This is a genomic window from Pseudoalteromonas sp. PAR1 (assembly GCF_947311895.1).
Lineage (GTDB): Bacteria > Pseudomonadota > Gammaproteobacteria > Enterobacterales > Alteromonadaceae > Pseudoalteromonas > Pseudoalteromonas lipolytica_C.
Map to the genome: position 1 here is coordinate 115,343 of NZ_CAMZMY010000008.1, position 57,671 is coordinate 173,013.

55 protein-coding genes (2 of these 55 running past the window's edge) are annotated in these 57,671 nt (G+C 40.8%); 28 read left to right on the plus strand and 27 right to left on the minus strand.

The features are described 5' to 3' along the window. Both QL229_RS08685 and QL229_RS08690 read right to left on the minus strand, forming a co-directional pair. Positions 1 to 2,558, minus strand: the 5' portion of a protein-coding gene (locus QL229_RS08685) for an efflux RND transporter permease subunit (protein ID WP_135926367.1). The gene continues 514 nt to the left of window position 1, outside the view; only the first 2,558 of its 3,072 coding nucleotides appear in the window; the start codon lies at positions 2,556 to 2,558; its stop codon lies off the left edge, out of view. After that, a complete protein-coding gene (locus QL229_RS08690; protein WP_135926368.1) occupies positions 2,558 to 3,643 on the minus strand; it encodes an efflux RND transporter periplasmic adaptor subunit in 1,086 nt (361 codons plus the stop codon). The genes QL229_RS08685 and QL229_RS08690 overlap by 1 nt, the downstream gene beginning before the upstream one ends. Before the next feature lie 119 nt (positions 3,644 to 3,762). Between QL229_RS08690 and QL229_RS08695 the strand changes: the two genes are divergently transcribed. Both QL229_RS08695 and QL229_RS08700 read left to right on the plus strand, forming a co-directional pair. Then, positions 3,763 to 4,674, plus strand: coding sequence for a LysR family transcriptional regulator (locus QL229_RS08695; RefSeq protein ID WP_135926369.1), 912 nt, complete (start codon positions 3,763 to 3,765; stop codon positions 4,672 to 4,674). Next, positions 4,658 to 4,966, plus strand: coding sequence for an MGMT family protein (locus QL229_RS08700; protein WP_235403764.1), 309 nt, complete (start codon positions 4,658 to 4,660; stop codon positions 4,964 to 4,966). Before QL229_RS08695 ends, QL229_RS08700 begins: the two co-directional genes overlap by 17 nt. Here the strand turns inward: QL229_RS08700 and QL229_RS08705 are convergent. Beyond that, complete coding sequence (locus tag QL229_RS08705) at positions 4,963 to 5,592, minus strand: hemolysin III family protein (protein ID WP_138557715.1); 630 nt, start codon at positions 5,590 to 5,592, stop codon at positions 4,963 to 4,965. The genes QL229_RS08700 and QL229_RS08705 overlap by 4 nt on opposite strands. Positions 5,593 to 5,850: 258 nt before the next feature. Between QL229_RS08705 and QL229_RS08710 the strand changes: the two genes are divergently transcribed. From QL229_RS08710 to QL229_RS08780, 15 genes are all read left to right on the plus strand, one after another. Next, positions 5,851 to 6,129 carry a hypothetical protein gene (locus tag QL229_RS08710; protein ID WP_135926372.1) on the plus strand — a complete coding sequence of 93 codons (279 nt, stop codon included), beginning with the start codon at positions 5,851 to 5,853 and terminating at the stop codon, positions 6,127 to 6,129. Between the two features lie 219 nt (positions 6,130 to 6,348). Then, positions 6,349 to 6,927 (plus strand): LON peptidase substrate-binding domain-containing protein, encoded by a 579-nt coding sequence (locus QL229_RS08715; RefSeq protein ID WP_135926373.1) that lies wholly within the window; start codon positions 6,349 to 6,351, stop codon positions 6,925 to 6,927. 62 nt (positions 6,928 to 6,989) lie between these two features. Continuing rightward, positions 6,990 to 7,613 (plus strand): sigma-70 family RNA polymerase sigma factor, encoded by a 624-nt coding sequence (locus QL229_RS08720; protein ID WP_135926374.1) that lies wholly within the window; start codon positions 6,990 to 6,992, stop codon positions 7,611 to 7,613. Next, positions 7,606 to 8,256: a ChrR family anti-sigma-E factor gene (locus tag QL229_RS08725; protein WP_135926375.1), complete on the plus strand. Its 651-nt coding sequence runs from the start codon at positions 7,606 to 7,608 to the stop codon at positions 8,254 to 8,256. Before QL229_RS08720 ends, QL229_RS08725 begins: the two co-directional genes overlap by 8 nt. Before the next feature lie 10 nt (positions 8,257 to 8,266). Further along, on the plus strand, positions 8,267 to 9,220 hold the full coding sequence (locus QL229_RS08730) for a DUF523 and DUF1722 domain-containing protein (RefSeq protein WP_135926376.1): 954 nt from the start codon (positions 8,267 to 8,269) through the stop codon (positions 9,218 to 9,220). Continuing rightward, positions 9,220 to 10,611, plus strand: coding sequence for a deoxyribodipyrimidine photo-lyase (gene phrB / locus QL229_RS08735; protein ID WP_138557714.1), 1,392 nt, complete (start codon positions 9,220 to 9,222; stop codon positions 10,609 to 10,611). The genes QL229_RS08730 and phrB overlap by 1 nt, the downstream gene beginning before the upstream one ends. A gap of 1 nt (position 10,612) precedes the next feature. After that, on the plus strand, positions 10,613 to 11,059 hold the full coding sequence (locus tag QL229_RS08740; RefSeq protein WP_138557713.1) for a nuclear transport factor 2 family protein: 447 nt from the start codon (positions 10,613 to 10,615) through the stop codon (positions 11,057 to 11,059). Further along, on the plus strand, positions 11,059 to 11,769 hold the full coding sequence (locus tag QL229_RS08745; protein ID WP_281546770.1) for an SDR family NAD(P)-dependent oxidoreductase: 711 nt from the start codon (positions 11,059 to 11,061) through the stop codon (positions 11,767 to 11,769). The genes QL229_RS08740 and QL229_RS08745 overlap by 1 nt, the downstream gene beginning before the upstream one ends. Then, positions 11,766 to 13,022 (plus strand): FAD-dependent oxidoreductase, encoded by a 1,257-nt coding sequence (locus tag QL229_RS08750; protein ID WP_281546771.1) that lies wholly within the window; start codon positions 11,766 to 11,768, stop codon positions 13,020 to 13,022. The genes QL229_RS08745 and QL229_RS08750 overlap by 4 nt, the downstream gene beginning before the upstream one ends. Next, on the plus strand, positions 13,015 to 13,755 hold the full coding sequence (locus QL229_RS08755; RefSeq protein ID WP_138557804.1) for a DUF1365 domain-containing protein: 741 nt from the start codon (positions 13,015 to 13,017) through the stop codon (positions 13,753 to 13,755). The genes QL229_RS08750 and QL229_RS08755 overlap by 8 nt, the downstream gene beginning before the upstream one ends. A gap of 13 nt (positions 13,756 to 13,768) precedes the next feature. Beyond that, on the plus strand, positions 13,769 to 15,031 hold the full coding sequence (locus tag QL229_RS08760; RefSeq protein ID WP_138557712.1) for a cyclopropane-fatty-acyl-phospholipid synthase family protein: 1,263 nt from the start codon (positions 13,769 to 13,771) through the stop codon (positions 15,029 to 15,031). Beyond that, entirely contained in the window at positions 15,009 to 15,503 is a 495-nt protein-coding gene (locus tag QL229_RS08765) for a DUF2878 family protein (protein WP_281546772.1), read from the plus strand. Before QL229_RS08760 ends, QL229_RS08765 begins: the two co-directional genes overlap by 23 nt. Positions 15,504 to 15,558: 55 nt before the next feature. Next, complete coding sequence (locus QL229_RS08770; RefSeq protein ID WP_235383434.1) at positions 15,559 to 16,056, plus strand: chalcone isomerase family protein; 498 nt, start codon at positions 15,559 to 15,561, stop codon at positions 16,054 to 16,056. Beyond that, complete coding sequence (locus tag QL229_RS08775; RefSeq protein ID WP_138557710.1) at positions 16,049 to 16,582, plus strand: DUF3833 domain-containing protein; 534 nt, start codon at positions 16,049 to 16,051, stop codon at positions 16,580 to 16,582. The genes QL229_RS08770 and QL229_RS08775 overlap by 8 nt, the downstream gene beginning before the upstream one ends. Before the next feature lie 204 nt (positions 16,583 to 16,786). Next, positions 16,787 to 17,062: an HU family DNA-binding protein gene (locus QL229_RS08780; protein ID WP_036972004.1), complete on the plus strand. Its 276-nt coding sequence runs from the start codon at positions 16,787 to 16,789 to the stop codon at positions 17,060 to 17,062. An 85-nt stretch (positions 17,063 to 17,147) separates the two neighbouring features. On the opposite strand, the gene ilvN is transcribed toward QL229_RS08780, so the two are convergent. The 9 genes from ilvN to QL229_RS08825 form a co-directional block, all read right to left on the minus strand. Next, positions 17,148 to 17,645, minus strand: a complete 498-nt coding sequence (gene ilvN, locus QL229_RS08785; RefSeq protein ID WP_135926385.1) for an acetolactate synthase small subunit — start codon at positions 17,643 to 17,645, stop codon at positions 17,148 to 17,150. Continuing rightward, the gene (locus QL229_RS08790; protein WP_135926386.1) at positions 17,645 to 19,369 is read right to left on the minus strand and encodes an acetolactate synthase 3 large subunit; all 1,725 of its coding nucleotides are present in this window, start codon (positions 19,367 to 19,369) and stop codon (positions 17,645 to 17,647) included. The genes ilvN and QL229_RS08790 overlap by 1 nt, the downstream gene beginning before the upstream one ends. 761 nt (positions 19,370 to 20,130) lie before the next feature. Then, on the minus strand, positions 20,131 to 21,105 hold the full coding sequence (locus tag QL229_RS08795) for a transposase (protein WP_235383435.1): 975 nt from the start codon (positions 21,103 to 21,105) through the stop codon (positions 20,131 to 20,133). A gap of 213 nt (positions 21,106 to 21,318) precedes the next feature. Then, entirely contained in the window at positions 21,319 to 22,326 is a 1,008-nt protein-coding gene (locus QL229_RS08800; protein WP_130052654.1) for an isocitrate dehydrogenase, read from the minus strand. Positions 22,327 to 22,541: 215 nt separating this feature from the next. After that, a complete protein-coding gene (locus QL229_RS08805; protein WP_138557707.1) occupies positions 22,542 to 24,239 on the minus strand; it encodes a hypothetical protein in 1,698 nt (565 codons plus the stop codon). Positions 24,240 to 24,245: 6 nt separating this feature from the next. Next, entirely contained in the window at positions 24,246 to 24,629 is a 384-nt protein-coding gene (locus tag QL229_RS08810; RefSeq protein ID WP_075594547.1) for a DUF3192 domain-containing protein, read from the minus strand. A 71-nt stretch (positions 24,630 to 24,700) separates the two neighbouring features. Beyond that, positions 24,701 to 25,474, minus strand: a complete 774-nt coding sequence (gene xni, locus QL229_RS08815) for a flap endonuclease Xni (protein ID WP_138557706.1) — start codon at positions 25,472 to 25,474, stop codon at positions 24,701 to 24,703. Positions 25,475 to 25,485: 11 nt separating this feature from the next. Then, a complete protein-coding gene (gene ppnN / locus QL229_RS08820; RefSeq protein ID WP_138557705.1) occupies positions 25,486 to 26,829 on the minus strand; it encodes a nucleotide 5'-monophosphate nucleosidase PpnN in 1,344 nt (447 codons plus the stop codon). Between the two features lie 71 nt (positions 26,830 to 26,900). Beyond that, positions 26,901 to 28,436, minus strand: a complete 1,536-nt coding sequence (locus tag QL229_RS08825) for a GGDEF domain-containing protein (RefSeq protein ID WP_138557704.1) — start codon at positions 28,434 to 28,436, stop codon at positions 26,901 to 26,903. Between the two features lie 202 nt (positions 28,437 to 28,638). Between QL229_RS08825 and QL229_RS08830 the strand changes: the two genes are divergently transcribed. Then, entirely contained in the window at positions 28,639 to 30,420 is a 1,782-nt protein-coding gene (locus tag QL229_RS08830; RefSeq protein ID WP_138557703.1) for a PDZ domain-containing protein, read from the plus strand. Between the two features lie 4 nt (positions 30,421 to 30,424). Here QL229_RS08830 and QL229_RS08835 read toward each other — a convergent pair whose 3' ends face one another. From QL229_RS08835 to QL229_RS08850, 4 genes are all read right to left on the minus strand, one after another. Continuing rightward, on the minus strand, positions 30,425 to 31,219 hold the full coding sequence (locus QL229_RS08835; protein ID WP_138557702.1) for a glycosyltransferase family 25 protein: 795 nt from the start codon (positions 31,217 to 31,219) through the stop codon (positions 30,425 to 30,427). A 65-nt stretch (positions 31,220 to 31,284) separates the two neighbouring features. Beyond that, positions 31,285 to 31,470 (minus strand): DUF1289 domain-containing protein, encoded by a 186-nt coding sequence (locus tag QL229_RS08840; protein ID WP_138557701.1) that lies wholly within the window; start codon positions 31,468 to 31,470, stop codon positions 31,285 to 31,287. A 38-nt stretch (positions 31,471 to 31,508) separates the two neighbouring features. Beyond that, positions 31,509 to 32,021 (minus strand): hypothetical protein, encoded by a 513-nt coding sequence (locus QL229_RS08845; protein ID WP_138557700.1) that lies wholly within the window; start codon positions 32,019 to 32,021, stop codon positions 31,509 to 31,511. A gap of 152 nt (positions 32,022 to 32,173) precedes the next feature. Then, positions 32,174 to 32,911 carry a hypothetical protein gene (locus QL229_RS08850; protein WP_138557699.1) on the minus strand — a complete coding sequence of 246 codons (738 nt, stop codon included), beginning with the start codon at positions 32,909 to 32,911 and terminating at the stop codon, positions 32,174 to 32,176. 265 nt (positions 32,912 to 33,176) lie between these two features. Here QL229_RS08850 and QL229_RS08855 point away from each other — a divergent pair, with 265 nt between their 5' ends. After that, a complete protein-coding gene (locus tag QL229_RS08855; RefSeq protein WP_138557698.1) occupies positions 33,177 to 34,556 on the plus strand; it encodes a serine hydrolase in 1,380 nt (459 codons plus the stop codon). 75 nt (positions 34,557 to 34,631) lie between these two features. Here the strand turns inward: QL229_RS08855 and hisIE are convergent, their stop codons facing one another. The 8 genes from hisIE to hisG are packed head-to-tail and all read right to left on the minus strand — an operon-like array spanning position 34,632 to position 41,699. Next, complete coding sequence (gene hisIE / locus QL229_RS08860; protein WP_054552013.1) at positions 34,632 to 35,246, minus strand: bifunctional phosphoribosyl-AMP cyclohydrolase/phosphoribosyl-ATP diphosphatase HisIE; 615 nt, start codon at positions 35,244 to 35,246, stop codon at positions 34,632 to 34,634. Then, the gene (gene hisF / locus QL229_RS08865) at positions 35,237 to 36,016 is read right to left on the minus strand and encodes an imidazole glycerol phosphate synthase subunit HisF (RefSeq protein ID WP_055021694.1); all 780 of its coding nucleotides are present in this window, start codon (positions 36,014 to 36,016) and stop codon (positions 35,237 to 35,239) included. The genes hisIE and hisF overlap by 10 nt, the downstream gene beginning before the upstream one ends. Further along, on the minus strand, positions 35,998 to 36,732 hold the full coding sequence (locus QL229_RS08870; RefSeq protein ID WP_281546773.1) for a 1-(5-phosphoribosyl)-5-[(5-phosphoribosylamino)methylideneamino] imidazole-4-carboxamide isomerase: 735 nt from the start codon (positions 36,730 to 36,732) through the stop codon (positions 35,998 to 36,000). The genes hisF and QL229_RS08870 overlap by 19 nt, the downstream gene beginning before the upstream one ends. A gap of 27 nt (positions 36,733 to 36,759) precedes the next feature. Next, on the minus strand, positions 36,760 to 37,350 hold the full coding sequence (gene hisH, locus QL229_RS08875) for an imidazole glycerol phosphate synthase subunit HisH (RefSeq protein ID WP_063707478.1): 591 nt from the start codon (positions 37,348 to 37,350) through the stop codon (positions 36,760 to 36,762). Next, the gene (hisB, locus tag QL229_RS08880) at positions 37,347 to 38,408 is read right to left on the minus strand and encodes a bifunctional histidinol-phosphatase/imidazoleglycerol-phosphate dehydratase HisB (RefSeq protein WP_281546774.1); all 1,062 of its coding nucleotides are present in this window, start codon (positions 38,406 to 38,408) and stop codon (positions 37,347 to 37,349) included. The genes hisH and hisB overlap by 4 nt, the downstream gene beginning before the upstream one ends. After that, positions 38,405 to 39,502: a histidinol-phosphate transaminase gene (gene hisC, locus QL229_RS08885; protein ID WP_138557695.1), complete on the minus strand. Its 1,098-nt coding sequence runs from the start codon at positions 39,500 to 39,502 to the stop codon at positions 38,405 to 38,407. The genes hisB and hisC overlap by 4 nt, the downstream gene beginning before the upstream one ends. Continuing rightward, on the minus strand, positions 39,492 to 40,793 hold the full coding sequence (gene hisD / locus QL229_RS08890; protein ID WP_138557694.1) for a histidinol dehydrogenase: 1,302 nt from the start codon (positions 40,791 to 40,793) through the stop codon (positions 39,492 to 39,494). Before hisD ends, hisC begins: the two co-directional genes overlap by 11 nt. Before the next feature lie 6 nt (positions 40,794 to 40,799). Beyond that, a complete protein-coding gene (gene hisG, locus QL229_RS08895) occupies positions 40,800 to 41,699 on the minus strand; it encodes an ATP phosphoribosyltransferase (protein ID WP_138557693.1) in 900 nt (299 codons plus the stop codon). Between the two features lie 344 nt (positions 41,700 to 42,043). Between hisG and QL229_RS08900 the strand changes: the two genes are divergently transcribed. Together QL229_RS08900 and QL229_RS08905 are read left to right on the plus strand one after the other, a co-directional pair. Further along, positions 42,044 to 42,277 (plus strand): hypothetical protein, encoded by a 234-nt coding sequence (locus tag QL229_RS08900; RefSeq protein ID WP_063529102.1) that lies wholly within the window; start codon positions 42,044 to 42,046, stop codon positions 42,275 to 42,277. A gap of 83 nt (positions 42,278 to 42,360) precedes the next feature. After that, positions 42,361 to 43,329, plus strand: a complete 969-nt coding sequence (locus QL229_RS08905) for a sensor domain-containing diguanylate cyclase (RefSeq protein ID WP_138557692.1) — start codon at positions 42,361 to 42,363, stop codon at positions 43,327 to 43,329. 25 nt (positions 43,330 to 43,354) lie between these two features. On the opposite strand, the gene QL229_RS08910 is transcribed toward QL229_RS08905, so the two are convergent. Next, complete coding sequence (locus QL229_RS08910) at positions 43,355 to 44,638, minus strand: sodium:proton antiporter (RefSeq protein WP_138557691.1); 1,284 nt, start codon at positions 44,636 to 44,638, stop codon at positions 43,355 to 43,357. 221 nt (positions 44,639 to 44,859) lie between these two features. Next, positions 44,860 to 45,939, minus strand: a complete 1,080-nt coding sequence (locus QL229_RS08915; RefSeq protein WP_135926412.1) for a mechanosensitive ion channel family protein — start codon at positions 45,937 to 45,939, stop codon at positions 44,860 to 44,862. Between the two features lie 387 nt (positions 45,940 to 46,326). Between QL229_RS08915 and QL229_RS08920 the strand changes: the two genes are divergently transcribed. The 5 genes from QL229_RS08920 (at position 46,327) to QL229_RS08940 (ending at position 53,582) form a co-directional block, all read left to right on the plus strand. Then, positions 46,327 to 48,522: a pre-peptidase C-terminal domain-containing protein gene (locus QL229_RS08920; protein ID WP_281546775.1), complete on the plus strand. Its 2,196-nt coding sequence runs from the start codon at positions 46,327 to 46,329 to the stop codon at positions 48,520 to 48,522. Positions 48,523 to 48,610: 88 nt separating this feature from the next. Next, positions 48,611 to 50,446, plus strand: coding sequence for a M28 family metallopeptidase (locus QL229_RS08925; protein WP_281546795.1), 1,836 nt, complete (start codon positions 48,611 to 48,613; stop codon positions 50,444 to 50,446). Between the two features lie 104 nt (positions 50,447 to 50,550). Then, entirely contained in the window at positions 50,551 to 52,467 is a 1,917-nt protein-coding gene (locus QL229_RS08930) for an ATP-dependent DNA helicase (RefSeq protein WP_281546776.1), read from the plus strand. Between the two features lie 10 nt (positions 52,468 to 52,477). Continuing rightward, positions 52,478 to 53,170: a tRNA (adenosine(37)-N6)-threonylcarbamoyltransferase complex dimerization subunit type 1 TsaB gene (gene tsaB / locus QL229_RS08935; RefSeq protein WP_281546777.1), complete on the plus strand. Its 693-nt coding sequence runs from the start codon at positions 52,478 to 52,480 to the stop codon at positions 53,168 to 53,170. Between the two features lie 88 nt (positions 53,171 to 53,258). Continuing rightward, a complete protein-coding gene (locus tag QL229_RS08940) occupies positions 53,259 to 53,582 on the plus strand; it encodes a hypothetical protein (protein WP_062565644.1) in 324 nt (107 codons plus the stop codon). Between the two features lie 87 nt (positions 53,583 to 53,669). Here QL229_RS08940 and QL229_RS08945 read toward each other — a convergent pair whose 3' ends face one another. Beyond that, complete coding sequence (locus QL229_RS08945; RefSeq protein WP_281546778.1) at positions 53,670 to 54,959, minus strand: alkaline phosphatase; 1,290 nt, start codon at positions 54,957 to 54,959, stop codon at positions 53,670 to 53,672. A gap of 110 nt (positions 54,960 to 55,069) precedes the next feature. Here QL229_RS08945 and QL229_RS08950 point away from each other — a divergent pair, with 110 nt between their 5' ends. Next, positions 55,070 to 55,921: an alpha/beta hydrolase gene (locus QL229_RS08950; RefSeq protein ID WP_281546779.1), complete on the plus strand. Its 852-nt coding sequence runs from the start codon at positions 55,070 to 55,072 to the stop codon at positions 55,919 to 55,921. A 117-nt stretch (positions 55,922 to 56,038) separates the two neighbouring features. Next, positions 56,039 to 57,671, plus strand: the 5' portion of a protein-coding gene (gene fadD / locus QL229_RS08955; protein ID WP_281546780.1) for a long-chain-fatty-acid--CoA ligase FadD. It continues 29 nt past the right edge of the window; the window shows 1,633 of its 1,662 coding nt (coding positions 1–1,633); its start codon is at positions 56,039 to 56,041; its stop codon lies beyond the right edge, outside the window.

Consider the following 57,671-nt stretch of genomic DNA (forward strand, 5'->3'; position numbering starts at 1 on the left):
GACTCAAACTCGCCGCCCCATTGCAGTTCATAGCCATTAGGAAGTTTAATGGCTTCTATATCTTTGCGAACACGTGCAAAGAGCTTTGCTGGTGTTTCATCACCAATAACATCGTGGTCGGCCATCACTGTGATAGTACGCTTACGATCACGTCGCATGATCAAGCTGTCTTCCCACTCAACCACAAAGTCATCAACCACTTGTGTAACGGGTACAAACACACCTAACACAGGGCTGTATATTTGTAAGTCACGCAGGCTTTCAACGTTTAAGCGCTCTTCTGCAGGCGAGCGGGCAATAATGGGCAGCATTTGCGTGCCATCTTTATAAACACCCACTTGCTTACCTGATAAGCTGGTTAACAGCAGCTGATCGAGGTCAGATTTGGCAATCCCTAAGCGACGGGCTTTTTGCTCGTTAAACTGAGGACGAATTAACTTAGAGCGTGCTCGCCAATCGTCACGAATGTTAAATGCTCCTGCATCTTGATGCAGAATGTCTTTTGCCTCTTTTGCTAACTGGCGAAGTACCACGGGATCAGCACCAGAAAAACGCGCTTCGATTTTTGCATCAGTTGATGGGCCAATTTCCATACGTTTAACTTTAAGCTGAGCATCAAGTACATGCTCGTGTTGGTAATCACGTACTTTTTTGATCATAGTGGTGACGGCTTCACGGTCTTTTACACGAATAATCAATTGCCCATAAGCTGGGTATGATTTTTCAGGTGCGTAAGTCAGCATAAAGCGAGGCGCACCTTGGCCGACTGTCGTTGTTACTTCTTCTACAAGAGGGTCTGCTTGTAAGAATTTTTCAAGTTTTGCGACGCCATCCATTGTGGTATGAATATCAGCACCTTGTGTATGCCAATAATCAACATAAAACATTGGTGTATTTGATGCTGGGAAAAACGACTGCTTGATAAATTTAAAACCAAACACAGCACTCACTAGCATGATAACCATTAGTAACAATGTGGTTTTACGATAACGCATTGCCGCATGTAACACGCCTTTATAGACATTAAAAATAACACCTTGATAAGGGTCTTCATCATGATGTGGCTGTTTTTCAGTTGCTTGTTTAAACATTAAATCAGCAAAAAATGGCGTTAGGGTGATAGCTGTGATCCAGCTTAATAATAATGAAATAAACAACACCCAGAACAAGCTGCCAGCAAATTCACCACTGGCATCTGAACTCAAACCAATTGGCGCAAATGCCGTAATAGCGATAACCGTCGCACCGAGTAACGGCCACTTGGTTTGATCAACTATGTTAGTTGCAGCTTGCAGTTTTGTTTGTCCGCGCTTGAGGTTTATCAATATACCTTCGGTTACAACAATGGCATTATCAACCAGCATACCTAAGGCAATAATCAGGGCGCCTAATGAGATACGTTGTAAATCTATGGCAAACAATTTCATGAAAATAAAAGTGCCTAATACGGTAAGCAGAAGTATTACACCAATCAATACGCCACTTTTAAAGCCCATAAAAACTAAAAGTACAATAATAACAATGGCAACCGCTTCAAGCAGGCTGATAATAAATCCACTTACTGACTTCTCAACTTCGGCTGGTTGGTTATAAACGCTGTTGATTTCCATACCATGCGGTCGCTGGTATTCGAGTGACGCTAAATGAGCATCAATATTTGCCCCTACATCAACGACGTTTACGCCTGTGCTAAACGACACACCTACCAGTAATGCTTGCTGTTGGTTATAGCGAATAATATTGTTTGGTACTTCAGCGTATTCACGAAATACCTTAGCAACATCACCTAAATAAATAAGTTCATTTTCACCTGGCTTTGAAATAAGAAGATTTTCAAGCTCTTTAACGTCTTTGAATTCACCTGTAGGGTGTAAGCGAATTGACTCATCGCCGACGCGCACCTTACCTGCGTTCGACACACTATTTTGAGTTTGTAAAAGTTGATAAATGCGGTTGGGTGAAATACCTAGCTGGGCAAGTTTACGGGTTGAAATTTCAACCATAACCTGTGCTTGTTGCTCGCCACCAACAGTTACTTTACTAACGCCATCAACCAACACAAGCTCACGTTTTAAATAATCAACGTAATCTTTCAGTTCATCGTAAGAGTAACCATCGCCAGTTACCGCGTACATCACACCGTATACATCACCAAAGTCATCCATAATTTTACTCGGATAAACCCCAGATGGCATTGAGGCTGCTTGGTCGTTGATTTTACGACGCAGTTCGTCCCATATTTGGCGTAAGTCTTGTTTACGATAATTGCTTTTCATCTCGACGGTAATTTGCGATTTACCCGGTGATGAAATACTGGTCACGTAATCAACATACGGCAGTTGTTGAATCGCATTCTCTATGGGAAATGTAACTTCTTCTTCAACCTGTTGTGGCGACGCACCTGGATACAGGGTGATCACCATGGCTTTTTTTAAGGTGAATTCAGGGTCTTCAAGTTGTCCTAAGCCAAAGTAAGCCACTGTTCCGCCAATAAGCAAAAACAGCGCAAACATCCAACTTACCACTTTCCTTTCGATAGCAAGTGCAGCAAAGCTCATTATAAGCCTCGCTCTTTTTGCCAAGGACGAACTTTCATGCCTTCTTCTAAAAAGTTAACCCCTGCAGCGACTATTTTTTGTCCTGCTTTGATACCCGATAATACTTCAATGCTATCACGATGTAGCTGTCCTACTTCTACAGCTTGCTTATGGACAAGGCCACTTTCTTCGTCATAAATCCATACATAACTATTGTTACTTTCAGGCTCGGTTGGCTCAGAGAAAACAGCTTCTACAGGTAATAATGTATAGGGTGATTGTGAGTTGGTGATCTTGCTTAAATCAATATCAACGCGGCCAGTCATACCTTCAAGTAGATTAAAATCTTTAGGAACCGGTAAAGAAAATACCACTTTATAGGTTAGGGTGATTGGATCTGCTTGAGTATCAAATTCTTTCACAGACAGTTTATACGATTTGTTAGGATAGCCATCAAAGACAACATCAGGTTGATATTCAACATCTTTATCGATGCGTGCAATGAGTTTTTCTGGGACTTGAATAACAACATCCATTAAATCACGGGTTTCAAGTCGTAAAATATTCTGCTTGGCTTGAATGTTCTCAAAGTTTTTAACAAACACCTTTGCTACAGTGCCTGCAAACGGCGCACGTAATTCACTGTTATCTAAATTCGTTTTGGCTATCTTTAATGCTGATTCTGCTACTTGCTTGTTAGCAAGGGCTTGGTCTAACTCAGATTGACTGGCGATTGAACGGTCAAAAAGCTTTTGTACACGTTCAAGTTGAGACTCTGCGAGTTCAAAGCGCGCTTTGCGCTCATCATATTGTAGTTGAAAGTCTTCAGGGTCGAGTTTGGCAAGCAGTTGTCCTTTTTCAACATGCTGACCGGCAAGCGCTGGGAACTCAAGTAACTCACCATTCACTCTAAAGGCGAGATATGAACCTTGGTTAGCAACAACTTCAGCTGGAAAACTACGTATAGTTTCATCTGAAAGATTACTTATAGTGAATAATTTTACCGGGCGCACAACTGGCTCAACCTCAGTATTAGATGCCTGCTCAGAACATGCCGCAAGCATCAAAATTAGGCTCGTAGTTATCGCAACGAATGCCAATTTCATTGTCTTCTCCATAGATATGATGCATAAATTAGCTGCAGGATACGCTGCAAACATATAAAATAAAAATTATTAAATTTTAGAAACATCATTAATTTTATTTATGTAGTGGTTTTTATATCATGAACCTAAATCAACTCGTTATTTTAGATGCAATTGTACAGAGTGCTAGTTTGAGCCAAGCCGCTATAAAACTTCATAAAACCCAACCTGCACTAACACTGGCGATAAAAAAACTCGAATCTGAGCTGGGGTTTGAGCTTTTAGACCGTAGCCAGTATCGCTTACATCTTACTGAAAAAGGCCGTATTTTTTATCGTGAGGCACGTCAGTTACTTAACGCAAACAGTGAACTGAGCTCGCTTGCTAAAGAGTTGGCGCTAGGAAATGAAGCTAATTATAAAATTTGCTACGAGCAACTTTGCCACCAACCTAGTTACAATCAAGTCATAAGTGAAACCTTCCAACGTTTTGCTAGTACTGAGTTTAGTATTTCTTCAGGTAAACGCTTTGTATCCCTTGAACAAGTAAACAGTCATCAAGCGGACTTAGGGATTGGGCCTTGGTTTGACCTGTTCCATGCAACAGGGGATCTTGAAAGTTTGCCTATAGGTAAATTTGATATCGGTATAGTCAGCGCACCTAATGTGGTACCTAGTAAAATTAGCTTTGCTGATATTCAAAATTACCCATGCTTGGCTATGTTTGAGAGTGACTTGAGTTTCGATAGTGATAGGTTGTCTTATACATTGGGCTCTGCATTAATGAAAATTGACGATATAACCAGTGTAAAGTCGTTTTTACTGTCTGGTGCGGGTTGGGCGATGATTAGTTTGCAACATTGCCAAGCTGAGATTGAAGCCGGTTTGTTGCAGCAAATAAAAATTACTGACCGTGAACACCAGTTTGGCGCTGAAATACGTGTTTTTAGGCAGCACTCTGTCCATCATGGCCCTGTTGCGAGAGCAATTTGGCAAGATTTTAGCGAAGTCAGCAAACAGTATTTGGAGTCTAGTCGTGCAGCAGGCAACTAAAGAAGATTTAATTTATACTATTATTTGCGCCATTCCAGCGGGAAAAGTAGCCAGTTATGGGCAAGTTGCAAAGCTTGCGGGATACCCTAATAATTCAAGACTAGTGGGGCGGTTATTAAAAGTGATGCCCGAGGGCTCAAGCATTCCATGGCATCGGGTGGTTAATAGCCAAGGTAAAATATCGTTTCCAGAAGGTAGCAATAAACACTTTGAGCAACGACAAAAACTACTCAGTGAAGGTGTTACTTTTAATAAGGCTAAAATTAATATGCGCCTGCATCAATGGGACTAATAAACATACAAACTAATTGATAAGTAATGGCAAACACAGCCAACCAGCACAAATACATGCCAAATTGCATGGCTGTAATGGCGGGTTTTAGCGCTATAAAATACAGTGCCTAAACTGTAGGCAATCCCGCCAGCTAGCAGCCACCATAAAGCGCTCAAATCAAGGTTCAAATAAAGTGGATAAACAAGTGCTAATGCAAACCAGCCCATTAATAAATAGGTAGCGAGTGAGACCTTTTTATTGGTGTTTTTGACTAGTAATTTATACGCAACGCCGCCAAGTGCTAAAGACCAAATAAACACCAAAGCTGCAATTGACCATGCCCCTGATAACGAAATAACCAAATAAGGCGTGTAGGTACCTGCAATAAGCAAGTAAATCGCACAGTGGTCACATTTTTTATAAATGGCCCGTATGCGCTCCTTGGTGCTTGCGTGATACAAAGTAGAAGCTAAAAATAATACTAGTAGGCTTGCTCCATAGACGATGGCACTTACCGTAGCTGATATAACGTTAGATTGTGATATTAAATCCCACAGTACATATACCGCAAACAGGACTCCCATGCCGTGAGTAAGCACGTTAAGTTGTTCTTCTTGGCGTGAGTAGGGGAGTTGTTCTGTCATATCTATCTACTAAAAATGAGTGATTAAAACAGTTTCAGTGTACAAGTGTACGCTGAAGTTGGCAGTGCTTATTTTTTCACTAAATATTGGTCAAAATATCTAAATTGGTTGGTTTTATTAACTAACACTGAATGGGGTTAAAAAATAAATATATTTTTAAATGGTTTAAAATCAATAACTTAAAGTTTATTTTCAGGGTGGCACAACCTTTGATTAAGTAATTACGACTAATTACTTAAAGAGACAAGGAATACCACTATGAATAACTCACTTAAATTAACTACTGCTGCGTTACTTGTATTTGCGTCAACTCAAGCAAGTGCTACTGACTTTGAATTAGATATCAGCAACACAATTACACAATCTGTTAAAAGCTATGTTCAACAAGCAAGTAACGAATTGAAACAAAGCGTAATGAACAGCATTGAGTTTGATGCTCAAAAGTTACTAGATACATACATGAGTGAAGATGCAATTGCTTCGAAAGAAGAAGAGTTAAAAGTTGCTCAAGCTCCTAAAGCAACAAACAAGCAGTAAGGAAACAAGACAATGAGTAGTGAAATCAGCTTATTTTTACTTATGGTTGCACCGGTTTTGAGTTTACTCAGTGCATATGCATCAATCGAATTATTTCGTAACGTTGCGCAATGGTTCAACTTCTAAAGTACAAGTAGATATTAAGATTTCATGAAATATTGATCGGCGGATAGAAAGCGCACGTAATTAAAGGCATGTGGTTTTAGAATAGTAGACTTTATGAAGCGTGCGATTTTTCCTTTACCGGTTTTTATTTTACCTGAAGGGTTCACCAAGCTAAGAATCTTTGAGCAACGTTATTTAACAATGGTCAAAGAAGCTGTGCAAGATAATACAGGTTTTGTGCTTTGCACTTACCAACACGACACAGATCTTAACTTGCCCGAGATAGGTTGTTTAATGCAAATAACCGATTTCAATCAAGATGATAATGGCCAACTATTAATTGATGTTTATGCTGAACATGCGGTTTCTATTCACAACGCTAGTCAGGATAAGCAGCAGCTACGCCATGCTGACATCGAAATAACTACGTCACCTTCGTGGTATGTAAGCACGCCAATTAATGACGAAAACACCTTACTAAGTGACACACTTCGTGCTGTGTTTGCAAATCAGCCTGACTTAGCGGGTCTATATAAAACTCCACAATTTGATAACCTTGCTTGGGTCGCTGCTCGTTGGCTAGAGATCCTGCCTATATCGTTAGTTAAAAAACAACAACTTGCTTATAAATCTAGCTTTGAAAACTTGCTAAGTTTCCTCCATACTCTAATTAACAACGAATTTACTGATTAATGTGATCTAACATCAACTTTTTGGCGTATTACTACAAACGACAATAATTGGATGACATAAAGATGGTAAGTCAACAACTTCAAACAGGTTGTAAACCTAACACAGGTCAATACTCTGCCATGCCAGATACACCAAGCAAAGAGCTTGCTGATGCATTATTTGCTGTTGCTACGCACCGTGATAAACGTGCGTTTGCAATACTTTTCCAATATTTCTCACCAAAAATTAAACGTTTTGGGATAAAGCAATTCGGCTCTGAAGCACAAGCAATGGAATTAGTTCAAGAAACGTTAACCTCAGTTTGGCGTAAAGCACATCTTTACCATAAAGAGAAAGGGGCGGCGACGACATGGGTTTATACCGTGATGCGTAACGCATCTTTCGACATGCTCAGAAAAATGAAGAGCAGTAAAGAAGAGTGTATTAGTGAAGATATTTGGCCTCTAATTGATGAAGCCCAGCCGGGTCAACACGAATTTAGTGACCACTTAGAAGATAAACAAATTAAACAATACCTTGATAAATTACCACTTGCACAACGTGAAGTCGTGCGTGGCGTTTACTTTCAAGATATGTCGCAAGAGCAACTTGCTGAGCATTTAAATATTCCCGTAGGCACAGTGAAGTCCCGTCTTCGCTTAGCCTTGCAGAAGTTACGCAATGAAATGGGAGACCACCATGATTAAGCACCATCCTAGCAACGAATTACTTGCCAAGTTCAGTGAAGGTAATTTACCTGCCACTTTGAGTGTTGCAGTCGCTATTCATGTTGAAATGTGTCCTGTGTGCCAAAAAGAGTTAGCCGCGCTTGAGGCAAAAAATGCTGACGACATATTTATCGAATCTGCTAATGATATGGATGATATGTTCGATAAAACTCTTTTTGATGCCATCATAGCTGACGAGTCAATCGATGAGGTATACGAGCAAGCACAGGTATCGGTTGATGTTAAAGATAAAACCTACACATTACCTAGAGCACTTACGCGTATTGGTCACAGTAACTTTATGCAAATAGGTAAACTTGCCCGCTCTCGCATTGATTTAGACGACGGCCCATTACGAGCAAGTCTATTGCACATTGATGCGGGTGGTGAAATACCTGAGCACACGCATACGGGGTTTGAGCTAACTTTATTATTAGATGGTGAGTTTAGTGATGAAGACGGACACTATGTACCAGGTGACTTTATGATGTTAGATGGTCGCCACAATCACACGCCAAAAACAATTGAAGGGTGCTTGTGCTTTACAGTTGTTAGTAGTGCCCTACACTTCAATAAAGGTATTAGTAAATTACTAAATCCAATTGGTAATCTAATCTATTAGTAGAGTTTATATGCAGCAATCGACAATTAAAATTGGTTTAAGCGCCTGTTTAGCAGGCGACAAAGTTCGCTTTGACAGTGGACACAAAAAATCTAATTTTTGCATGGATGAGTTGGCTAACCATGTTGAGTATAAAAAGTTTTGCCCTGAAGTAGCGGTAGGGTTGCCAATCCCTAGACCAACGATTCGCCAAGTGCGAGTTGGCGACACCATTAAAGTGTGCCGTCCTGATGGTACTGGCGATGTTGGCCCTAAACTAACAGAATATGGTAAACGAGTGGCAACAGAGCAAACCGCTGAGTTAAGCGGCTTTGTGTTTTGTGCCAAAAGCCCTAGTTGCGGTATGGAACGTATTAAAATCTACAACGAAGCGGGTACAGGTAACACCTCAGAAGGTGTCGGCTTTTTTGCAGAGCAAATAATGGCGCACAATCCATTGTTGCCTTGTGAAGAAAACGGTCGTTTAAACGATATGCATCTTCGCGAAAACTTTGTTATGCGCGTTTACACCTACAAGCATTGGCAAACACTATGTGAGCAGCCACTCACAGTTCATAGACTGACCCAGTTCCATGCTCAATATAAGTATTTATTGATGGCACATAATTACGAAGCTTACCGTAGTTTAGGGAATTTACTGGGCACCTTTGATGGTGAAGATATCCAAGCCTTGGCAGATGAATATATTCTAGGGTTAATGACAGCCCTCAAAAAACCAGCTTCTCGCAAAAACAATGCAAATACCTTGATGCATTTACAGGGTTATTTCAAAAAGTCACTTTCTAAAATAGAAAAGCAAGAACTAAGAGATGCAATTGACGAATACCGTAAAGGTCTCGTACCACTTTATGTTCCACTGACATTAATTAAGCATCATTTAAAAGTTCACCCAAATGAATACTTGGCGAAACAAGTTTATCTAGACCCCTATCCGAACGAATTAAAACTACGCTACGGAATTTAATGAACACTTTATTTTGGTTTAGGCGCGATTTGCGCCTTTTTAATAACGATGCACTATATCAGGCAATCGAAAATGGTTGCGAGAATGCAGTTTTTTTTATTACTGAAAAGCAATGGCAAAAACATGATGTGGCAACTATACAGCTTGATTTACTAAAGCGTAGGCTTGGCTTTTTAGGTGAGCTTTTAGCCAGTAAAGGTATTAAATTATATGTCATTGATGCGGTTGATTACGATGGGTGCGTTGAAAAATTAGCGTCATTTTGTGAGCAACATCAGGTAAAAAATGTATACGCTAACAACGAATATGAGCTTAACGAAGTAAACCGTGATAAAGCGTTTTTACAGCATGCTGACAGTAAAAATATTGCTTTTTATGCATACGACGGCGATGTAATTGCGCCACCTGGAAGCATCAAAAATCAAAGCGGCGAAATGTTCAAAGTATTCACGCCATTTAAAAATGCATGGCTAAAAGTTTATCAAGACACCCACTTTTATTTTGCTGAGCCGCCTAAGATGTTCGAGGCCATTGAATGGCAGCCAAATGAGTTATTAGACTCAGACGGCAGCTCAGAAAAATGGCCTGTTGATGATGATACCCTCAGCCACGTTTGCGCGCGCTTTATTGAAGAAAAGCTAGCAACCTATCAAGACCAGCGTGATATCCCAAGCATTAAAGGCACTTCGGGATTAAGCCCATATTTAGCCTTGGGTATTGTTAGCGTTCAGCAATTATTGGCACTTATTCAGCAGCGCCATCCTGATGTACTACGTAGCAGCAAAAGTAACTTGTTTTGTTGGGTTAACGAGTTGATTTGGCGTGAGTTTTACCGTCACCTTATTGCTATTTATCCAAACCTAAGTAAATACGCTAACTTCAATGATAAATACAACGCTGTGAAATGGCGTGATGATGAGAGCGACTTTAAAGCGTGGTGCGAAGGTAAAACAGGCTACCCACTAGTTGATGCTGCAATGAGGCAGTTACTGCAAACTGGTTGGATGCATAATCGTTTGCGCATGGTGGTCGCAAGCTTTTTAACTAAGCACTTATTAATTGATTGGCGTAAAGGCGAGCGCTTTTTTATGCAGCACCTTATAGACGGCGACCTTGCCTCTAACAACGGTGGCTGGCAATGGGCTGCAAGTACGGGATGTGATGCTCAGCCGTATTTTCGAATTTTCAATCCAATCACCCAAAGTGAGCGATTTGATCCAGATGGTGAATTTATCCGTAAATATCTACCAGAGTTGGAAAAAATACCTGCAAAGCAAATCCATTTTCCGCATGATTATTTAGCGAAACAGGGTAAGTCGAGCAGTTATTGGCCAGCAATTGTTGATCATAAAGCCGCGCGAGAGCGAGCGCTAAACGCATTTAAGGTGTGACATGGACAAGGCGATCCTTGATAGATTTATTGATGTTTATCAAACACTCAATAAAGACAATTTACAGCTACTGGATGAAATCTATCATCCAGATATTCACTTTGCAGATCCCTTGCATGCGGTAAATGGTCTTGGCGAGCTACGTGAGTATTTCAAAAACCTCTATGCTAACGTTATATCTTGTGAATTTGTTATTGAAGACAGCTATGTTACTGAAAATACTCAGTGCAAAGATGATACCGCCTTTATCTATTGGACCATGCAATACCGTCATCCCAAGCTCAATAAAGGGCAAGCAATCTCGGTTGCAGGTCATAGCCGTTTAAAGTTTGCTGGTGATAAAATAATTAATCATCGCGATTATTTTGACGTAGGCGCTATGCTATACAGGCATATCCCTGTACTTGGCTCGGCTGTTAAATTTATTGATAAAAGGGCGAGTGCATAATGACAACATTAATTACAGGCGCAACTTCCGGTATTGGCGAGTCATTAGCAAAGCTATACGCAGACAATAATGAGCATGTGATTGCATGTGGCAGGAACACAGAAAAGCTTGCTAAATTGAGCCAACATCAAAACATTGAGTCTTGCCAATTTGATGCAACAGACCTTCAGGATATACGTTCGAGCACAGTCGCCTATACACAATTCGATCGTGTCATTCTAAATGCAGGCAATTGTGAATATATTGATGATGCTCGTAATTTTGATAGCAGTTTGTTCGAACGTGTGATCACCACTAATCTACTCAGTATGGGCTATTGCCTTGAGGCATTACTACCAAAGATAAAACCCGGTGGTCAGCTGGTGATTGTAAGCTCTAGTGTGACTTACTTACCGCTACCGCGCAGCCAGGCTTATGGCGCGTCTAAAGCCGGTGTAAGTTATTTAGCTAATAGCTTAGCGGTTGATTTAAAAGATGTTGATGTGACTTTAGTTCACCCTGGTTTTGTTAAAACGCCGCTGACTGATAAAAACGACTTTCCAATGCCAATGGCGGTGAGTGCTGAAAAAGCGGCAAATTATATTTATAAAGGGGTCGCGAAAAGGCGCAAAGAAGTGCACTTTCCGCACCGTTTTACCTTCATTTTGAAATTTTTAAGAATGCTTCCTACGCTACTTTGGCTGAAGCTTGCAAAAGGATTATCACGTTGAAAAAAGTGGCTGTTATTGGATCTGGCATAGCGGGTTTAAGCTGTGCGCACCTATTGCATAAGCACTACGATGTAACCGTATTTGAGAAAAACGACTACATAGGAGGCCATACTGCAACCATTGACGTAAAGGTTGATGGCGTTGAATACGCTGTAGACACAGGTTTTATTGTATTTAACGACCGCACTTACCCATATTTTGAAAAATTACTTAAGCGTTTGGGTGTCGAGCGTCAGAAAACTCAAATGAGTTTTAGTGTGCATAACGAGCAAACGAACTTTGAATATAACGGTCATACATTTTGGAGCTTGTTCGCTCAAAAGCGTAATATCTTTCGTCCTAAGTTTTGGAAACTCTTAAAAGACATAGTGCGCTTCAATGAAGTGTGTAAATCATTGCATGCACAACAAAACTACAAGGCCAATCAAACATTAGGCGAATTTTTGGATGAGCATGACTTTAACGAGTTCTTTCGATTTCATTATATTTTGCCGATGGGCGCTGCTATTTGGTCAACCAGTATTAAAGAAATGGCACAAGTTGGCGTAGAGTTTTTTGTTAAGTTCTTTTATAACCACGGTTTGCTGGATATCACTAATCGTCCGCAGTGGTATGTTATTCCGGGTGGCTCTCGCGAATACATTAAACCCATGATCCAAGGCTTTGCTGATAAAATTCGTTTAAATAGCAATATCAGCTCGGTATCTCGAAAAGATGACAGTGTTCACGTTCATTTTGATGATGGTCATAGCGAAATATTCGACAAAGTGGTATTTGCTTGCCATTCTGATCAGGCTTTAAAGTTATTACTTGACCCAAGTGAAGACGAAAAGAATGTACTTTCAGCCATTCCTTATACTGCTAATTCAGTGGTTTTACATACTGATACAGCGTTGTTGCCAAAACGCAAGGCAGCTTGGGCTAGCTGGAACTACTTGTTGAATAACAACACAGACAAAGCGGCTGTTGTGACTTATCAAATGAATATTCTGCAAGGTATTCAAAGCGACACGCAATTTTGTGTAACCCTCAACCACCTTGACGGTATCAATAAAGATAAAATTTTACGCGAGTTTACCTACCACCATCCGGTATTTAATAAAGAATCGATTGCCGCACAGCAGCAAAAGTCATTAATCGATGGCAAAAATAATAGCTATTTCTGTGGCGCTTATTGGTATAACGGCTTTCATGAAGATGGTGTAAGAAGTGCGGTCAACGTGGCAAAGCAGCTTGGGGTTGAATTTGAATAGCGCCATTTATGTCGGTGACGTAAGACACCGACGTTTTGCAGTTAAAAAACATCATTTTAAATACCCACTTTACATGATGTGGGTCGATTTAGCTCAGCCTGAAGAACTTAATGACATTCACCCATGGCTGGGCTGTTCAGGCTTTAAACCTCTAAAGTTTAAACAAAGCGATTATTTTAATTTTCAGACAAACATGCAGCTATCAGTACAGCAACGTGCGCTTGCTAAGATAGCTGAATTAGGCGTAAAGCAAACCTTTACTAAAGTGTATATGCTTGGGCAACTTCGTTGTATGGGAATATATTTCAGTCCTGTTAACTTTTTTTTCTACCAAAGTAATGATGGTAATTTCACGCATATGCTTGCTGAAGTCAGTAATACTCCGTGGAATGAACGTCATTATTATGTCGTGCCGCTCGAAAAAAAAGTGAACTTTAAAAAGGTTTTTTCCGTATCACCTTTCATGAACTTAGATATGAACTATCATTGGCATATTAGAATGAATTCTGATAACACCATGATTCATATTGAAAATAAAAAAGACGACACACTCTTGTTTGACGCAACGCTACGTTTACAAAAGCATCCACTCAATAAAGAGAGGATGAGTGCGGTGCTCAAGCAGTTTCCAGCAATGACGTTGAGTATATTCAAAGGTATTTATATTCACGCGCTGAAACTATTTTGTAAACGTGTGCCATTTATTGGTCATTCGGGCAAACAAGAGAATTAAACTAGGTGATGTGATGGAAAAAGTATCAAATTTGACTGAGACTCAAGCAACAGGTTGGGTGGCAAAACTATACAAAAAATTAGTAATAGGTGCATTTAATAGCATCAAAATTGGTCGCATTACTTTAATTGAAGGAAATGACCGTACACAATTTGGTGATACAGCCAGTGATATACACGCCACTGTTACAGTTAACGATGCGGCTATGTACAAATTGTTTGCATTGTCAGGAAGCGTGGGCGCTGGTGAAGCCTACATTCTAGGTTTCTGGGATTGTGATAACCTTACTAAATTAATTGAAATATTTGCCCTAAACCAAGACGAGCTTGATGCTTTTGAGAAAAAATTTGCTTTTTTTAGTGGTATAGCTCATCGCTTAAACCATTTTAGAAATCGAAATTCAGCTCAAGGTTCTAAGAAAAATATCGCAGCGCATTATGACTTAGGTAACGACCTTTATAGTGCGTTTTTAAGTGATGAAATGTTGTATTCATGTGCCGTGTACCCTTCAAAACAAGCCACTCTTGAACAAGCCCAAGATCACAAACTGGCATTAATTTGTGAGCAAGTTGATCTACAACCAGGAGACTCAGTTATTGAGATTGGCACAGGTTGGGGCGCCTTTGCGATATACGCGGCAACGCATTTTGACTGCCATGTAACGACTACAACTATTTCAGATGAGCAATATGCCTATGTTGAAGAAAAAGTTAAAGAGCTAAATCTTGAGCATAAAATCACCTTATTAAAGCAGGATTACCGTCTCTTAGAGGGCAAATACGACAAGCTCGTGTCTATTGAAATGATTGAAGCTGTTGGGCATGAATATTTACCAGGCTTTTTTGCCAAATGTCACTCTTTGTTGAAAGACAGCGGCGCAATGCTGATCCAAGCCATTACCATTGCTGATCAACGTTATAGTCATTACCTGAAAAACTCTGACTTCATTCAGCAGTATATCTTCCCGGGTGGTTGTCTCCCTTGCTTAGACGAAATGAATAAGCAAATTAAACAGCAAACTGACATGGTGGTACATAGTGTAAAAGATATTGGTGTTCACTATGCAAGAACATTGGCTGATTGGCGAGAGCGCTTTGTTGCCAGCTGGCCTGAAATTGATAAAGTTAAGTTTGATCAGCGCTTTTATCGTTTATGGTTGTTTTACCTAGCCTATTGTGAAGGTGCATTTAGAACTCGTGCAATAAGCACTGTGCACCTCGTAGCCCGTAAACCGCGATTTGGACACTCTGACGATGGCATTGCGCTCGATTATTAATTTCGTGTTGTTTCAAGGAGTATGGTTTAGTGCCTTACTCCTTGAGCGCGATGCGGTAATCCCTGCCTCTTTTATTATTTGTTTAATGCTTTTTTTATCAGAGCAACGCAAGCAAGACATACTGCTTTTAGCATGTGGTCTACCAATTGCGCTGGGCTATGAATGGCTTGCAAGTGGTTTTGAGCTAATTAATTATAAAGTATCTCCATTGCCTCTATGGCTCGCTTTTCTTTGGGCTGCACTATTACTTACCATTAATACGTTTATGCAGTTTTTGCAAAAGCTTCCTTGGTATTTCGCTTGGTTGGTTTGTTTAGCCTTTGCTCCGGCTAGCTATTATGCAGGTATACGATTTGGTGTATTAAGCACGGATCTGACTGTTGTAAGTTTTTGGCTGTATTACGGTTTAGGCTGGGCAACGATGTTTGTATGCATTATTACCTTTAATAAGCGTTTTTTAGCCGCTAAATGATCAGTTAGTGATGGTTTTACGTAACATTGCATAACTAGTTTTTTAGGATAAGACGATGAAACAGTGTATGACTATAGCGGCATTTATGTGCTCATTGTTTATGGCAGATGTTGCTGCAAATGGTTTTAAAACCGTTGGCCAAGCTAAAATGGAGTATTTATTTTGGGATGTTTATAACGCCAAACTTGAGACTCCCAACGGCACTTACACATTCGGTCAACACCCTAGTAAATTAACACTTACCTATTTGCGTGATTTTAAAGCCAAAGACATTGTTAAAGCCACTAACGAGCAATGGCAGCATTTAGGCTTAGATGAAATGGTAGGGGCTTACGACAAACAGCTGTTGGACTTATGGCCCGATATTTCTAAAAACGATTCATTAACGTTTCAAACAAATGAGCAGGCAATAGGGACCTTTTACTTTAATGGCAAGGCACTTGGACAGATAAATGATGACAAGTTTGCCGATAACTTTTTAGCAATCTGGCTAAGCGCAGAGACTTCTGAGCCATCACTACGCAAACAGCTTATTGGAGGGAAACATGATTAAACTCAAAGCAATCCTTATTTTAGCTATGGTAATGTTAATTACCAGCTGCTCTGCGCCCGATGTTGATTATTATCGAGGTACAGAACCTGAATTTAACTTTAAGCAGTTTTTTAGTGGTGAGCTAAAAGCCTATGGGGTAGTACAGGACCATAAAGGCGAATTAACTCGTAAGCTGGTAGTCGACATGCAAGCAAGCTGGGATGGCAACAAAGGCGTGATTGACGAGCAATTTGTTTATGATGACGGTGAAACGCAAACACGTGTTTGGTACATCACCATTAATGATGATGGCAGTATAACAGGTACGGCATCAGATGTTATTGGCGAAGCAAAAGGTGAAAGTAATGGCAGTGTGTTCCATTGGACATATTCTGTCGAGCTTCCATATGATGATAGTACTTTAGTGGTAAATTTCGATGATTGGATGTACTTGGTAACACAATCACGCTTGATAAACCGCACTGCTATTGATAAGTTTGGCATCGAGGTCGGGGAAGTAACCTTAGTTATCGAGAAAATCGAGTAATCGTTTAATTACCAGAAAACTTCGCGATGTTGATTAAATTAAGTCTTTATTAATATTAACGTCGCTAACCTCGTTTTTGATAGTTAAATAGTAGTCATTTTTGAACAAATTACGTAAAAATAGCAATTTGCTGTTGCTAACTTCTCAAAAATGCATAAAGATAGGTTTTGCGAAGGCAAAATAATAACGAATAGGAATCTAACAATGAATAAAGCTCAATTAGTTGAAAAAATTGCTACTGATGCAGAAATCTCAAAAGCGGCAGCAACGCGTGCACTAGATGCATTCACTGGCGCAGTTACTAATTCTCTTAAAGAAGGTAACTCAGTAGCATTAGTTGGTTTCGGTACTTTCTCAGTAAAAGAGCGTGCAGCGCGTACTGGCCGTAACCCACAAACTGGTGCAGAAATTCAAATCGCAGCAGCAACTATCCCAAGCTTTAAAGCGGGTAAAGGTCTTAAAGACCAAGTTAATCCATAATTGGGTAACTAGGTTTATATTGAAAAAAGGGCTTATAGCCCTTTTTTTGTATTTGTTATATTTGAATCGAAGTGGCGAAAAAGGCTTATGCCTTTAACGCTTTATCACCACGACCAATACCAACCGCGCCAGAGCGAACTACTTCAATCAAATCACTTTCATGACGTAATGTATCAAGGAAGGATTCAACCTTCTCTGTGCTCGCTACAAGCTGCAGAGTATAGCTGTGACGGCCCATATCTAAGATAGCCCCTTGGAATACATCAACAACTCGAGTAACAGCAGCACGTGTATTCTCATCTTGTGCGAATACTTTAACTAATAACAGTTCACGCTCAATATGTGCCATCTCAGTTAGATCGATAATTTTTAGTACATCGACTAGCTTATTAACTTGTTTGGTGATTTGCTCAACAATACGATCATCACCCATGGTGGTAATGGTAATTCGTGATAATGAATGATCGTCAGTTGTACCAACAGTCAAACTGTCGATGTTATAAGCGCGTTGTGAAAATAAGCCAACAATGCGCGATAGTGAACCAGGTTCGTTTTCTAATAAGATTGATAAAATACGGCGCATTATGCTTTTACTCCTTTACGTAACCACATATCATCTACAGCCCCTAGCTTAATTTGCATTGGGTAAACATGTTCTTTTTCATCAACACAGATATCTAAAAATACCAGTCTGTCGTTTATCGACATGGCTTTTTCAATAGCAGGCTGTAGTTCATCAATATGATCAACGCGAATACCTACATGGCCATAGCTTTCTACTAATTTTACGAAATCAGGAAGTGATTCCATGTAAGAAGATGAGTGACGTCCTGAATACATCATATCCTGCCATTGACGTACCATGCCCAGTGAGCGGTTATTCAACGACACAACCTTTACTGCTAAATTGTATTGTAAGCATGTTGATAGCTCTTGAATGTTCATTTGGATTGAACCATCACCAGTTACACAGATTGACTCTTTGTCAGGAAAAGCAAGCTTAACGCCCATTGCCGCTGGTAGACCAAAACCCATGGTGCCTAAACCACCAGAATTAATCCATTGGCGAGGATGTTTAAATGGATAATATTGAGCTGCAAACATTTGATGCTGGCCTACGTCAGAGCTGATGTAAGCATCGCCATTGGTTGCTTTGTAAATTGCCTCGATAACTGCTTGTGGTTTGATTTTATCGCCATCTGTGCTGTAGCTAAGGCATTTTTGCTCACGCCAGCTGATGATTTGTCGCCACCAATCTTCTTGCGCAGAACGGTCTATCGATATTGAGCTCTTATCAATAGCCGCTTGTAATTGTTCGAGTACGGTCTTTAAGCAGCCAACAACCGGGATATGCGCTTTAATTGTTTTAGAGATTGAAGTTGGATCGACATCAACATGTACTATGGTTGCATTTGGGCAGAATTTTTTAACGTTATTCGTAACCCGATCATCAAATCGTGCACCTAGCGCTAAGATCACATCCGCGTTCGCCATGGCTTTATTTGCCTCAAGGCTACCATGCATTCCTAACATGCCAATAAAGTTAGGGTGAGTGCCGCTGATACCGCCTAGGCCCATTAAGGTGTTAGTGATTGGTGCGTTTAATGATTCAACCAAGTGCGTTAGTTGCTCAGAGGTATTTGATAAAATAATACCGCCACCAGAATAGATCACTAATTTCTTCGCTTCTAAAATTGCTGTGACAGCTTTACGAATTTGTTTTGAATGACCTTTGGTATTTGGATTATAAGTACGTAGTTCAGTTGTTTTTGGAAACTCAAAAGGAAACTTAAGCTCAGGGTTTAACATATCCTTTGGTAATTCAACCACAACTGGGCCTGGGCGTCCGGTGCTCGCTAAGTAAAATGCTTTAGCTAAAATAGTAGGGATATCTTTAGCGCTGCGACAGTTGTAACTGTGTTTAACGATTGGACGAGAACAACCAACAATATCTGTTTCTTGGAAAGCATCGTCACCAATTAAACCTGTAGGCACTTGCCCAGAAAGCACCACCATAGGAATAGAATCCATATAAGCGGTTGCAATACCCGTAATACAGTTTGTTGCACCCGGACCTGAGGTGGCAAGAACAACACCAACGTCACCTGTTGCTCTGGCATAGCCATCGGCCATATGTGTTGCGGCTTGCTCATGTCGAACTAAAATATGCTCAATATCTTCTTGCTGAAATAATGCGTCGTATAAATCAAGTACAGAACCACCAGGGTAACCAAAAATATACTTTACATTCAATTCTTTAAGTGCCCGAACAACTAGTTCGGATCCATTGTATTCTGTTGTACTCATCCTCATTCCTCTGTGTGTGCAAGCATAAATGCATAAAAAAACCCCCGCATAGGGCGGGGGTTTTTTAAAAAGCGTGCTTTCACCTTTTAATAGACTCCCGCTGGGCTTGTTACTAAGACCAGTACGAGTACATTGACGACTAAAAGGTGACGGCTAATATTCATTGTTTATTAATTTCTTCTAAAAATCACAGCCGACTAGAAGGCTGTTGTTTAAAAAATGTTAGATGTATTTTTAAGTGTTTTAGAAACTGATGTCAACCGCAAAAGTGTTATTTTGCATTAATTTTTCTATATTTTCATTTTTGTATGTTTTTATTGCAAATTAAAGTGTGGTTTTATGTTTTTGCAGGTGTAACTATGCATTAAATTGATTGTGTGATGAATGTTGAGCTTTGCATATAGATAATGCGTACTTATCACTGATACGCATAACTTAGCCTAGTAAAATCCACTTTTTAAACTCTTTTAATAAGACACCCACTTTAACTTTTACTTACAGCCAATACGCGACTTAACTAAACAAGACACCCAGTTTTATTTTTCAATCGTAATTAACAATCTATATGGTCTTTAACTAAAAGAGCGTGTGGATATTAAGGTATGAATAATATTTGCCCACTAAAATGCAAATTAACACTAAAAATGATGGATTTGGTTTATTCTTGGACAATTTGCTAAGCATTAGTTGTAAAGAGTGCTTACCTCAGGTTTGCAACGAGGTTGTGCTCATTAATTATATTCTGGAGGTTTAATTTATAATTAAGCAAATAAAGCTAAGCTGTTAGTAATTGAGCTTCTTCGCTTTCGTTTCATGTTATTTGCATAAGCCGTGATAGCTTGCTCTTTACCTGCAGTATTTTTAAATGAGCGGGTAAAGGAAGTGGTAAGTGTAAGCCAATTATCAGAGCAGATATTTAATCTTTCTAATATAGGTGCTGCATCTAGGGGGATTACACCAGGTTTACCTTCTCTTATAGAATGGCCAGTCCAATCAATAAGTTGTAAATAGGTTTTAAGTTCAAATGGGAGTCCTTTAGGCATATGTTTGCGTAGTTTACCTGCAAAGCGCATAAGTGTTTTCGGTTGCTTTGCTTTTTGAGCTGACTCAATACGTGATTTTATACTGGTGTAGTCTGATTGCTCTGGTAAATTAGCTGCTTTTGCTCTCACAGGGTTCAAGTCAACATAAGCAAGGCAAGCTGCAAGTGCTGCGTCATCAAGCAAGGCTTGCGATTTAAAGCGACCTTCCCAAAAGCGCCCTTTGCAATCATCTTCTTGATTCGCTTTTCGCGCGATGCTCTCATTTAGAACACGCATAAACCAACTAATACTACTTAGCCTTTCTCGATATAAATTAACTCTGTCATTAACCGCCGAGAGCTCTGCTTGTGTTAGTAATTCGCCATTTAAGAAGCGTTGGCATAGGAATGTACTGTTGAATAACTTGTGCCACCTAATCAAAATAGCTTTATTACTTAAACGCTTCGCTTTTGCTATATCAATGTGCAGAACCAGATGTGTGTGATTACTCATTACTGCGTAGGCGCAAATATCAATACAAAATATCCGACCAAGTTGAAGTAGTTTCTTTTCAACCCAATCCCGCCTATGTTCATATGAGCGGCCTGTTAGTGGATCATGCCCACACAAAAAAGCGCGACGAACGCAGCGTGAAATACAGTGATAATAGGGTGTGTTTGAAACGCTAATTAAGTTTCTGCGAGGGGTTGCCATGTTCTTCTCCTCCATGAGTGAACTATGTAAGTTTAGTCATAATTTTGAGAAGTGAGAACTATTAAGTTGGGTGTCTAGTTTTATGTGTGTTATGGATGTCTAATTAATGTGGATGTCCAATTAATTGAGGGTATAAAAAAGCCAGTCTTAGACTGGCTTTGGGTAGGGAGTGTTTAAGGGTTAGGTTGTCTTAAGCCCTAAACAATTATTCTCTTATAGACGCTCAATTACAGCTTGAGTGAAGTCTGTAGTACCGTGGCTGCCGCCAAGGTCACGCGTTGTGCGGTCACCTGTTTTGATAACATCTGCAACTGCACTGCGGATGCGCTCTGCAGTGTCAGCCATACCTAAGTGCTCTAGCATTTGGATAGATGCTAAGATCACTGAAGTTGGGTTTGCAAGGTTTTTACCTGCGATGTCTGGTGCGCTACCGTGTACAGCTTCGAAGATAGCTGCATCTTCACCAATGTTTGCGCCAGGAGCCATACCAAGACCACCAACTAGACCAGCACATAGGTCAGATAAGATATCACCGAATAAGTTTGTAGTAACGATTACATCAAACTCATCAGGAGTCATAACTAGTTTCATACATGTTGCATCAACAATCATTTCTGTTGATTCGATTTGCGGGTAACGCTCAGCTACTTCACGTGCAACTTTTAAGAATAAACCAGATGTTGATTTAAGGATGTTAGCTTTGTGAACAGCCGTTACTTTTTTACGGCCTTCACGTACTGCTAGCTCGTATGCAAAAGTTACGATTTTTTCTGCACCTTCACGGGTGATTTTTGACATTGCTTCTGCTTCGTTACCATCTTCAGATACAACTTGGCCAAGACCTGAGTACATACCTTGTGTGTTTTCACGAACAGTGATGATGTCGATATCGTCGTAACGAGCTTGTGTACCTGCAAATGATTTAACAGGACGAACATTAGCATATAGGCCAAACTTTTTACGTAAAGTCACGTTGATTGAAGTGAAACCTTCACCAACTGGTGTAGTTAATGGGCCTTTTAAAGTGATTTTGTTACGCGCAATTGTGTCGATTGTTTCTTGCGGAAGTAACTCACCAGTTTTTTCTAGGGCAGCAAGGCCAGCATCAACGAATTCATAATCAAAATCGCAACCTGCAGCTTCAAGGATCTCAAGTGCTGAATCAATAATGCTAGGACCAATGCCGTCGCCTTTGATCACTGTGATGGTTTGTTTAGCCATTTACTTTTCCTATTTATGAGTAGATAAACACGTAAACTCGTCGCGAAATAGCATGCGATTTACTTGTTAGAAGGTTTACGTGGATGTGTTTGAAAATTTAAGCGGCTTTTATAGCAATTTATTCAGCTTTTTACCAGTTTATCCTGTGAATACTGACTATAAACAGACTAAAGTTCATATTTATTTAACGTTTTCGCACTTTTTAACAACACATTCTAAAAATTGTCTGCAAACTCGCAATTTTTCAAATATGCATAAAAATTAGCTTTTGAGTCCCAACCAGCAGCCGATAGGCTGTCGAAAATGATTTGCTCTTGCCAGCTGCTAAATAAAGCTTTTGGTTGAAAAACATAATAAGTAAATAATTTAATAGCTATCCAATATTTCTCATTTATGCTGAGTTGCTGCTTTTTGTGTTGTTCACTAGCCAGTAAATGTTGAGTCCAGACGTTGTCACCAATTAGCTGATTTAAATATTCAGTCAATGGGGCTTGATCTAGGTGATTAACACCAAATAGGCAGGCCAATGGTGGGCTAATAACATGCTCTTCGGCTTGTTCAAATATAGTTTTTCGAGACAGACTCGTAGCTTGATATTCGCAAAGGTATAAAACGTAGGCATATAATGGCAAGCTCACGTGTTCAAATTGCACTGAGTCAGAGTGTTTAAACAATGCTTGAATAATCCGCACCATATTTTCAAGTCGTTTAGAAATATGCTGAAACAGTGGGTGAGTAGTTGTTGCTACTAAGCGTTGAAATAATACTTTCTGAATGATTGCCGGTGCATTGTCGTATCCAACCATCGATAAACAATGACGCAAGTCTTTGGCTCTTAGCTGCTCTTTATTATAGGGCTTAGCGGCAATTGTAAGTTGCGTAATTAATTCAGGGTAGGGACTTAACAGCTTATTTAAACCACGATAGCTGTATTCTTTTGATACTTTTAAGTCACTAATTAATGCTAAGTATTGCTGTCTGCGTTGCTGATTTATAGGTGGTGGTTCTGTAAAATTGATGTTCTCACTAAACCATACGGTGTAGAGCAAACGCGTGTCTTTACATGTTCTTTGTTTGTCTAAAATGCTCAAATTAGCTTTGATGCGATGCCAGCGTACTTTTTCTGGGCGGCTAGCATCGACTAAAATATGCCTACCTTGCTCATCGGTGGTTAAATAGATAAGAATGCGTTCAGCGTAATTTACTTCACTTGCTGGAATGTATGGGCCTATGTGCGCAATGAGCGCCTTTATTGCATTTTGAGCAAACTCATTAGGTGTACGAAGATAAATATCAGCCAATGCTTTATGTATACTAATATGCCCACCAGATTCACGATAAGTGGTATTCATAGCGATAATGTTAGCTAAAGCTACAAGTGTTGTTGCTCCGTCATAAATCATAATTTTTGGCGCACTTAAAAGTGCTTGTTTGTATTTATTTAACCGCGCTAATAAATGCTGAATAGATAATGTATGAGGACCTGAGCTTTGCAGTAATTTTGCAGCAAGCTGGTGACGACTCTGCCAAAGTTTTTTATCTTGTAATGTTAGTTTTTCACAGGCAGCTAACTTATTGCTTTGAGTTTGTACGCACAGATAATTAGCTAAACAGCAGCTAATAATTTGTTCACTAATTGCTTGGTTGTAATTTAGGCTACGACATAGAATGCAAGCAATAACGCATTGGTTAACAACTAAATTTGTTGTGTAGCCATGATTAGGAGCATATAAGCTAAGTTGCGCTTGCATACCTTTTGGGCAGGCTTGGTAGATTAAGTAATATCGCTCAGCAAGGTTGCTTAATAAAGGATAAATTTGCGACCACTTCTGCTTTTGATAATAAAGCTTGAGCAACTGGTGCGTACTATCAAATAAGCGTGCCAACTCACGAGGCGTCACGTTTTCCATCATAAGCGGTTAGGTTTCTTGTTGATAGCTTTCATAGGCACTTGGCCCCCACAATACTAATTGACCATTTTTAAACAGCAAGCCAGTGCACTCATCTATCGTTGTAATACCATCCGATTTTACGTGTTGCGTGCGGTAAAAAATGATTTGCCAAACATTGTCTTCGACTCGTTTAGCATAGGTTAGATCTGGGCTGCCTAAGTAATCAAGTACGGCGTTTAAGTTTTCAGGCTTATCGATAGATAGTTTCGAGATGTAACGTTTATTAAAAGCTTCACGGTCTTGCCAGATCATGGCTTGTGGGTCATCTTTATAAAAAGTGATCACAAGAGTGGCGATAAGTGCATAAACACCTAAACCCAGCACCAGATATTGGAAAACCTTTTTAAACATGTGTAACTCTTTAAAATTAACGCGAATTTGCAGTATACGCTGTGATATCCAAGTGCGCTACGAGATTGCGATTAATTGAGCCTTAACTGCTTTAAACTAAAGCCTAAGTGAATATCTGTGCGTAACATCACAAGATTTTTCGAAATAACAAACATATCCATCTCATCGTTCAATTTGCGCTTTACTGAAGGGTTTAGTTCATCGTCGTTGATTGCGGCTGCAATTGACTCATACTCATTTACTAATTGCTGCGCAGTTTTGTTACCAATACCTTTCACGCCGGGTATGTCATTGGTTTTATCACCAGCTAAAGCCCAAAAATCAGCGAGTCGATGCTTTGGAACATTAAAGCGCTGTGTAATGTCGTCGGCTTCAAGATACTGTTTTTTGAAGTAATCATAAATAGCAATCTGCTCAGATAAAAATGGTAAAAACCCTTTATCTGTAGAAACGATAGTAGAAGGTACATTATTAGTCGCGGCTTTATGTGCCAGCGTGGCAATTATATCGTCAGCTTCATCATTGTTAGGTGAAAACACCACAATACCTGTTTGTTCAATGGCTTGTTTAAAAAGCGATAAGTTTTGTTTCAGGGTATCTGGCATCGGTGAGCGAGTGCTTTTGTACGCCTCATAGTAGTGATAACGCCAGCTTTTTTCACCATCAAACACAGCAATCGCGTGAGTAGCATTAGTTTGCTGACGTAACTTTTTACAAGCATGTGCCACGCGGGCACAGCTTGCTTTTATCATATGTTCTTCACTGTGATGACTCTGATTACTATCAACAGCATAGATGCGCCTAATAAGATTTAACGCATCTATTAAAAGTAACTGGGTTGTCACATAGTCTCCTGTTAAGCTTTTATCTCATAGCAAGGAATATACTTACTACCGGGTAATTTCATTCGCCCTTGCTCAACAAAAGCAGCAAGTAGTTTATCCATATCAGCCATTAATGCAGGCTCACCACTTAATACAAATCGACCATGTTGCTTGATGGCTTGCAAGCCTTCGTCTTTAACATTACCAGCCACAATACCTGAAAACGCACGGCGTAAATTAGCGGCTAGTTGCTGAGTCGGCTGATCTAAGTGTAAATCCAAACTCGCCATATTGGCATGAGTCGGTGCAAACGGCTGTTGAAAATCATTATCGATTTTTAGCGTCCAGTTAAAGTAGTATGCATCACCTTGACTCTTGCGGTATTCACGCACTTCAGCCATTTTTGATTTGAGTGTTTTACCAACTCGCTCTGGGTCATCGATGATCACTTCAAACTTATCAAGCGCCTCTTTACCAAGCGTTTTCTCAACGAATTTACACAGCTCAATAAAGTAATTTTCACTCTCTCTAGGGCCAGTTAAGATCACAGGTAAAGATTGTTTTTCGTTTTCAGGGTGCAGTAAAATACCTAAAAGATATAACAGCTCTTCTGCGGTACCCGCGCCACCTGGGAAAATAATAATGCCATGAGCTGTACGAATAAACGCCTCTAAACGTTTTTCGATATCAGGCAAAATCACTAATTCGTTTACAATTGGGTTAGGTGGCTCAGCGGCAATAATACTTGGTTCAGTTAAACCTAAATAACGATTATTAGTAATACGCTGTTTGGCATGGCCTATCGTCGCGCCTTTCATTGGGCCTTTCATTGCACCTGGGCCACAACCTGTACAAATGTTTAAGCCACGAAGCCCAAGCTCATAGCCAACTTGCTTGGTGTATTTGTATTCGACTTCGTTTATAGAGTGGCCACCCCAGCAAACTATCATGCTCGGATCGCTATTTACTCTTAGCGCACCTGCATTCCTGAGCATGTCAAACACCATATGAGTTATGGCTTTTTGCTCAGTTAAATCTTTTTCGTATTTTTGACAAATAAATAGAATATCGCGAATAACCGAGAAGATATGTTCATGAATACCAGTGATAATTTCGCCATCGACAAAGGCTGATTCGGGTGGGTTTTCAAGTTCAATTTTAATCCCGCGTTCGCGGCTCAATAAGCGAATATCGAAATTTTCGTATTTGTTGTAAATTTCAGAGCTTGAGTCAGTGTGGCTGCCCACATTAAGAACCGCGAGCACACAGTTCCTAAATAATTTATAGCGCTCGCTGGTGGACGATTGTTCGAGTAGATCAACTTCTAGTTGCGATAGTAAATCCAGTACACCTGTAGGATTCAGTTGTTTTAACATAAGCACTCTCCTGGCTCGTCAATGAGCCTTTATCATTGTGTGTCAAAGACCTTATTAACAAGATGAGGCCTTTATTTGCTAATGCAAACTTTATTTCGTCCCTCGTTCTTGGCTTTGTATAGTGCTTCGTCTGCACGGTCAAAGGCAATCAGTGGGGTATCACCTTTTTTCAACTGGGTTGCGCCAGCAGAAATGGTGATTTCTACTTGCTTATCTTTGAATTTAAATGGAATACCTTGAATTGTCTTACGCAACTTTTCAAGTGGAGCTGCTGCACTTTCAAGTGACATACCGCTCATTAGTAACACAAACTCTTCGCCACCGTAACGGGCAATAAAGTCTGATTTACGTATTGATTTTTGTAGTGCTTTAGCAATGACTTGTAATGTTTTGTCACCAGCACTGTGGCCATATTGGTCATTGATTGATTTAAAATGGTCTACATCAATTACTACAAATGTCACTGCCGACTCTTGTAGATCAAATAATTGAAACTCTTGATTAAATCGTTCATCAAACGCTGCGCGGTTGGGTAATTTTGTTAAACCATCTAGCAAACTTTTAAATCGTTGTTCATTTAAGCGTTGTTTATAAGTTGAAAGTTTAGTTTCTAAATGGCTAATACGGCTATTGATATCGTTAAAGCTAGCGAGCAAGTTTTCTCGCTCCGTTTGCTCTAGTTTTTCTTTAGCAATTAAATCATCACTTAAAGATTTAAGTTCTTCTTCTACTAATTCTTTAAGTGATGTTATTGAGGTAGCCTGCTGAGTTTGCGTATGAAGATTCTTAATTTTTGCTTCAATCTGTTTGTTCAGCGAATCGTATTCTGCACTAATCGACTCTGAGTGTTTACTGGTTGAAACAATAGAGTGATGTAAATCTTCAATAGTTTGATTTAATGAGATTAAAAAGCTTTGTGCAGATTGGCGCTCTTTACTCATATTACGCGTGATGATGGTGATAATACTCAGCGCAGAATCAAGTAAATCGTCAACACTGTCATTATGAGTGATTTTGCTTTTAATTATATTTATTTGCTCTGCACTTTCATCCTCGAGCACAAGCTCATTAGCAAGAGACAGCAACTCAGACGCTAACTCAGGTTTGATTAATGCCTCGGCTTGACTACTTTTAGCGAGCTTTGCTTGAAGTGCTTGGTGATAAATAGTAACCAGCTTAGACAATAAAGGTATAAAGTCATGATTAGACTGTATATTATTCAATTCGTGGTCAAGCAGATAACGCAATGTTCGACGGGCATTATCAGGTAAACCTTGGACTTTTTGTAATTGTTTACCTGCATCAGTGATGCTTTTGTTAAGCTCGCGTTGTTGAGCCATTTGCTTGGTTTCTTGTTGTTTTAGAAGACCAAGTACATCATCTATGAAAGGTGTTAGTAATTCAAAATTAACACCTTTTTTTAGTGCGTTTCTAAATTTGGCTAAACGGTTATCTAGCTCAATGTCTAGCCCTTTACAGCTGAGCGACAGTTTTGCCGCAAACTGTGAAAGCACTTCAACTTGATGTTTGCGTGCATCTTCGACCACTGTGCGTGCGTCGATAGCCTGCTTTAACTTTTTATTAAGAACATCATGCTGTTGCTGCACCTAGTAATACCGCCGTCAAGATTCAAATTTTCTATAGGGTAAGTTTACAACAAATTAATACGAAATGTAGGTTCCAAGTCAAAAACTTAGTTAATTTGTATATCAAACCTGTTGCAATGGCTGTTTATCGGTTTTTAATTCACATTTTTTCTCGCAATTGTTAGGCTTGTCCGCAATTTTAAAAGTAATAAAAAGAGTTGTTATGAAAAAGTTTTTGGCACTGTCAATTTTGGCAGCGTGCTCAAGCAGTGTGTTTGCAGATGTAAACTATTCACTGTCGATTACTGAGCCAGAGCATCATTTAGGTAATGTGAGTGTTGAGTTTCCTGAAACTGCACAAGCACATTTAGATGTTAAACTTCCCGCTTGGCGTACTGGTCGTTATGAAATTTTGAATCTTGCTAATGGCGTACGTTTTTTCGAAGCAAAAGATGATGACGGCAAGCCATTAAAGTGGGAAAAAATTGATCACAGCACGTGGCGTGTTCACCTAAACGAGCCAACTCAAGTCAATGTAGATTACCAAGTTTACGCTAACGAGCTAGGTAAACGCGCTCGTCATATTGATGACAGCCATGCATTTATTGATGCATCTGGCTTTTTCATGTTTAGTGAATCATTCCGTCAAGACCCGGTAACCGTAAAATTAAACGTACCAAAACAATGGCGTTCAGTATCGGGTATGGAAAATGCGGGCTCTAAACACAGCTTTAAAGCCGCTGATTACGACATTTTAGTTGATTCACCAATCGAAAGTGGTATCAATGAGCTACACAAGTTCACCGTTGATGGCCGTGAATACGAATTAGTTATTTGGGGCGATGGCAACTACGACGTAGATCAAATGCTAACTGACCTTAAAAAGCTAGTGACAACTGGCAATGTAATTTGGGACGGTTACCCATATGAGCGCTATGTATTTATGGTCCATGCTACGTCTGGTGCCGGTGGCGCAACAGAGCATTTAAACTCTACGATTATCCAGCGCCCACGTGACCGTTTTGGTTCTCGTAAAGACTACCTTGCGTTTATCAGCACCGCAGCTCACGAATTTATTCATACTTGGAACGTTAAAGCATACCGCCCTAAAGGTATTGCACCGTACGACTACACCAATATTAACTACGCGAAAACATTATGGATTGCAGAGGGCTCAACCAGCTACTTTGAAGATCACTTAATGGTTCGCTCTGGTATTGAAACAACCGATGAGTTTTTCGGTACGTTAACGAAAACGATTAATCGTCACTTACAAACACCGGGTCGCGAAGTACAAAGCGCAACCGAAACCAGTTTTGATAAGTGGATCAACCAAGGCGGTGACCACGCTCGCAACTATAGCACCAATATCTATTTAGAAGGTTCATTGATCTCAATGGCGCTTGATATTGATTTGCTAGAAAAAAGCGATGGCAAAATCAGTTACCGCGATGTTCACCGTGAACTGTACAACAAGCATCGTTTACCTGATGGTTTTACGCCTGATGATGTTAAAGCGATTTTAAAAGAACTTACAGGTCGTGATTACAGTGCTTGGTGGCAAGCAAATGTGGATGAGCCAGCAGCTATCGACTTTGATTCGCTACTTGCAAAAGTGGGCTTAGGTTTAATTCGTCCTGAAGGCGCTAAATCAGTACCTAGTATTGACTCGTTTGCTAAAAACAGCGGTGAGTTATTAACCCTAACTCATGTTCGTCGTGGTGGCGCTGCATGGCAAGCAGGCTTAACTACAGATGATAAAATCGTTGCGTTTAACAAAAAGCATGTTGGTAAAGACTTAACAGCCAGCCTTGAAACGTTTAAAGCAGGCGACACAGTGACTGTTGATTTTATTAGACGTGATGCACTGCAAAGCACAACGCTAACACTGAGCGAAGACTTTGATAAAGAGAAAAAGGTAAAAGCATTAAAAGATGCAACACCAGCTCAAATGGCATTGTTTAAAGCGTGGATGGGCGTTGACCACCCAAACCTAGCAAAATAACTCGTTAATGATCTTTAATTGGTAAGAGAGGAGCTGCGGCTCCTTTCTTTTTATTCGGCGTTTGCTGCGCCTTGATAAACTGCTTAGTGTATTTTGCATTTAGCAGTGTACTATTAAGTTGCTGCTTTTTACGTCGCCAAAACGACTTTTTAACTTTGTCTGATCTATCACGAATATCACTTTGTGAATTATCAGGTTGTGATACCGGGTAGGGCAGTAAAGAATAACCGTATACGCCGGTTTCCCACACATGCTGTAAATCGCAATCGACAGGGCGGCCAAATGTAGCAGTGGCTTTTAATAGCGCTTTTGCACCAGCCAAACTAACAGCCGTTGCACAGCAGCCAGACATAAGCTTTTTATGAATGACTAAATGCTGCTCATCAGCGAGGGGTTTTGTAAAGGCAATTTCCCGATTTCGGTCTTTATAAGCAGCCAATTTTATTAGCTGCCAAGGCTGTTTTAATGTATTAATGTTTTCAATTGCACTGTGAATAGAGCGGTCGAGAACAAAGTCATCTTCTAAAATAATGGCGTAATCTAATTGCCTATCGACCATGGTTTGCCATGCTTTTCTGTGACTCAGGTAACAGCCAATTTCACCTTTACTCAATGGTTTATGGTATTTTTTTAGATTTAAATCAGCATTATAATGCTCAGCAATCGCTGTATCAGACAGTGTTCTACCATCAATTGCATCAATGCGTTCAAATGCTAAACCTTGCGCGCTGAGTTCATTGCTCACACGGTGTAATCGTTCAGTAGAGCTTGGTAAGTTAATTACAAAAATAGCGGTCATTATTGTTACCTGATGGGTCAGTTTGAATCAGGCTAACAAGCTTTAATGACGCTTGGGTGTCAGAACTATTTCGCTTTTATGTCAGGGCGAGGAGTATTTAAAATCGCTTGTTTTTCTTGCTCGGATAAAATGATCCAATCAAAAATTTCGTCATTACTGCGACCACAGCCAGTGCAATAGCCATTGAGGCGATGACATTGACCGATGCAATCTGTTTTAAATTGGCTGGTTGGTTTTTTTGAATTTGTCATAGTTAATTTGAAGGCTAATATTAGCCTTCATGAGTGTATTACTTACCTTCAACAGGCTTACCAATTTCAAGCGTGGTAGACCAAGGCTGTTTACGTGATAGAGTTTTACCCGAATGAATTGAGATAACAGGGGTATTTTCGTCAAGTACAAAGGTTGTGCGTAACGATTCAGCTGACTCTTTTTGTGTTTGATGCCAATTATTTCCTGCTAAACAAGCTTGGGTAAAATTAACCGCACGGGTGTGATCAGCGACAGCTTGCTGCTGTTGCTCATAGTTGCCTACACAGCGGTAGGTAACATTGTCTTTATCAAGCGCTGTGATTTGACAGTTATCGGCAATTAGGTTGTATTTTGCTGTCCATGTTTCCATGTACTTAGTATTTACACGGCTACGTTTTAAGCCTTCAAAGCGGTTATCGTAAGCACCTAACAGGGCGTTAATTTTCTCGCAAGGGGTTAAGTTATCAATGGCTGCTTGTTGTTCAGTTGTCAGTCCTGTACAACCTGTTAATACAAGGCCAGTTAGTAAGGCGGCGAGTGGCTTTTTCATATCAGGCTATCCTTTTAAATAGCAGTTCCTTAAACGTTTCCTAAAGGATACCTAAGCCCTTGTAAAAATGCTAATAAAGATTGGTGATTACAATTTAAAATGCCCTCGCAAAGGAAGGCATTTTAGTTGCGTATATTAATAAAAGCGTAAGCTTACATCTTAGTTTTACCAGCAATGTTGGTTACTTTTACTGAGCCAGAACCATCACTTAGTAACTCAAAGTTTGCCGCAGTATCAACGCGAATGCTTCCCGAACCATCTGAAACGACAACATTACCCGAAATATCATTTAAGTCGATACCACCAGAGCCATCGTGTACTTCAATATTACCCAGTGCGTTTGCAACATCAATATTGCCAGAGCCATCATGAATTTTAATATCACGGCTAACATTACGAACATCTATGCTGCCTGAACCATCATTGATTTCTAATGTGCCTTCAATGTCATTTGCAGTAATTGAACCTGAACCATCGTTGATCACAGTATTCGCAACTTTGCTAATGATAATTTCGCCAGAGCCATCGTGTACATCAACATTAAATGAGTGAGGGATCGCAACGGTTAAATCAATGCGAGTTTGCTTATTGGTATGATATTCACATTGACCTGCACTTAGCGCTGCACTCTTACCTTTAGCTTCAAGCGTTAAGCAATATTCATCATGTGGCTGCTCCTGATAAATCTCGGCTTTAACGCTCACTTCATCACTGTCACTACCGGTAATGTGTAAAAAACCAGAGCCCGCTTCTACTTTTAAAGCACTTAATGTTGCTGTATCAAGCGTTAGGTTTTTAGTTGCTTGCAGTGGCATTTCACCCCAAGCAAAAGTTTGTGCTGATAATAAACCTGCGGCAATTAGCGAGAGTGTTTTTACTGTACTTAACATGGTTGTTCCCTTTCATATCTGTGGTGTTATTAGCTTAGTCGCAGCTGCTGATAAAAAAGGTTTAAAGGCTTTAAAAAATTTTTACATAAATAGAAAAAAAGTTGCGTAGACAACAGGAGCTTCGGACTCTAAATTCATTTTGTTTATTAACAATGAACCTATTTTGTTGGGTTATTTGTCGCTCAAGGAGCGAATGCTGCCGTAAAAATATACCATTATTTTTTTCTTTTGCTAATTTAAACTCTTTGGTCTTCAAGGAGTAATAATGAAAAAAATAACCTTCCTAAGCGCGTTATTGAGCACCAGCTTTTTTGTTTGTAGCGAAGAAACAGATACAACTTTAAACGCTTATGCCGCTGGGTACGTCGCCAACTTTACCTGTAGTGCCACCTTTAACGCGGGCAAAAGCAAAGATCAAATCGATATTGATGAACTAACCGGTATTTACCCTTTAATTGCAGAAACTGTAAAAACATTGAAAGCGAACATTGATAACGAGCATAAACGAGTCATTGTTGATTACGATAAAGATAAGCAACGTATATCGGTGTGGCGGCCTCGTTTAGGTTGTGTTGATTTGCCAGTAGGGGCAAGCCTTAAAGCTACATCACTTGTGCAAGCGCCGTTCAAAGAAAACTTAGCCTACCAAAAGGATGACGGTAAGCCTTGGCAAACGCTAAATGGTGTTAATAAAGCAACGGGTAATAAGGCGCTTGATGAGGTTATTGCTCAGGCTTTTACTAGTCATTATGGTGAAGGAGCACGCACTTCAGCTATTTTAATAGCAAGCCCTCAGGCGGTTTTAGCAGAGCAATATAAAGCAGGCTTTACCCCAGAAACCGCACAGCGTACTTGGTCTGTTGCAAAAAGTATTGGCGCGAGCATCATTGGTGTTGCGGTACAGCAAAAGCGACTTGATGTTACTAAGCCTGCGGGGCTTGAAAGCTGGTCTCACCCGCTTGACCCACGTGGCGAAATTACCCTTGAAAACTTGCTTCACATGGCATCAGGTTTAGACAGTAATAAAGCGGGCAACCGGACAGACCGTGTGTATATGGGCGGCGGTTTAGTGTCTGATACTGCAACGCATACCGCATTAGAAGTAAAGCCAGGTAGTCGCTGGAAATACGCGAATAACGACACCATGTTAGCGCTACGCACCTTACGAGAAACGTTCGACGATGAGGCGAGCTATTTGCGTTATCCGTATGACAATTTACTCGATAAAATCGGAATGCAGCACACATTTTTAGAGTCAGATTGGCAAAGTGACTTTATTTTGTCATCGCAAGTGTGGACTACTTCAAGGGATCTTGCTCGCTTAGGGCTATTACACTTGAACAATGGTCGCTGGCAAGGGGAGCAAATATTACCAAAAGACTGGTTAAGTTATATTAGTGAACCAGCCCCTGCTCAACCCCCAGAAATGGCACCGGGATACGGCGCACAGTGGTGGCTTTATAACGAACGTTTCCCTGAATTACCAAACGATACTATTGCTGCGCGAGGCAACCGTGGTCAATATTTGGTGATTATTCCAAGCGAGCAGCTAGTTATTGTTAGGCGAGGGTATGACCTTGCGGGTCTTAAAGGCTTTAGTGAACATGACTTTACTCGTGATGTTCTAAAAGCTCTGGGTAGATAAAATTGGATTTAAGAAACACTAAAAAGATGCACCTGAAAAGGTGCACCTGAAAAGGTGCATCTTAATCAATTTCAATTACTTATGGCGGCCTTGTAAACAGCTCACCACATCAGCCAATGATAAACCTTGGCGCTGTAATAACACGGTTAAGTGATACAGTAAGTCTGCCGATTCATTGGTTAATTCATCGTTATCATGTTTCATGGCTGCAAGGGCAACTTCGACACCTTCTTCACCTACTTTTTGGCAACTACGGCTTAAGTCTTTTGCAAATAAAGACGCAGTGTAGCTTTTGCTTGGATCATCGTCTTTACGCGAGACAATCACTTGTTCAAGCTCAGCTAAAAACGACAAGCTAGGTTTAGCATCATCGCCGAAGCAGCTTTGTGTACCTAAGTGGCATGTTGGCCCAAGTGGGTTTGCCAGTACTAATAGTGAGTCGTAATCACAATCGGTGTGTACAGAAACTACTTCAAGGTAGTTTTCTGATGTTTCGCCTTTTGTCCATAAGCGCTCTTTAGAACGCGAGTAAAAGGTTACTTTTTGTTTGTCGAAAGTGGCAGCTAATGCGTCTTGATTCATAAAGCCTTGCATTAAAATCACCCCAGAGCGTGCGTCTTGCACGATAGCTGGGATCAATTCGCTTTTGGCAAAGTCGACTTGAGAAAGAGTGTCTTTGGTTAATTGCATAGTCTTGCCGCTACATTATTATCGATTAAAAATTGTTTTAGTTCGCCAATATCAATGACGTTCTTGTGAAATACGCTGGCAGCGAGCGCACCATCAACTTGGCTTTGCTGAAATACATCAACAAAGTCTTGCATCGTACCTGCGCCGCCCGATGCAATCAGAGGAATATCGCACAGTGCACGCATTTTTGATAGCTGAACATTGTCGTAGCCTTTACGCACGCCATCTTGATTCATGCAATTTAGTACAATTTCACCAGCGCCTAGGTCTTGCACGCGCTTAACCCATTCTTCGGTTTTGTAGCGAGTACGGCTTGATGCATTTGGGTCGCCAGTCAGCTGGTAGACTAAATACTCGCCAGTGTTTTCATCATAAAAGCTATCAATACCCACAACTACGCACTGTTTACCAAACTCATCGTGTAACTCTTTGATAAGCTCTGGGCGAGCAATAGCGGGGCTATTAATACTGATTTTATCTGCACCACGTTCTAAAACACGTGCTGCATCAGCAACAGATTTAATGCCGCCTGCCACACAAAATGGAATATCAATGTGGCGTGCAATATTCTCTACCCAATTAACATCAAGTAGGCGTTTTTCGACGCTGGCACTGATTTCATAAAACACCAGTTCATCGGCACCGGCATCGCTGTAGGCTTTGGCAAGCGTTAAAATATCACCAACCACTTCATGGCCTTTAAATTTAACGCCTTTAACGACTTGGCCGTCTTTTACATCTAAACAAGGGATTATGCGTTTTGATAACATGCTAGCGCCTCCTCAACATTAAAGGCACCATCAAGCAATGATTTACCTAAGATAATACCGCCAACGCCCAGTTTTTTCAGCTTTGCAATATCATCCAGTGAGCTTACACCGCCTGAAGCTTGAACTTTAATCTCGCTGTTGTGGTTGGTTAAATCTTCATAAAGTGCAAACGAAGGACCAGTCATGGTGCCGTCTTTACTGATGTCAGTACACAGAAAATCAACCACACCCAGTGCCATGTAAAAATCAACAAGTTCGAACAAACCAAACTCAGATTCACTTAACCAACCATGTGTTGCGGGTGCCCAGCCGTTGTCAGTTTTATTAACATCCAGTGCGATAACAAAGTGAGAGCTGCCAAATTTTTCAATCCAAGCCTTTACTTGTTCGCGCTTTTCAACGGCCATTGAGCCAATCACGACTTGGTTAGCACCGGCTTCAAGCCAGTCAGCAACATCTTGCTCAGAGCGAATACCACCGCCCACTTGATAAGGCACATTAAGCGTTTTGGTTGCGGCTTGAATATGCTGCCACTGTTTTTTATTTGGATCGCGCGCGCCTTCTAAATCAACTAGGTGCAGTTTGCCTGCGCCGCTGTTTGCGTACTCTTGTAAGCGTGCGCCAAGTTCGTAAGGGTAAAATTGTGCTGTATCATACTTACCTTGGTATAAGCGCACAATTTGGTTTTGTAATACATCGAGTGCTGGAATAATCACGTTTATTTCTCTTATTTTTTGCTGCGCTTACAGCTGCCAATCTAAAAAGTTTTGTAAAAGTCGCGTGCCTACTTTGGCGCTTCGCTCAGGGTGGAACTGCATGCCTGCGTAGTTATCTTTGGCAACAATCGCAGAAAAAGCTTGCCCGTATTCACCGCTAACTAGGGTGGCATCGTTTACTGTGTGCGCAAAGCTATGCACAAAGTACACTTGATCTTGCGCAGATAACCCTTTGGTAAGGGCATGCTCTTTTAACACACTTAGGTCATTCCACCCCATGTGTGGTGAGGTTAATGTGCCCACTTCTAAGTGCTTAACAACACCCGGAATTTTGCCAAGGCAATCAACATTACCTTCTTCTGTGCTGTCGCAAAGTAATTGCATGCCTAAACAAATGCCCATTAGCGGGCGTTGATATTCATCAATTGCTTGCTGCCAACCACCGTCTTTTAAGCGTTTCATCGCAACAGATGCATGACCTACGCCAGGTAAAATGGCACGTTCAAAGCCTTTTAGTTGCTCAGGTGAGGTGATCACCTCAGGCGTTTTCCCTAAGCGTTCAAAGGCAAAACGAACAGAGTTAATGTTGGCACAACCTGTATTAATTATGGCAATCATAAACACCCCTTAGAGCTTGCTGTTTGTTGTGAAGCATCTTTTGCAATCGCAGCGCGAAGTGCTCTTGCAAACGCTTTAAATAAACCTTCAACTTGGTGATGACAATTACCATCGCTAACCGACAGAATTAGGCTCATTGCGGCATTATCACTTAAGCTTTTAAAGAAATGTTCAACCATTTGCACGTCTAAGTCGCCCACTTTCTCACGGCTAAAATCGGCATTTAATACAAACGAGGCGCGACCCGATAAGTCAATTTGCGCTTCTGCTTTACATTCATCCATAGGGAGTGCAAAGCCATAGCGACCAATTTGCGTTTTTGTACCTAGCGCTTGTTTAAGGGCAAGGCCAAGTGCAATGCCGATATCTTCAACTAGGTGGTGCTCATCAATGTGTAAGTCGCCAGTGGCTTGAATATTAAGTCCGATATTGGCGTGTGTACGAATTTGGTCAAGCATGTGATCGAAAAAGCCAAGGCCAGTGCTAATTTCGCCATTTTTTGTTTGGTCTAAATTAACTTGCACATCAATTTGCGTTTCTTTGGTATTGCGAGTGACACGACCTTCACGGTTTGCGGTTGTCAGCTTAGTGACAATGGCATCCCAGCTGCCGTCATACAAAATTCCTTCGCAGCATAAGTTATTGGCAAGTCCGATATCTGTTTGGCGGTCACCAATCACAAATGAGCGTGCTAAATCGACTTTACCTGAACGCATAAGCTCTGTAAGTAAACCAGTTTTTGGTTTACGGCATTCACAATTTTGCTCATCAAAGTGAGGGCAAATCAGAACTTCATCAAATTTAATTCCTTGGCTATTTAAGATATCCATCATCTTGTCTTGAGCAATATCAAAATCAGCTGTCGGGAAGCTATCAGTGCCTAAACCATCTTGGTTTGAAACCATTACAAGGCGGTAACCTGCCGCTTGAAGTTGTAACAGAGCAGGGATCACATTTGGCAAAAACACTAATTTTTCGAGGCTATCAACCTGTTTGTCGGTGATAGGCTCTTCGATAATCGTGCCATCGCGGTCAATAAATAAATACGGGTTGCTCATGATAATTCCTGTTCTACTGTATTGCTGGTCAGTGATAAGCCATCTAACCAAATTTTTACTTGTTCTAGTTCTTGCTCGTTACCGATAGAAATTCGTAACCAATCATTTTCGCCATACAAGGTGAAGGCACGCATCACAAGCCCTTGCTCTAGTGCGATATTAAATGATTGTTTGTCTTTTAATTTTAAGGTGACAAAGTTACCTTCACCGCTCAGTGCTTTGATAACGGCTGGTGATTGCTCAAGCCAGCTTTTCAGTTTGCCTTTTAAACTATTTAGAATAGTCACCTGACGGCGCATTGAAGCGATGTTGTCACTACTTAATGCATCTGCTGCAATGCTAGCAACCACCGTTGATACAGGATAAGGCGCAATCACTTTACGAATAGGCGCAAGTAATTCGCTGTTGGCTAAGGTGAATCCAGTTCTTAAACCCGCAAGTGCAAATGCTTTTGATAAGGTTCTTAGTACCACAAGGTTACTAAACTCGTTGATCAGGCTTGCTGCTGTTTGTTCAGGGCAAAATTCTATATAAGCTTCATCCACCACCACAATCGCTTTACCCGCAAGTTGTTGGGTGATTTTTCTGATTTTGTCTAGGCTTGTCATGCTGCCGGTTGGGTTATTTGGATTACAAATAAACACCAACTTTGAATCAGCAACTGCAGTGACAATCTCATCAACTGTGCCTTTTAATAACAGCTCTTGAGTTAAACCGTTAATCGCAATGTTGTGGGTATCAGCTGTTACTTTGTACATGCCGTAAGTTGGCAAAAAGAGTGCAATGCTATCTTTAGCTGGGCTACAAAAAGTACGTACTAATAGTTCAATACCCTCATCAGCACCGCGAGTCATCAGTACTTGCTCTGGCTCTAAATTAGCATAGCAAGCGTAACGATTGATCACTTGCTGAGGCTGCGGATCTGGGTAGCGGTTTAAATCAGCTAAATTGATATTTGGCGTACGTGAATACGGGCTTTCGTTGGCATTTAACCACGTTGTGCCAGTTAGTTTTTCACTTTTCGCTGAACTATAGGCTGTAAGCGCTGCAATGTTATCTGGCAACAGCGTTGTTATTTTTGAATTATCGCTCATTGTTCATAGCCTCAAGACGAATTGAAACAGCATTAGCGTGAGCATCAAGCCCCTCTGCTGCGGCCAAAGGTAAAATTGCTTTAGATAATTCACGTAAACCATTTTTGCTGATGGTTTGCACTGTGTAAGTTCTAAAGAAGTCCAGTAAGTTTAAGCTCGAATAGGTCGCACTGTAACCATACGTTGGTAGTACGTGATTCGTGCCAGACGCATAGTCACCGGCAGACTCTGGGGTGTAATCGCCTACAAATACTGAGCCAGCATTTTTCACTAAATTTAAATAAGGCTGCGCATCAGCAAGTTGTAAAATAAGGTGCTCAGGACCATATTGAGCAGACACCGCAAAGGCTTGCTCAACCGAGTCCACTAATATCAAGCTTGAGTTTGCAAGCGCTTGCTCGGCAGTGTCTTCGCGACTTAATTTTGCTAGCTGCTCAGTTAAAGCTTGCTGTGTTTTTTCAATAATACGTTCGCTGTTACACAGTAAAATAACCTGCGAATCGGCACCGTGCTCTGCTTGCGATAATAAATCTGCCGCAATAAACTCTGGGTTTGCACGCTCATCTGCAATCACTAACACTTCAGAAGGGCCCGCAGGCATATCAATCGCCATGCCCGGAATGGTTTGCGCAACAAGTTGTTTTGCCATGGTGACAAAGCTATTTCCCGGGCCAAAAATCTTGTTCACTTTAGGCACTGACTCTGTGCCGTATGCCATTGCTGCAATCGCTCCGGCGCCACCACTTTCTACAATGGTTTTAATACCACATAGTTTTGCTGCATATAAAATGGCAGGGTTGATGGTTTCATCGGCTTTTACAGGTGTAGTAAGCACAACAGTTTGTGCACCGCTTAATTGTGCAAGCACTCCTTGCATGATCACTGATGATGGCAATGGCGCACTGCCACCTGGCACGTAAATACCTACCGCTTCAATGGCTTGATATTTAAGCTCACATAACACACCAGGTTGCGTTGTTAACTTAATGTCTTTTGGCAATTGTGCTTGGTGAAAGCGTTTTACATTAGCATAGGCCGTTTCGATGGCGGCTTTTAACTCGTTTGATAATAACTGCTCAGCTTGATTAATTTCTTCAACTGGCACTAATAAGCGCGGTGTGTCGCGCTTATCAAACTCTTTAGCCATCTTTAATAACGCAGCGTCACCTTCGGTTTTAACTGCATTTAAGATGTCGATGCAAATTGCTTCGACCTCTTTACTTGCAGTAACAGCAGGGCGGGTGAGTACCGCCTGCTGTGCTTGTTGATTTTCCTCATTCCAGCGAAACATGGATATTTACTCCATCATTTTTTCAATAGGCATAACAAGAATTGAGTTGGCACCCAGTGCTTTTAACTGTTCCATAGTTTCCCAGAAAAGGGTTTCGCTGCTAACCATGTGTAGTGCAACATAATCGTCGCTACCAGCAAGCGATAGTAAAGTAGGTTGGCCAGTGCCTGGAAGTAAGTCGCATACTTCATCAAGCTTTGCTTTTGGTGCGTGTAGCATAATGTATTTACTTTCTTTTGCTTGGCGCACACCACGTAGACGCGGCATTAATGTGTTGATTAAATCAAGTTTACTTTGATCCGTAAGGTCTTTGTTTTGAATTAAACATGCATTTGATTCTAAGATGGTCTCGCCTTGCATTAGGCCGTTTGCTTCTAATGTTGCACCAGTAGACACTAAATCACAGATTGCATCAGCTAAACCTGCACGCGGGGCTACTTCAACAGAACCCGTTAACATTACCGTGCTTGCGTTGATGCCTTCGCGTTTTAGGTATTGGCTCAAGATTTCTGGGTAGGTAGTGGCAATGCGTTTACCTTCAAACCAGCTTTTATCTTGCGGGCCAAGTTCTTGTGGCCATGCAAGTGCTAGGCGGCAGTAACCAAAATCAAGTTTAGAAAGTTTATTTACTTCGAATGCTGCGCCTTGGCGTTCGCGTTCGGCTTGTACTTCAACAAGTACGTTTTCGCCAACGATACCTAAGTCACACACACCGTCCATTACAAGGCCCGGAATATCGTCATCGCGTACACGAAGTACATCAATTGGCATGTTGGTAGAGTGTGCGATTAAACGTTGTTCGCGAAGGTTTAATTTAACGCCTAATTGCTTAAGTAATTCTTGGCAGTCTTTTGATAAGCGGCCACCTTTTTGGATGGCGATTCGTAAACGATTGGTATTGCTCATTATTTATTTTCCTTTAATTCAAAAACTAAAAACCCCGAGGGAACCTCAGGGCGAAAATAAATAATTTGGTTGATTGCTCGCCAGAGGTTCCTTTTAGGAATAACCTCTCAGCGAAAAACCTGACAGGCTATTCCGGTGAATGATGGTGATGATGGATAGTTGTCAGATTGAAACGCATAATTTTTCCTGTATTGCACTCGTTTATGTAAACCAGTGCGTATATCTGTTTAAATAATTTACGTATATAGATAAACATGCTTTGCTAATCTTTGGCAAGCATTTTTTTTCTAAATTAAAGTATATGCTATAACTGCCGATAATAAATGGAGTGATAGGAGGTACAAATGGATATCATGATCCCCTTTTTAGGTCGCATAACGCGCTTACAGTTGGAGAGTAAAGGCGCGTTTCATATTGCGGGCGTAAAAGACGCGAACGTGCAGCGAATTGAGCTCGAAAAACGGCAAAAACGTGAAATTGAACGACGTAAAAAAGCTGCTGAAAATGGCGATAAAAACAGTAAAAATGCTATTGAAGAAGATGAAGAGGGTAATAAGCACCTAGATACCTGGGCTTAAACGAAAGCCAAATTTTTCTGCAACAGTTGCGCAATTTCTGCTAACGTTTAAGTAAGTTCATTTATATTTTACAGGGCAGATTAATGGATAAACCTGCAGTGCCATTGAATGAGCAAGCTCGCCTTGACGAATTGCGTTCGCTTGAAATATTAGATACGCAAAGAGAACCTGTTTTCGACAGAATCACACGCCTTGCTCAGCAATTCTTTTCAGTGCCAATTTGCATCATAAGTTTAGTTGATGAGCAACGTCAGTGGTTTAAGTCTTGTGTTGGTTTAAATGTCACTGAAACTGCCCGAGATATCTCTTTTTGTGGCCATGCAATCCTACAAGACGAACCTTTTGTGATTAATGATGCGTTGAAAGACAAAAGGTTTGCAGATAATCCGCTAGTAGTTGGAGAGCCACATATTCGCTTTTATGCGGGATGCCCAATCATCCTTAAATCAGGTAATTGTATTGGAACACTGTGTATTATTGACTATAAACCACGCACATTGAGTAATAAAAATCTTCAAGCGCTGAAAGATTTTGCTGCAATTATTGAGCGTGAATTTGCCATATTGCAACTTGCTACAATGGACGAATTGACCTTGCTCCCTAATCGTCGAGGTTTTACAAGCACTGCTGAGCATTATTTAGATTTGTGTATTAGGCAGCAATTAAATGCCAAATTGGTATTTATAGATTTAGATAACTTCAAATACATTAATGATAACTTTGGGCATTCTGCTGGTGATAGAGTTCTGAAAGAATTTGCATCATTACTAAAAGAATACTGCCGAAAAGCAGACTTATATGCACGTTTGAGTGGGGATGAGTTCGTGATTCTGTTTACTGATTTAAACACCTCAGAATGCGAAACAATCATGCAACGTCTACTGCAGTCATTTTGTAATTTACCTTCGAGTTTTACAGGTCAAAGCATATTGAGTTTTTCTTATGGAATTGCTGATTTTTCGGGCCAGCAACCCTGTTCACTTGCAAAGCTATTAGCTGTTGCTGATAGTAGAATGTATAACGCAAAGGTACAAAAAAAGGCTCAATTATGAGCCTTTTTAATGACTAATGGCATACTCACTGTTGCGTTTTAGCAGATTGAATACTGCTTTGGATCAATGGTGAGATTGTTAAGCCTTGTACAATAATCGAAAAAATCACAACTACATAAGTCACTATTACTATTAGGTCATGCAAGTCAGACCCTGCAATCATCACTTGATCGCGTGGGATGGCAGCTGCCATTGCCAGTGCTAATCCACCACGCAGGCCGCCCCAAGTTAAGATTTTTACCGAGTGTTTATCGTATTGACGATACTTTTTAAAGTATACAAATGGCGCACCTACACTTATAAATCGCGCTAGCAACACCACAGGTACCATGAGTAGACCTAAACCGATTTCTTCAAAGGTAATAGGCATAGTCACGATGAGCATACCGATAATCAAAAATAGCAAGGCGTTTAAAAAGCTATCGGTGGCATGCCAAAAGTCTTTTACATAACGGGTATCTTCAGGCCCTGTGCGCTCTGTTGCCTTTGAGCGGGTAATATTACCAAGCAAAATACCACTGGTAACCATGGCAAGTGCGCCCGAAATTTCCCATATATTTGCCGCAGCAAAACCAGCGGTTGGGATGGTCAAAGTTAGAAGTAACCGAATATTCACATCGCGGCTATTGATGATCAAAAAGTGCCCAACCAATGCAATGACTAAACCAAACACAATACCGCCAATGGCATCCACTAAGAACAGTTCGGCAACATCAGCAAAAGTGGCTTCAGTGCCATAAAAGGCCACTGAAAATATGGTGGTGAATATGACTAAGCCAATACCATCATTAAACAAAGACTCACCTTCAACTTGCACAGAAATTCCTTCTGGGGCTCGCATTTGTTTAATAATGGCTAACACGGCAATCGGATCGGTTGGGCTTATTAATGCTCCAAACAGCAAGCAATAAATAAACGGCACTGGCCAGCCAACAAAGGCAAATAAGTAATAACTTAAATAACCGACTATGACCGTGGAGGTTATGGTTGAAAATAGCACTAATGCAGTTATCTCCCATCGTTGTTTACGAAGGGCTGCCAAGTTGATTTCCAATGCCCCTGCGAATAGCAAAAACCCAAGCATGCCTTTTAATAGCAACTGATTAAAGTTGATACTAGAAACAATCTGAGTTATTTCGAGGGCCGTGGTATCACCAAGCATTTTAACGGCAAGAATAAGTAGCAAAGAAATAACAACAGAGCCAGTTGTTATAGCAATCGTGGTTTGCATTTTGAGGATATATTGATTAGCAAAAGCAATAAAAATAGCTAATGCTGAAAGAAAACAAATGAGGTACCAAGCATTCATTGTTTGACCTTAAATATTTTTATAACAAGACGCAGAAAGCTGTCACTTTCTGGCCGCATATAGTACGCCTCTAATATAGGTATGTCACAGTGTTTATGCGATTTTTATGACTTTTTAGAGTAAAAATACTTGATGCTGATTGCATATGTATAATTGCTGTTAAAAATGTCTAAAAAGAGACATAAAAAGCCCTGCAAAATATGTAGCATTGATAAGTTTAGTTAGGTCAATTTGTTGAACTGGGCAGATTCTTGACTGGTATTTATAGCCCTGATTGGATAAGGAATCACAATGCCTTCTTCGGCGTAACGTTTATGGAGTGCTTTTATAAACGCTGATTTAACCCAAAATCGGTTGAAGTACTCTTTTGCTCTTAGCATCACCGTAAAGTTAATACTTGATTGATCAAAGGTGTGAAACACCACAAAAGTATCGTAGTCATCAACACCCCATTGATGACTTTTTAAAATCTGTCTGGCAACATCCAAAGTCACTTGCTCAACTTTTTCAAGATCTGAGCCATAATGAACACCCACCTCAACGGGGACGCTGAGTTCTTTTTCGGGATAAAAGTAATTAATGATGCGTGATTTAGACAGCTGACTATTTGGGATGACTATCATGTTATTCGGCAACATTTTTACCCATGTAGAGCGCCAACCAATTTTTTCAACAAAACCTTGGTCGCCACTTTCAAGTTCTATAAAGTCGCCAACCCGAATAGGTTTATCAATCACCAACTGAACGCCTGAAAAGAAGTTTTCAAGTGTAGGTTGCAAAGCCAAAGCAACAGCAAGTGAGGTAATGCCCAAAGAGGCAATAATCGGAGTGATTGAAATCCCCAACGTGCCCAATAACACCAATAAGCCAATACAGACTATTGCGCAGCGGATCAAGCCTTTAATGATGCTATGACTATTCGAAACAACCACTGAGCGGGCACTGTAATAATCAACGGTGCCAAATAAGAAATGGTCTAAAAATAACACTAAGGCAAAAATACAAATGGCTTTAGCGGTGGCTGCAATGGGTAAGGGGTGTTCGGCCATAAAGCCGGTGATGTTTAATAACTGACCAAAAATGATCACAAGCACCATCATTGTGCACAAGGTCAATGGCGTAGAAAGTGAGTTAACCAGCAAGGTATCGAACACAAAATCAGTTCGTTGGGTCCATTTTTTTAGGCAATAGATAATTACAAACTTTAATAAAAACAGGGTTATGGCGGCTAGTACAGTGCCGCCAATGACGACCAGCCAAGGCTCATTTAGCCATTCATTTTGTATTAGTTCAGTAATCATACTTAGTCCTTAAACCCTAGATACTTGCGATAGCTGCAAGTTATGTACCTAGGCTTTTTGGTTAATAGATGAATTTTTAGCGGTGAATCACAAATGGTAAGGTGAGCAAAATAAATACAAATAAAAGGTACAAATGTTTATTAAATGTTATCTTTTTGTATCAATAAATTTACATTAAAGTTGTATTTGTTAACATTTAATAAACCCGAAAATACTTATCTTGCTGTTAATTAAAGTGTTTTAAATTAGAGCTAATACTTTACTTGTAAATTTTTTGTTTCATTTTCAATTTCGCTCCATTCAATCTAGGCTGGTCACTAATCGGGAACAGTGCAGTCCGGTTACTAGGAAAATATTAAATACATAACAATCTAACGGAGCGTAAACGTGAATTTATCTAAAATCACATTAGCAACTCTTGCTGCTTTTGCTTTGACTCAAGCAACAAGTGCAGTAGCTGCGAACAAGAAATACCTAAACGAACAAACAGGGATTAACCAAGCTTTGCAAACCAATGCGTCATCGGTATTGAGTGCAAATCCTAATCAGTTAGTTGGTTTAGGTGCAGGGAATGATTTAGTTGTATTAAAAGAAATCAAAACCAGTAACGGCAACACCACTCGCCGTTATCAACAGATGTATCAAGGTCTACCTGTCATTGGCGATACGGTTAGCCTTACATTTGATGGTAATGGCCAATTAAAACGTGCACATGGTGCTGCGGTATATGATATTGCCGCCGACATCGATTCTGTCTCTCCGGCTCTTAACAAGAAAAAAGCAATGGCAAAAGGCCTTGCTAACTCACCGGCTGCAATTAAATCAGTTGGGTTAAAAAAGCATAATGAACAATCACGTTTAGCTATTTGGCTAGATGAGGACAGTGTTGCACACCTAGTGTATGAAGTATCTTATGTGACTTATGGTGATAACCCATCTCGTCCGTATCAAATTATTGATGCCAACAGCGGTGAAGTCTTATTCAGCTTCGATAACTTACAACATGCTAGTGCAACAGGCCCAGGTGGTAACTTAAAAACCGGTAAATACATTTACGGTACTGACTTTGATAACCTAGATGTAACCCAGTCTGGCAACACTTGTACGATGAATAACGCTAACGTAAAAACCATTAACTTAAATGGAAGTACGAGTGGTTCTACAGCATATTCGTTTACATGCCCTGAAAATACCTTTAAAGAAATTAACGGTGCGTACTCACCTTTAAATGATGCGCATTATTTCGGTAACGTTATTTTTAATATGTATAACGATTGGGTAGGCACTGCGCCATTAACGTTCCAGTTGAAAATGCGCGTTCATTATGGCAATAACTACGAAAATGCGTTTTGGGATGGCAGTGCCATGACCTTTGGTGATGGCCAAAATACGTTTTATCCACTGGTAAGTCTTGATGTGTCAGCGCATGAAGTAAGCCATGGTTTTACTGAGCAAAATTCAGGGCTTATTTATTCTGGTAAATCAGGTGGTTTGAACGAAGCGTTCTCTGATATGGCAGGTGAAGCGGCTGAGTTTTACATGAAAGGCTCAAACGACTGGTTAGTAGGTCAGGAAATTTTCAAAGGTAACGGTGCACTACGTTACATGAATAACCCAACCCAAGATGGCAGCTCGATTGATCATCAAAACAGTTACTACTCAGGCATGGATGTGCACTACAGCTCAGGTGTATTCAACAAGGCATTTTATAACCTTGCAACCACACCAGGTTGGGATACGCAAAAGGCGTTCGTTGTGATGGCACGTGCTAACCAACTTTACTGGACAGCCAGCACAAACTGGGATTTAGCAGGTAACGGTGTCATGGATGCAGCCTGTGATTTAAGCTATGACCCAGCCGATGTTCAAGCGGCACTTGCAGCGGTCGGTGTCACTTCAAGCTTAAGTGCGGGTAGTAGCTGTGGCACGACTGAGCCACCTCCGGGCGGTGATGAAGAACTAACCAATGGCGTTGCACGCACAGGGATCAGTGGTGCAGCAAAAGAGCAAATGTTCTTTACTCTTGAGGTGCCAGCAGGTGCAACGAATTTACAATTCAATACAACTGGTGGAAGTGGTGACGCAGACCTTTACGTTATGTATGGCGCAAAACCAACACTGAGCAACTTTGATTGTAAAAGTACTTCATCTACTAGCACAGAAAGCTGCGCTATCAGTAATGTGCAAGCGGGTACTTACTACGTAATGGTAGAAGCGTGGAATCAAATTTCAGGTGTATCACTTACTGGTAGCTTTGATTCGGGCAGCGGTGGTGGTGTAACACCGATTAACCGCACTGAGTCTAACTTAAGTGTTGCTACAAATAGCTGGACTCGTTTCACGCAAGACCTAGATGCGGGTTACTCGTCACTTGATGTGACTATTTCTGGTGGCTCTGGTGATGCTGACTTGTATGTGAACTTTGGTTCGCAATCGACAACATCTAGCTATGATTGCCGCCCATATAAAAATGGCAATAGCGAAACTTGCACATTTACAAACCCACAAGCGGGTACATGGTATATCGACCTTCGCGGCTACAGCGCTGCAAGTGGTGTAACTCTCACCATTTCGGCTAACTAGCCACCCTTTTAGGGAGCTTCGGCTCCCTTTTTTATTAATACAAATAATAAAAGGATTGATTATGACAACCCGTCTAACACAGTGCTTAATGGGCTTTGCCACACTGTCACTAAGCCAATTAAGTTATGCAGCGCAAGACGAAACAATTTGGGTCACCATTGATGCCCTTGCTGCAGAGCACTTTCAACAAGATACAGTGAGTAAACGTAAACAAAACAGCAATTTTGCGATGCAAAAATCGGCTTTGAATCAAGTTAATTTTATGCGCGTTAACAAGCAGGATATCGCTGGATTAAGTGAGTTTATGCACGATAACTATCATCGCTGCGGTGGTTTTGTAGCCCATGACTCATTAGCAGATGCCGAGCTCTATACTCAGCAATTAAATACTGTAGCTCAGACAGCTATGAATGCGAGCCTAGTAAACTACAGTATTGATAATGCCGCGACAGTTAACGCACTAATATCATCGATTGATAGTAGCGAACTGAGCGATACGGTTAATAGCATGATGAACTTTCATAACCGATATTATGCAGTACAAAGTGGTGTTGATGCAGCTGATTGGTTAAAGAGCCATTGGCAGCAAATAGCCAGTAGCCGCAGTGATATAAGCGTGGAGTATTTTAACCATAGTTTTTCGCAATCATCAGTTATTGTGACCATTCCTGGTGCAGAAAAAGCAGATGAAATCGTCGTTATTGGTGGTCATTTAGACTCAATCAATCAGTCTAATCCAAGCAATGGTCGAGCTCCTGGTGCAGATGATAATGCCTCTGGTATTGCAGTGCTCACACAAACCCTCAAAGCAATTGTGGAAAATAACTACCAACCTCAGCGGACCATACAAATTATGGGTTTTGCTGCTGAAGAAGTAGGCCTTAGAGGCTCAAAAGATATTGCTCAAAGTTATAAAACACTGGGTAAGAATGTTGTAGGCATGGTGCAGTTTGATATGACTGGTTATAACGGCAGCAGCACAGATATTGTGATGATGACGGATTACACAAACTCATCGCAAAATCAGTATTTATCGCAGTTGCTTGATGCTTACCAGCCCACAGTGAGCTATGGCTTTGATCAATGTGGTTATGGCTGCTCAGATCATGCCTCTTGGTATCAACAAGGGTTTGCCGCCTCAATGCCATTTGAATCAACAATGAGTGACATTAACCCTTTGATCCACACATCAAATGATGCCCAATTTGATGCGGCTCACGCGAGTAAGTTTGCAAAACTAGCTGTGAGCTATGTTGCTGAAATGGCAAAGAACGCTGGTGATGTGGTAACTGAGCCGACTAATCAGCTTGAAAATGGCGTAGCTAAAACGGGTTTGGCGGGCGCAGCAAAAGAGCAGCTATTCTTTACGCTTGAAGTACCTGCAATGAGCAGTAACCTTGAGTTTGTAACTGAGGGGGGCTCCGGTGATGCCGATTTATACGTTAAATTTGGCAGTAAGCCGACCTTACAGGACTTTGATTGTAAAAGCACAACCTCTACAAGTAATGAAAGCTGTGTGATGTCGTCAGTTCAAACTGGCACGTATCATGTAATGGTTGAAGCGTGGAATGAGATTTCGAATGTGTCACTCACGGGAAGTTATAGCACCTCAGGTGGCGGCGACAACGTTGATCGAACTGAGACAAACGTGAGTGTCGCTACCGGTAGTTGGCAGCGCTTTACTCAACAAATACCAGCAGGCCTTAGTAATTTAACGGTGACGATTACTGGCGGTAGTGGCGATGCAGATTTGTATGTTAACTATGGCTCAGCGTCAACAAGTTCAAATTATCTATGTCGACCTTACAAAAATGGTAACGAAGAAAGTTGTCAATTTGATAACCCACAAAGTGGAACTTGGTACATAGATTTACAGGGTTACCGAGCTGCATCAGGTGTGACATTAACGATTCAAGGACAATGATTCAAATGCAATCATACTTTTAACCATGAGGAAGCCTTGCTTCCTCATTTAGTCTTGCCCTTGGCAAGTCAGTTACGTAAAATCTGCCCATCACTTTTAATCTATTGGCGAAGTTTATCAAACAACTTTTCAGTGCCACTGGCCCCCTTGCACTTTCTCTTGATGGATATACTCCTCGGCAGCCACAAATTGACATGGCTGTTGCAGTTGATGATGCCTTAAAAAAACGTCACCAATTAGTGGTTGAGGCGGGCACAGGTACGGGTAAAACCTATGCTTACTTAGCGCCTGCGTTAAAATCAAAAGGCAAAACCATCATCTCTACGGGTTCAAAAGCACTACAAGAGCAGTTGTTTCACCGTGATTTACCCAATTTAGTCAAAGCACTAAGCGCCACTAAAAAAGTCGCCCTTTTAAAAGGCCGCGCGAATTATTTGTGTACGTATCGTTTAAGTCAGCATGTTGCGCATGTGCCAACTGATGATCCTGATGTAATGCATCAACTCGCGATGGTGGCAAAGTTTGCAAGTGAAACCCGTTCAGGCGATTTAGCAGATTGTATCGGCATAGAAGAAGATGCCAAGGTACTGCCTTATGTTAGCTCAACCGCAGATAACTGTTTGGGTAAAGAGTGCCCCGATTTTCAAGAGTGCTATATTCGTAAAGCCCGCTTAAATGCCATGGAAGCCGATGTGGTGGTGATCAACCATCATTTATTCTTTGCTGATATGGCCGTGAAAGACACAGGCTTTGCTGAATTAATGCCTACGGCAGACGCCTACATTTTTGATGAGGCGCATCAGCTCAGTGAAATTGCCAGTGACTATTTTGGTGAAAGTGTTAGCACGAAAAAGCTGGTGGATTTAATTAATGACTTACGAGCAATATACCGTGCAGATATCCCGGATATGCTGCAATTAGGTAAAACCCTCAACAAGTTAGAAACCAGCGTGGCAGATTTACGCTTACAGTTTGGGGTTGATGGTAGCCGTGGTGACTGGCGTGAAAAACTGGCCGATAAAGAGATTTGTGCAGCACTGCACCGGGTTATTAGCGACCTCGACTTTTTATACCAAGTATTAAAGTTATGCTTAGACCGTAGCGAAAAAATAGAGCATCCGTTTGAGCGTACACTGGCCTTTAAAGGTCAGTTAGAGCGGGTATTTGATACCGCACAAACGGGCTATAGTTATTGGTACGAAACCACTCGCCGATACCTAACGGTAAACATTACACCGCTTAATGTATCGGCTAAATTCGCACAAATGATGAAAGACACAGGAGCAGGTTTTGTGTTTACATCGGCCACTTTATCGGTCGATAACGACTTAGCGCACTTTAACGCTAGCCTTGGCTTAAAACCAACGCAAAGTATGATTGTTGAAAGTCCGTTTGATTATCAACAACAAGCACTACTTTGCTTACCGCGCTACTTACCTGAGTCTCATGCGAATAATATGCCCCACGCAATTATCAAGTTGACCCTTGAGTTGATTAAATCAGCAAAAGGTCGCTGCTTTGTGCTATTTACTAGTTATCGTATGATGCATTTAGTGGCGGAAGGGTTAACTACACAAATGGATTATCCGGTTTATATGCAAGGGCAAATGTCTAAACGCATTATCCTTGAGAAGTTTACCCGTCACGGTAATGCCGTTTTACTCGGCACAGCCTCATTTTGGGAAGGCGTAGATGTTAGAGGCAGCACATTAAGTTGTGTTATCATTGACAAATTGCCGTTTGCCGCACCAGATGACCCTTTATTGCAAGCAAAAATGCAAGATTGCCAGCTGCAAGGTAAAGACCCATTTGCGCATATTCAACTACCCCAAGCGGTGATTGCATTAAAGCAAGGGGTAGGGCGACTTATTCGCGATAGTAAAGATAAAGGTGTGCTGGTTATTTGCGATAACCGCTTAGTAACACGCCATTACGGCCAAGTATTTTTAAAAAGTTTGCCACCCATGCGCCGCACACGCGATTTAGCAATGGCAAACGCGTTTTTAGAACAGATCAATTAGAGTAACTTAGATGATTAAACACAATATTCTTGCCTTAGATGCATCAACTGAAGCGTTATCGCTGGTGCTACATTATCAAGGGCAAACATTTCATCATTTTGAAGAGTGCCCTCAGCAGCACAGTCAAAAGATTTTGCCTTTAATTGATGAGTTACTCGCAAAGGCACAATGTAAACTAACCGACTTAGATGTGATTGGCTTTGGTCAAGGACCGGGTAGCTTTACGGGTGTGCGTATCAGTGTTGCGATTGCACAAGGTTTAGCGTATGCCGCACGTTTACCTTTGGTTGGCGTATCAACATTGCAGATGATGGCGCAACAAGCGTTTGAGCAAGACCAAGCTAGCGATGTGTTTTCTGCGATTGATGCACGTATGGGTGAGATTTATTACGCTCACTATAAAGCTGATGATAATGGTTTAATGCTGCTTGTTGATGAAGAGCAAGTAATTAAACCTGAGTTGCTAACGTTACCTGAAACAGCGGCAACTGCAGTGGGTACGGGTTGGCAGACCTATCCTGCACTTGTTACAGAACTTGCAAATGTAAGTCTAAATGAGAACATTTTATTGCCTGATGCAAAGTACATGCTGGCTTCGGTTGCAACTGCCTTTGCTCACGGTGATACAGTGACTGCAGCGAATGCGCAGCCTAAATATGTTCGTGATACAGTGACTTGGAAAAAGCTGCCAGGCCGAGAGTAACTGAGATATTAACTGAGAGAATAACGGGACTTGCGTGCCAGTCAGTTATGGCACATAATTTAGTCATGTTTGATGTGGAATTACGAGTTTGACTTTACCAATTGGCTCAGGCTTTTATACCGGTGACATTCCTGGTCAATATAGCCGTAAAAATACCGTTACTGATAAGCCTAAGGCGATATCAGATCAAACGGCTGAGCAAAAATCGTCAACAGAGTATGTTAAATCAAGCCCTCAAGCTGTTGCTATTGCTGATGAATTTAAAGCTGAGTCGCAAAGCTATCAGCAAACAATTTATGATAAACCAAGCAACCCAAAAACCAGTCGCGCTATTTCAACCTATACGGAATTTGCTAACTTAGAGCGTCGCGCCGAAGTGCAAAGCCTTATTGGCGTTGATGTATATGCTTAGCTAATTGCTAATATTGAATTCACAAAAAAGCCTAAACAAAATGTTTAGGCTTTTTTATGATTGGATAGTATTTCTAAGGTAAATAAATTACTGCTTAATAAAATCAATCAGCTTGTCGGCAATCGCAGTATTGTTTTGCGAACCGTAGAAATCTTCTGCACGTTTACCATAGGCAAACACTTGCACATCAATAGCGGTGTGGCCGCCAGTAGTCCAACCCGTGAAGCTGGCATGATTGATGATATCTTTTACAGCAAGTAGCAGTGCTTTCTCGCCCATTTTCTTAGCTTCGCTTAGCTTGATGCTGTTAGCATCAGTGAATTCGATATCAGAATACTTTTGCCATACTGCTTTTAAGTCATCGCTTTCAAGTAGATCTTTTGTGATAGTGCCAGCTGTTGCTTTAACACCTTTAATTATGTCAGTTTCCCACTTATATTGACCATGAGCACCAAGTGTTAAGCCACCTGTTGAGTGGTCGGCAGTGATAACAAGCAGAGTATCAGGGTTTTTATCTACATACGCTTTTGCTTGTTCAATCGATTTTGCAAAGTCGTCCATTTCGCCCATTGCACATGCGATGTCGTTTGCATGACCACACCAGTCAATTTGGCTGCCTTCGATCATCACAAAGAAACCTTTGTCGTTTTGACCATCCAGTAAATCAAGCGCTTTAGTTGTCATTTGCGTAAGGCGCGTTGGATTTTCGTCAAGCGCAAACGGTAAACCAACTTCAGCGAATAAACCAAGTGCTGGAACCTGTTTTAAGTTACTCATTGCTGCAAAGTCATCACTGTACTGATAACCTGCTGCTTTAAACTCTTCCACTAGGTTACGGTCTTTACGAACGTAATATTTCGTGCCGCCACCTAACATTAAATCAACCGGTAATTTACCCGCGATTTTGTTATCGATATAGTCGTTAGCAATCTCGTCGTAGTTACGGCGTGATTCGTTATGTGAAGCAAAGCTTGCTGGTGTGGCGTGGTTAATTTGCGAAGTAGCTACGAGTGCCGTTGTCATACCGCGCTCTTTGGCAACTTCAAGCATGGTTTTTACTGGTTTTTTATCAGTATCAACAGCAATTGCGCCATTATAACTCTTATGACCACTGCTCAGTGCTGTTGCACCTGCTGCGCTGTCTGTTACATAGGTATGATCGTCAGGGTAGGTATGAGCCATACCACGTAAAATCGTATCGAAAACAGTTGGGTCAACAACTTTAGTATTTGGATCATCTTTAAAGTAACGATATGCAGTTGTGTACGCCGGGCCCATACCATCACCAATCATATAAATGATGTTTTTTGGTGCTGATTCAGCCATTACTGAGCCTGCTGAGCATAATAATGCTAAAAGACTTAATTTTAATTTCATTGATGTAACCTTATTATTGTGCCCTTATTTATACTGCGAGGATTATTGTATACTAGCCAGACGATAAATAAACGCCTTTAAGTTGAAACGCTTAATAAATAGGAGCAATTGTGCAACCTTTTTCTTTTCAAACTGGCACTCAGGCAATGCATGGCCTAACCTTTGGTCATGGCGAAGAGGTTGTGATTGCCTTACATGGTTGGCTTGATAACGCACATAGTTACATACCAATGTTACAAAATGCGCAGCTAAATCAGCTTTGGTATTGTCTTGATTTTCCTGGCCATGGTTTATCTGATTGGCGAAGTAGTGACGCCCATTATTACTTTATTGACTACATTGATGACGTCTATAAGTTTATTGAGTCGCTTGATGTAACGAAAGTGCATTTAGTTGGCCATTCTATGGGCGCCATGGTGGCTGGCGTTTTTGCTAGTTGCTTCCCTGAAAAGGTCGCATCGGTAAACTTTATTGAGGGGATCGGCTGCGTTACAACTAACAGCAATGAAGTGAGCAGCCAACTTCGAAAAGCAATATTAAATAGAGCGCGGGTAAACAGTAAAGGCCCTCGCGCATTTGACTCAATAGCGCACATTATTAGTGCAAGGCTTGCAAGTGGCGACCTTGAATACCCACAAGCAGAGCTTTTAATGACACGAAATAGTTACGAAAAAGCAGGGAAGTGGTATTTAACAACCGATCCGAAGCTTAAAAATCACTCAGGGTTTCGCTTTGATGAGGCGCAATGTATTGCAACCATCAAACAAATCAACGCACCATGTCAGCTTCTCTTAGGAGATAAGGGTTATCCTTTTGTTAGGGATAACCTAGAGGCATATGGTAAATATTACAAGGAGTTAAAAATTCATGAGATACCCGGAGGTCACCATTGCCATATGCAAAGTCCTGCATTAACCTTAGAGCACATTCATGCATTTATTGGGCAGTATAAAGCAAGTTAATTGTATAATTGCACCAAATGTGGGATTATCTGCACCATTAGAGTATTTACTCCATTGAGAAACGGCCTTAGTTAGATTAAGGTTATTAAAAAATATAATTATAAACAGGAGCTAAGAGTGGAAAAAATCTGGCTTAAACGCTACCCAGAAGGTATGCCTGAAACAATCGACCCTGAGCATTATCACTCGCTACTCGACTTGTTTGAAAAAAGTTTTGCTGACTATAGTGACCTTCCAGCCTTTACCAACATGGGTAAAGTGTTGACCTATAGTGAGTTAGACAGTGCTACAAAACGTGTTGCGTCGTACATTCAAAATGATCTTGGTCTGAAAAAAGGCGACAAAGTAGCGGTTATGATGCCGAATCTACTGCAAACGCCTGTGACAATTTTAGGTGTTCTTCGTGCAGGCTGTGTGGTGGTTAACGTAAACCCACTTTATACAGTGCGTGAATTAGAGCATCAATTAAATGACTCAGAGTCAGCAGCAATTTTCATTCTTGCTAACTTTGCCGATACCCTAGAAAAAGCATTACCAAAAACCAATGTTAAACACATCGTGGTTACCCAAGTGGGTGACATGGTGGGCGGCCTTAAAAAGCACATCGTTAACTTTGTGGTTAAGCACGTTAAGAAAATGGTGCCTAGCTACACATTGCCAAATGCAATCAAATTTGCAGATGCGCTTGCTGGTAACGAAGCGAGCTACAAAAAGCCAGATGTTGATTTAAATGACTTAGCATTCTTGCAATACACAGGTGGTACAACGGGTGTATCTAAAGGTGCAATGCTTTCTCATGGCAACATGGTTGGTAACCTTGAACAAGTATCAGGTTGTTTAGACAAAGTATTAGAGCGCGGAAAAGAAGTGGTTATTACGGCACTGCCGCTTTACCACATCTTTGCACTGACAGCGAACTGCCTAACATTTATGAAATACGGTGGTTTAAACGTACTTATTACGAACCCTCGTGATATGCCTGGCTTTGTAAAAGAGTTAGCACAACACAAGTTTACCGCGGTAACGGGTGTAAATACGCTATTCAATGGTTTACTAAATACCCCAGGTTTTGCTGAGCTTGATTTCTCAACGTTAAAAATGTCACTTGGCGGTGGCATGGCGGTACAACGTCCAGTTGCTGAAAAATGGCAAGCTGTAACGAAAACCAAATTAATGGAAGGTTATGGCTTAACTGAGTGTGCACCACTTGTTACGGTCAGCCCTTACGACCTTGAAGGTTATAACGGTTCAATTGGTTTACCAGCACCTAGCACTGATATTAAGCTTATGCTTGAAAATGGTGAAGAGGCAGCAAAAGGTGAGCCAGGCGAGCTTTGGGTTAAAGGCCCACAAGTTATGCAAGGTTATTACAACCGCCCAGATGCAACAGCCGAATGCTTAAAAGACGGTTGGTTTGCAACGGGTGATATTGCAACTTACGATGATGAAGGTTTCTTCTATATTGTTGATCGTAAGAAAGACATGATTATTGTATCTGGCTTCAACGTGTTCCCAAATGAGATCGAAGAAGTTGTTGCTATGCACGAAGGCGTGCTTGAAGTGGCAGCTATTGGTATCCCTCATGAGGTCAGTGGCGAACAAGTTAAAGTTTTTGTCGTGAAAAAAGATCAATCTTTAACTGAAAAAGATATAATAAAACACTGTCGTGATAATTTAACGAACTATAAGGTGCCTAAACTCGTTGAGTTTAGAGATGAACTACCAAAAACAAACGTTGGTAAGATTCTAA

Bases quoted from the DNA above. Each gene is read 5' to 3' on its own strand.
- QL229_RS08690 (WP_135926368.1), bottom strand. From the start codon at position 3,643: ATGAAATTGGCATTCGTTGCGATAACTACGAGCCTAATTTTGATGCTT.
- QL229_RS08695 (WP_135926369.1), top strand. From the start codon at position 3,763: ATGAACCTAAATCAACTCGTTATTTTAGATGCAATTGTACAGAGTGCT.
- QL229_RS08705 (WP_138557715.1), bottom strand. From the start codon at position 5,592: ATGACAGAACAACTCCCCTACTCACGCCAAGAAGAACAACTTAACGTG.
- QL229_RS08710 (WP_135926372.1), top strand. From the start codon at position 5,851: ATGAATAACTCACTTAAATTAACTACTGCTGCGTTACTTGTATTTGCG.
- QL229_RS08715 (WP_135926373.1), top strand. From the start codon at position 6,349: ATGAAGCGTGCGATTTTTCCTTTACCGGTTTTTATTTTACCTGAAGGG.
- QL229_RS08720 (WP_135926374.1), top strand. From the start codon at position 6,990: ATGGTAAGTCAACAACTTCAAACAGGTTGTAAACCTAACACAGGTCAA.
- QL229_RS08725 (WP_135926375.1), top strand. From the start codon at position 7,606: ATGATTAAGCACCATCCTAGCAACGAATTACTTGCCAAGTTCAGTGAA.
- QL229_RS08730 (WP_135926376.1), top strand. From the start codon at position 8,267: ATGCAGCAATCGACAATTAAAATTGGTTTAAGCGCCTGTTTAGCAGGC.
- phrB (WP_138557714.1), top strand. From the start codon at position 9,220: ATGAACACTTTATTTTGGTTTAGGCGCGATTTGCGCCTTTTTAATAAC.
- QL229_RS08740 (WP_138557713.1), top strand. From the start codon at position 10,613: ATGGACAAGGCGATCCTTGATAGATTTATTGATGTTTATCAAACACTC.
- QL229_RS08745 (WP_281546770.1), top strand. From the start codon at position 11,059: ATGACAACATTAATTACAGGCGCAACTTCCGGTATTGGCGAGTCATTA.
- QL229_RS08760 (WP_138557712.1), top strand. From the start codon at position 13,769: ATGGAAAAAGTATCAAATTTGACTGAGACTCAAGCAACAGGTTGGGTG.
- QL229_RS08765 (WP_281546772.1), top strand. From the start codon at position 15,009: ATGGCATTGCGCTCGATTATTAATTTCGTGTTGTTTCAAGGAGTATGG.
- QL229_RS08770 (WP_235383434.1), top strand. From the start codon at position 15,559: ATGAAACAGTGTATGACTATAGCGGCATTTATGTGCTCATTGTTTATG.
- QL229_RS08775 (WP_138557710.1), top strand. From the start codon at position 16,049: ATGATTAAACTCAAAGCAATCCTTATTTTAGCTATGGTAATGTTAATT.
- QL229_RS08780 (WP_036972004.1), top strand. From the start codon at position 16,787: ATGAATAAAGCTCAATTAGTTGAAAAAATTGCTACTGATGCAGAAATC.
- ilvN (WP_135926385.1), bottom strand. From the start codon at position 17,645: ATGCGCCGTATTTTATCAATCTTATTAGAAAACGAACCTGGTTCACTA.
- QL229_RS08790 (WP_135926386.1), bottom strand. From the start codon at position 19,369: ATGAGTACAACAGAATACAATGGATCCGAACTAGTTGTTCGGGCACTT.
- QL229_RS08795 (WP_235383435.1), bottom strand. From the start codon at position 21,105: ATGGCAACCCCTCGCAGAAACTTAATTAGCGTTTCAAACACACCCTAT.
- QL229_RS08800 (WP_130052654.1), bottom strand. From the start codon at position 22,326: ATGGCTAAACAAACCATCACAGTGATCAAAGGCGACGGCATTGGTCCT.
- QL229_RS08805 (WP_138557707.1), bottom strand. From the start codon at position 24,239: ATGATGGAAAACGTGACGCCTCGTGAGTTGGCACGCTTATTTGATAGT.
- QL229_RS08810 (WP_075594547.1), bottom strand. From the start codon at position 24,629: ATGTTTAAAAAGGTTTTCCAATATCTGGTGCTGGGTTTAGGTGTTTAT.
- ppnN (WP_138557705.1), bottom strand. From the start codon at position 26,829: ATGTTAAAACAACTGAATCCTACAGGTGTACTGGATTTACTATCGCAA.
- QL229_RS08830 (WP_138557703.1), top strand. From the start codon at position 28,639: ATGAAAAAGTTTTTGGCACTGTCAATTTTGGCAGCGTGCTCAAGCAGT.
- QL229_RS08835 (WP_138557702.1), bottom strand. From the start codon at position 31,219: ATGACCGCTATTTTTGTAATTAACTTACCAAGCTCTACTGAACGATTA.
- QL229_RS08840 (WP_138557701.1), bottom strand. From the start codon at position 31,470: ATGACAAATTCAAAAAAACCAACCAGCCAATTTAAAACAGATTGCATC.
- QL229_RS08845 (WP_138557700.1), bottom strand. From the start codon at position 32,021: ATGAAAAAGCCACTCGCCGCCTTACTAACTGGCCTTGTATTAACAGGT.
- QL229_RS08850 (WP_138557699.1), bottom strand. From the start codon at position 32,911: ATGTTAAGTACAGTAAAAACACTCTCGCTAATTGCCGCAGGTTTATTA.
- QL229_RS08855 (WP_138557698.1), top strand. From the start codon at position 33,177: ATGAAAAAAATAACCTTCCTAAGCGCGTTATTGAGCACCAGCTTTTTT.
- hisIE (WP_054552013.1), bottom strand. From the start codon at position 35,246: ATGCAATTAACCAAAGACACTCTTTCTCAAGTCGACTTTGCCAAAAGC.
- hisF (WP_055021694.1), bottom strand. From the start codon at position 36,016: ATGTTATCAAAACGCATAATCCCTTGTTTAGATGTAAAAGACGGCCAA.
- hisH (WP_063707478.1), bottom strand. From the start codon at position 37,350: ATGATTGCCATAATTAATACAGGTTGTGCCAACATTAACTCTGTTCGT.
- hisB (WP_281546774.1), bottom strand. From the start codon at position 38,408: ATGAGCAACCCGTATTTATTTATTGACCGCGATGGCACGATTATCGAA.
- hisC (WP_138557695.1), bottom strand. From the start codon at position 39,502: ATGAGCGATAATTCAAAAATAACAACGCTGTTGCCAGATAACATTGCA.
- hisD (WP_138557694.1), bottom strand. From the start codon at position 40,793: ATGTTTCGCTGGAATGAGGAAAATCAACAAGCACAGCAGGCGGTACTC.
- hisG (WP_138557693.1), bottom strand. From the start codon at position 41,699: ATGAGCAATACCAATCGTTTACGAATCGCCATCCAAAAAGGTGGCCGC.
- QL229_RS08900 (WP_063529102.1), top strand. From the start codon at position 42,044: ATGGATATCATGATCCCCTTTTTAGGTCGCATAACGCGCTTACAGTTG.
- QL229_RS08905 (WP_138557692.1), top strand. From the start codon at position 42,361: ATGGATAAACCTGCAGTGCCATTGAATGAGCAAGCTCGCCTTGACGAA.
- QL229_RS08910 (WP_138557691.1), bottom strand. From the start codon at position 44,638: ATGAATGCTTGGTACCTCATTTGTTTTCTTTCAGCATTAGCTATTTTT.
- QL229_RS08915 (WP_135926412.1), bottom strand. From the start codon at position 45,939: ATGATTACTGAACTAATACAAAATGAATGGCTAAATGAGCCTTGGCTG.
- QL229_RS08925 (WP_281546795.1), top strand. From the start codon at position 48,611: ATGGGCTTTGCCACACTGTCACTAAGCCAATTAAGTTATGCAGCGCAA.
- tsaB (WP_281546777.1), top strand. From the start codon at position 52,478: ATGATTAAACACAATATTCTTGCCTTAGATGCATCAACTGAAGCGTTA.
- QL229_RS08945 (WP_281546778.1), bottom strand. From the start codon at position 54,959: ATGAAATTAAAATTAAGTCTTTTAGCATTATTATGCTCAGCAGGCTCA.